General features: G+C 72.8%; 55 protein-coding genes. 23 read left to right on the plus strand and 32 right to left on the minus strand.

Going from position 1 to position 55,567, the window contains the following annotated elements:
- Both ACS04_RS31145 and ACS04_RS31150 read left to right on the plus strand, forming a co-directional pair.
- The coding region (locus tag ACS04_RS31145) for an MMPL family transporter (protein WP_048480195.1) at positions 1-1,220 on the plus strand (1,220 nt) is incomplete at its 5' end.
- Entirely contained in the window at positions 1,217-1,981 is a 765-nt protein-coding gene (locus ACS04_RS31150) for an LmeA family phospholipid-binding protein (RefSeq protein WP_053081055.1), read from the plus strand. The genes ACS04_RS31145 and ACS04_RS31150, both read left to right, overlap by 4 nt.
- Before the next feature lie 111 nt (positions 1,982-2,092).
- On the opposite strand, the gene ACS04_RS31155 is transcribed toward ACS04_RS31150, so the two are convergent.
- From ACS04_RS31155 to ACS04_RS31170, 4 genes are all read right to left on the minus strand, one after another.
- A complete protein-coding gene (locus ACS04_RS31155) occupies positions 2,093-2,680 on the minus strand; it encodes a TetR/AcrR family transcriptional regulator (RefSeq protein WP_048480196.1) in 588 nt (195 codons plus the stop codon).
- Positions 2,681-2,808: 128 nt separating this feature from the next.
- Positions 2,809-3,285, minus strand: a complete 477-nt coding sequence (locus tag ACS04_RS31160) for a helix-turn-helix domain-containing protein (protein WP_048480197.1) — start codon at positions 3,283-3,285, stop codon at positions 2,809-2,811.
- Positions 3,286-3,526: 241 nt separating this feature from the next.
- Entirely contained in the window at positions 3,527-4,267 is a 741-nt protein-coding gene (locus ACS04_RS31165; RefSeq protein ID WP_048480198.1) for a TetR-like C-terminal domain-containing protein, read from the minus strand.
- An 82-nt stretch (positions 4,268-4,349) separates the two neighbouring features.
- On the minus strand, positions 4,350-5,297 hold the full coding sequence (locus ACS04_RS31170; RefSeq protein WP_078865544.1) for a nucleoside hydrolase: 948 nt from the start codon (positions 5,295-5,297) through the stop codon (positions 4,350-4,352).
- Between the two features lie 108 nt (positions 5,298-5,405).
- Here ACS04_RS31170 and ACS04_RS31175 point away from each other — a divergent pair, with 108 nt between their 5' ends.
- The 6 genes from ACS04_RS31175 (at position 5,406) to ACS04_RS31200 (ending at position 12,799) form a co-directional block, all read left to right on the plus strand.
- The gene (locus ACS04_RS31175) at positions 5,406-6,119 is read left to right on the plus strand and encodes a ribonuclease H family protein (RefSeq protein WP_048480199.1); all 714 of its coding nucleotides are present in this window, start codon (positions 5,406-5,408) and stop codon (positions 6,117-6,119) included.
- Positions 6,120-6,418: 299 nt separating this feature from the next.
- Positions 6,419-7,723 (plus strand): ferredoxin reductase family protein, encoded by a 1,305-nt coding sequence (locus ACS04_RS31180; RefSeq protein ID WP_048480200.1) that lies wholly within the window; start codon positions 6,419-6,421, stop codon positions 7,721-7,723.
- Positions 7,724-7,824: 101 nt separating this feature from the next.
- Positions 7,825-8,046, plus strand: coding sequence for a hypothetical protein (locus ACS04_RS31185; protein ID WP_048480201.1), 222 nt, complete (start codon positions 7,825-7,827; stop codon positions 8,044-8,046).
- A 158-nt stretch (positions 8,047-8,204) separates the two neighbouring features.
- Entirely contained in the window at positions 8,205-9,653 is a 1,449-nt protein-coding gene (gene argG, locus ACS04_RS31190; RefSeq protein WP_048480202.1) for an argininosuccinate synthase, read from the plus strand.
- Positions 9,654-9,810: 157 nt separating this feature from the next.
- On the plus strand, positions 9,811-11,550 hold the full coding sequence (locus ACS04_RS31195; protein WP_048480266.1) for a serine/threonine-protein kinase: 1,740 nt from the start codon (positions 9,811-9,813) through the stop codon (positions 11,548-11,550).
- Between the two features lie 58 nt (positions 11,551-11,608).
- Complete coding sequence (locus ACS04_RS31200) at positions 11,609-12,799, plus strand: epoxide hydrolase family protein (RefSeq protein ID WP_048480203.1); 1,191 nt, start codon at positions 11,609-11,611, stop codon at positions 12,797-12,799.
- On the opposite strand, the gene ACS04_RS31205 is transcribed toward ACS04_RS31200, so the two are convergent.
- The gene (locus tag ACS04_RS31205) at positions 12,763-13,713 is read right to left on the minus strand and encodes a helix-turn-helix domain-containing protein (RefSeq protein WP_048480204.1); all 951 of its coding nucleotides are present in this window, start codon (positions 13,711-13,713) and stop codon (positions 12,763-12,765) included. The two genes, ACS04_RS31200 and ACS04_RS31205, sit on opposite strands and share 37 nt — an antisense overlap.
- A gap of 95 nt (positions 13,714-13,808) precedes the next feature.
- Between ACS04_RS31205 and ACS04_RS31210 the strand changes: the two genes are divergently transcribed.
- The gene (locus tag ACS04_RS31210) at positions 13,809-14,897 is read left to right on the plus strand and encodes a saccharopine dehydrogenase family protein (RefSeq protein WP_048480267.1); all 1,089 of its coding nucleotides are present in this window, start codon (positions 13,809-13,811) and stop codon (positions 14,895-14,897) included.
- A 10-nt stretch (positions 14,898-14,907) separates the two neighbouring features.
- Here ACS04_RS31210 and ACS04_RS31215 read toward each other — a convergent pair whose 3' ends face one another.
- The 6 genes from ACS04_RS31215 to ACS04_RS31240 form a co-directional block, all read right to left on the minus strand.
- Positions 14,908-16,317: a M1 family metallopeptidase gene (locus ACS04_RS31215; protein ID WP_048480205.1), complete on the minus strand. Its 1,410-nt coding sequence runs from the start codon at positions 16,315-16,317 to the stop codon at positions 14,908-14,910.
- A 36-nt stretch (positions 16,318-16,353) separates the two neighbouring features.
- The gene (locus tag ACS04_RS31220) at positions 16,354-20,262 is read right to left on the minus strand and encodes a Pls/PosA family non-ribosomal peptide synthetase (protein WP_048480206.1); all 3,909 of its coding nucleotides are present in this window, start codon (positions 20,260-20,262) and stop codon (positions 16,354-16,356) included.
- Between the two features lie 244 nt (positions 20,263-20,506).
- Complete coding sequence (locus tag ACS04_RS31225; RefSeq protein WP_048480207.1) at positions 20,507-21,268, minus strand: GNAT family N-acetyltransferase; 762 nt, start codon at positions 21,266-21,268, stop codon at positions 20,507-20,509.
- Positions 21,269-21,397: 129 nt separating this feature from the next.
- Positions 21,398-21,802 carry a C40 family peptidase gene (locus ACS04_RS31230; protein ID WP_048480268.1) on the minus strand — a complete coding sequence of 135 codons (405 nt, stop codon included), beginning with the start codon at positions 21,800-21,802 and terminating at the stop codon, positions 21,398-21,400.
- 264 nt (positions 21,803-22,066) lie between these two features.
- Complete coding sequence (gene thpR / locus ACS04_RS31235) at positions 22,067-22,657, minus strand: RNA 2',3'-cyclic phosphodiesterase (protein ID WP_245236638.1); 591 nt, start codon at positions 22,655-22,657, stop codon at positions 22,067-22,069.
- Between the two features lie 152 nt (positions 22,658-22,809).
- The gene (locus tag ACS04_RS31240; RefSeq protein WP_245236639.1) at positions 22,810-23,604 is read right to left on the minus strand and encodes a hypothetical protein; all 795 of its coding nucleotides are present in this window, start codon (positions 23,602-23,604) and stop codon (positions 22,810-22,812) included.
- 106 nt (positions 23,605-23,710) lie between these two features.
- Between ACS04_RS31240 and ACS04_RS31245 the strand changes: the two genes are divergently transcribed.
- A complete protein-coding gene (locus ACS04_RS31245) occupies positions 23,711-24,136 on the plus strand; it encodes a VOC family protein (protein WP_048480210.1) in 426 nt (141 codons plus the stop codon).
- A 70-nt stretch (positions 24,137-24,206) separates the two neighbouring features.
- Here the strand turns inward: ACS04_RS31245 and ACS04_RS31250 are convergent, their stop codons facing one another.
- The 6 genes from ACS04_RS31250 to ACS04_RS40200 all read right to left on the minus strand — a co-directional run bounded on the left by ACS04_RS31250 (position 24,207) and on the right by ACS04_RS40200 (position 27,883).
- Positions 24,207-24,593: a hypothetical protein gene (locus tag ACS04_RS31250; protein ID WP_158977715.1), complete on the minus strand. Its 387-nt coding sequence runs from the start codon at positions 24,591-24,593 to the stop codon at positions 24,207-24,209.
- Between the two features lie 23 nt (positions 24,594-24,616).
- On the minus strand, positions 24,617-24,958 hold the full coding sequence (locus tag ACS04_RS31255; protein WP_048480211.1) for a hypothetical protein: 342 nt from the start codon (positions 24,956-24,958) through the stop codon (positions 24,617-24,619).
- Positions 24,959-25,028: 70 nt separating this feature from the next.
- Entirely contained in the window at positions 25,029-25,556 is a 528-nt protein-coding gene (locus tag ACS04_RS31260; protein ID WP_048480212.1) for a pyridoxamine 5'-phosphate oxidase family protein, read from the minus strand.
- A gap of 62 nt (positions 25,557-25,618) precedes the next feature.
- The gene (locus ACS04_RS31265; protein ID WP_053081058.1) at positions 25,619-26,302 is read right to left on the minus strand and encodes a class F sortase; all 684 of its coding nucleotides are present in this window, start codon (positions 26,300-26,302) and stop codon (positions 25,619-25,621) included.
- Positions 26,299-27,144 (minus strand): hypothetical protein, encoded by an 846-nt coding sequence (locus tag ACS04_RS31270; RefSeq protein WP_048480213.1) that lies wholly within the window; start codon positions 27,142-27,144, stop codon positions 26,299-26,301. The genes ACS04_RS31265 and ACS04_RS31270 overlap by 4 nt, the downstream gene beginning before the upstream one ends.
- Positions 27,145-27,229: 85 nt before the next feature.
- Positions 27,230-27,883 (minus strand): hypothetical protein, encoded by a 654-nt coding sequence (locus ACS04_RS40200; RefSeq protein WP_158977719.1) that lies wholly within the window; start codon positions 27,881-27,883, stop codon positions 27,230-27,232.
- 204 nt (positions 27,884-28,087) lie between these two features.
- Between ACS04_RS40200 and ACS04_RS31280 the strand changes: the two genes are divergently transcribed.
- Positions 28,088-30,658, plus strand: a complete 2,571-nt coding sequence (locus ACS04_RS31280; RefSeq protein WP_245236640.1) for a galactose oxidase family protein — start codon at positions 28,088-28,090, stop codon at positions 30,656-30,658.
- Between the two features lie 141 nt (positions 30,659-30,799).
- Positions 30,800-32,410: a serine/threonine-protein kinase gene (locus tag ACS04_RS31285; protein WP_158977722.1), complete on the plus strand. Its 1,611-nt coding sequence runs from the start codon at positions 30,800-30,802 to the stop codon at positions 32,408-32,410.
- A 27-nt stretch (positions 32,411-32,437) separates the two neighbouring features.
- On the opposite strand, the gene ACS04_RS31290 is transcribed toward ACS04_RS31285, so the two are convergent.
- The 3 genes from ACS04_RS31290 to ACS04_RS31300 are packed head-to-tail and all read right to left on the minus strand — an operon-like array spanning position 32,438 to position 34,986.
- On the minus strand, positions 32,438-33,373 hold the full coding sequence (locus tag ACS04_RS31290) for an alpha/beta fold hydrolase (protein WP_078865546.1): 936 nt from the start codon (positions 33,371-33,373) through the stop codon (positions 32,438-32,440).
- A complete protein-coding gene (locus tag ACS04_RS31295) occupies positions 33,370-34,107 on the minus strand; it encodes a TetR/AcrR family transcriptional regulator (protein ID WP_053081060.1) in 738 nt (245 codons plus the stop codon). Before ACS04_RS31295 ends, ACS04_RS31290 begins: the two co-directional genes overlap by 4 nt.
- A gap of 12 nt (positions 34,108-34,119) precedes the next feature.
- Positions 34,120-34,986 carry a class II aldolase/adducin family protein gene (locus ACS04_RS31300; RefSeq protein WP_078865547.1) on the minus strand — a complete coding sequence of 289 codons (867 nt, stop codon included), beginning with the start codon at positions 34,984-34,986 and terminating at the stop codon, positions 34,120-34,122.
- A 412-nt stretch (positions 34,987-35,398) separates the two neighbouring features.
- Here ACS04_RS31300 and ACS04_RS31305 point away from each other — a divergent pair, with 412 nt between their 5' ends.
- Positions 35,399-36,505, plus strand: a complete 1,107-nt coding sequence (locus tag ACS04_RS31305) for a sugar ABC transporter substrate-binding protein (protein ID WP_048480215.1) — start codon at positions 35,399-35,401, stop codon at positions 36,503-36,505.
- A 154-nt stretch (positions 36,506-36,659) separates the two neighbouring features.
- Here ACS04_RS31305 and ACS04_RS31310 read toward each other — a convergent pair whose 3' ends face one another.
- The 3 genes from ACS04_RS31310 to ACS04_RS31320 all read right to left on the minus strand — a co-directional run bounded on the left by ACS04_RS31310 (position 36,660) and on the right by ACS04_RS31320 (position 38,343).
- Entirely contained in the window at positions 36,660-37,160 is a 501-nt protein-coding gene (locus ACS04_RS31310; protein ID WP_048480216.1) for a lamin tail domain-containing protein, read from the minus strand.
- 384 nt (positions 37,161-37,544) lie between these two features.
- Positions 37,545-37,898: a VOC family protein gene (locus ACS04_RS31315; protein ID WP_048480217.1), complete on the minus strand. Its 354-nt coding sequence runs from the start codon at positions 37,896-37,898 to the stop codon at positions 37,545-37,547.
- Between the two features lie 49 nt (positions 37,899-37,947).
- Entirely contained in the window at positions 37,948-38,343 is a 396-nt protein-coding gene (locus tag ACS04_RS31320; RefSeq protein WP_245236641.1) for a hypothetical protein, read from the minus strand.
- 196 nt (positions 38,344-38,539) lie between these two features.
- Here ACS04_RS31320 and ACS04_RS31325 point away from each other — a divergent pair, with 196 nt between their 5' ends.
- Positions 38,540-39,337 carry an ATP-grasp domain-containing protein gene (locus ACS04_RS31325; protein ID WP_048480218.1) on the plus strand — a complete coding sequence of 266 codons (798 nt, stop codon included), beginning with the start codon at positions 38,540-38,542 and terminating at the stop codon, positions 39,335-39,337.
- A gap of 14 nt (positions 39,338-39,351) precedes the next feature.
- Here the strand turns inward: ACS04_RS31325 and helR are convergent, their stop codons facing one another.
- Entirely contained in the window at positions 39,352-41,529 is a 2,178-nt protein-coding gene (gene helR / locus ACS04_RS31330; RefSeq protein WP_107438761.1) for an RNA polymerase recycling motor ATPase HelR, read from the minus strand.
- A gap of 267 nt (positions 41,530-41,796) precedes the next feature.
- On the opposite strand from helR, the gene ACS04_RS31335 reads away from it, so the two are divergent.
- Positions 41,797-42,303, plus strand: coding sequence for a carboxymuconolactone decarboxylase family protein (locus ACS04_RS31335; protein ID WP_048480220.1), 507 nt, complete (start codon positions 41,797-41,799; stop codon positions 42,301-42,303).
- A gap of 165 nt (positions 42,304-42,468) precedes the next feature.
- On the opposite strand, the gene ACS04_RS31340 is transcribed toward ACS04_RS31335, so the two are convergent.
- The 5 genes from ACS04_RS31340 to ACS04_RS31360 all read right to left on the minus strand — a co-directional run bounded on the left by ACS04_RS31340 (position 42,469) and on the right by ACS04_RS31360 (position 47,196).
- Positions 42,469-43,188, minus strand: coding sequence for a sigma-70 family RNA polymerase sigma factor (locus ACS04_RS31340; protein ID WP_048480277.1), 720 nt, complete (start codon positions 43,186-43,188; stop codon positions 42,469-42,471).
- Between the two features lie 108 nt (positions 43,189-43,296).
- Positions 43,297-44,178, minus strand: a complete 882-nt coding sequence (locus tag ACS04_RS31345) for an NAD(P)H-binding protein (protein WP_048480221.1) — start codon at positions 44,176-44,178, stop codon at positions 43,297-43,299.
- Between the two features lie 23 nt (positions 44,179-44,201).
- Positions 44,202-45,257: a surface layer protein gene (locus tag ACS04_RS31350; RefSeq protein ID WP_107438755.1), complete on the minus strand. Its 1,056-nt coding sequence runs from the start codon at positions 45,255-45,257 to the stop codon at positions 44,202-44,204.
- 131 nt (positions 45,258-45,388) lie between these two features.
- Positions 45,389-46,648 carry a serine hydrolase domain-containing protein gene (locus ACS04_RS31355; protein WP_048480222.1) on the minus strand — a complete coding sequence of 420 codons (1,260 nt, stop codon included), beginning with the start codon at positions 46,646-46,648 and terminating at the stop codon, positions 45,389-45,391.
- 140 nt (positions 46,649-46,788) lie between these two features.
- Positions 46,789-47,196, minus strand: a complete 408-nt coding sequence (locus ACS04_RS31360) for a hypothetical protein (protein WP_048480223.1) — start codon at positions 47,194-47,196, stop codon at positions 46,789-46,791.
- A 221-nt stretch (positions 47,197-47,417) separates the two neighbouring features.
- Here ACS04_RS31360 and ACS04_RS31365 point away from each other — a divergent pair, with 221 nt between their 5' ends.
- The 3 genes from ACS04_RS31365 to ACS04_RS31375 all read left to right on the plus strand — a co-directional run bounded on the left by ACS04_RS31365 (position 47,418) and on the right by ACS04_RS31375 (position 50,098).
- The gene (locus ACS04_RS31365; protein ID WP_048480224.1) at positions 47,418-48,608 is read left to right on the plus strand and encodes an FAD-dependent oxidoreductase; all 1,191 of its coding nucleotides are present in this window, start codon (positions 47,418-47,420) and stop codon (positions 48,606-48,608) included.
- Positions 48,609-48,731: 123 nt separating this feature from the next.
- Complete coding sequence (locus ACS04_RS31370; RefSeq protein WP_048480225.1) at positions 48,732-49,331, plus strand: NAD(P)H-dependent oxidoreductase; 600 nt, start codon at positions 48,732-48,734, stop codon at positions 49,329-49,331.
- Positions 49,332-49,582: 251 nt separating this feature from the next.
- Positions 49,583-50,098 (plus strand): GNAT family N-acetyltransferase, encoded by a 516-nt coding sequence (locus ACS04_RS31375; RefSeq protein ID WP_048480226.1) that lies wholly within the window; start codon positions 49,583-49,585, stop codon positions 50,096-50,098.
- A gap of 94 nt (positions 50,099-50,192) precedes the next feature.
- Here ACS04_RS31375 and ACS04_RS35590 read toward each other — a convergent pair whose 3' ends face one another.
- Positions 50,193-50,738 carry a hypothetical protein gene (locus ACS04_RS35590; protein ID WP_053081061.1) on the minus strand — a complete coding sequence of 182 codons (546 nt, stop codon included), beginning with the start codon at positions 50,736-50,738 and terminating at the stop codon, positions 50,193-50,195.
- Between the two features lie 70 nt (positions 50,739-50,808).
- Complete coding sequence (locus tag ACS04_RS31385) at positions 50,809-51,606, minus strand: maleylpyruvate isomerase family mycothiol-dependent enzyme (protein WP_048480227.1); 798 nt, start codon at positions 51,604-51,606, stop codon at positions 50,809-50,811.
- Positions 51,607-51,890: 284 nt separating this feature from the next.
- On the opposite strand from ACS04_RS31385, the gene ACS04_RS35900 reads away from it, so the two are divergent.
- The 3 genes from ACS04_RS35900 (at position 51,891) to ACS04_RS31400 (ending at position 53,293) form a co-directional block, all read left to right on the plus strand.
- A complete protein-coding gene (locus tag ACS04_RS35900; protein WP_063839333.1) occupies positions 51,891-52,385 on the plus strand; it encodes a WhiB family transcriptional regulator in 495 nt (164 codons plus the stop codon).
- A 187-nt stretch (positions 52,386-52,572) separates the two neighbouring features.
- Entirely contained in the window at positions 52,573-52,809 is a 237-nt protein-coding gene (locus ACS04_RS31395) for a hypothetical protein (protein WP_048480228.1), read from the plus strand.
- Positions 52,810-53,098: 289 nt separating this feature from the next.
- The gene (locus tag ACS04_RS31400) at positions 53,099-53,293 is read left to right on the plus strand and encodes an antitoxin (protein WP_048480229.1); all 195 of its coding nucleotides are present in this window, start codon (positions 53,099-53,101) and stop codon (positions 53,291-53,293) included.
- Between the two features lie 126 nt (positions 53,294-53,419).
- On the opposite strand, the gene ACS04_RS31405 is transcribed toward ACS04_RS31400, so the two are convergent.
- Positions 53,420-54,193, minus strand: a complete 774-nt coding sequence (locus ACS04_RS31405) for a dienelactone hydrolase family protein (RefSeq protein WP_048480230.1) — start codon at positions 54,191-54,193, stop codon at positions 53,420-53,422.
- A 197-nt stretch (positions 54,194-54,390) separates the two neighbouring features.
- On the opposite strand from ACS04_RS31405, the gene ACS04_RS40205 reads away from it, so the two are divergent.
- Positions 54,391-55,155: a helix-turn-helix domain-containing protein gene (locus ACS04_RS40205; protein ID WP_280921042.1), complete on the plus strand. Its 765-nt coding sequence runs from the start codon at positions 54,391-54,393 to the stop codon at positions 55,153-55,155.
- A 244-nt stretch (positions 55,156-55,399) separates the two neighbouring features.
- Positions 55,400-55,522 (plus strand): hypothetical protein, encoded by a 123-nt coding sequence (locus ACS04_RS40210; RefSeq protein WP_280921043.1) that lies wholly within the window; start codon positions 55,400-55,402, stop codon positions 55,520-55,522.
- Positions 55,523-55,567: the final 45 nt, after the last annotated feature.

Raw genomic sequence — 55,567 nt, forward strand, 5'->3', positions numbered from 1 at the left:
CCCCCGCCCCGCCCGCCTCGTCCGACCCGCCCGCGCCGGGTGCGGCGGCCTCCTCGCAGGCCGCGACGGCCCGCGGCTGGGCGCGCATCGCCCGGCGCGTCGCCGACCGCCCATGGCGCCACCTGCTGGCCGGCCTGGCCTTCTTCGTCCTGCCGGCGCTCGCCGCGGCCCAGCTGTCCTTCGGGCAGCTCGACGGCGGCGACAAGTCCCCGGGCACGGCCGGGCGTACCGCCTACGACCGGCTCGCGTCCGCGTTCGGCCCGGGCGTCAACGGACCGCTCCAGGTGACCGACACGCTGGCGGAGCCCGCGTCCGGACCGGTGGATCCGGCCCTCACGGCCGTGGGCAGGGCGCTGGAGGACACCAGAGGCGTCGCCGCGGTCGGACCCGCCCAGCTGAGCCGCGACGGCCGGACCGCGCGCTGGCAGGTCACCCCCACCACCGCGCCCGGAGATCCGGGCACCGCCGCCCTGGTGGACCGGCTGCGCGCCGACACCCTCCCGGCCGTCACCAGGGACACCGGCCAGAAGGCCCACGTGGGCGGCGTCCCCGCGATCCAGCTGGACCTCAACGACCGGCTCGCGCAGCGCCTTCCCGCCGTCATCGGGGTGGTCCTCGCCATCGCGGGGTTGCTCCTGCTGCTGGCCTTCCGTTCCCCGCTGGTCGCCGTGAAGGCGGCCGTGCTCAACCTCCTGTCGGTGGCCGCCGCGTACGGTGTGCTCACCGCGCTGTTCCAGTGGGGCTGGGGAGCGGCGCCGCTCGGCCTCGGCGGCCAGGTGCCGATCCCCGGATACGTTCCGCTGCTCATGTTCGCCGTCCTGTTCGGGCTCTCCATGGACTACGAGGTCTTCCTGCTGAGCGCCGTCCGCGAGGCATGGCTGGCGAGCGGCGACAACCGGGACGCGGTGGTCACCGGCCTGGCGAGGACCGGCAGGATCATCACCTCCGCCGCACTGATCATGGTGTGCGTCTTCCTCGGCTACCTCCTGTGGGACGACCCCGTCGTGAAGATGTTCGGGATCGGCCTCGCCACCGCGGTCGCGCTCGACGCCACGGTCGTCCGTGGCCTCCTGGTCCCCACCACGATGGTCCTGCTCGGCAAGGCCAACTGGTGGCTTCCGCAGTGGCTCGACCGGCTGCTGCCGCAGATCCACGTCGAAGGCGGCGAGCAGCACCCCGTCCGTACCTCCTCCGTCCCCGAACCCGTGAGGAACGCATGAACCACCGCACCGCCCAGGCCGGCGCCCGCGCGAAGACCGCCGTACGGGGGAGCGCCCCGCGCGGCACGGCCGCGCCCAGCCCGCCCAGCCCGCGCCGCATCCGGCGGTGGGTGTCGGCGGGAGCGTGCGCCCTGCTCGCAGGGCTCGTACTCGCCGACCGCGTGGCGGCCGGCGTCGCCGAGGACCGCATGGCCGACCGGATCGCCGCGCGGCAGAGCGCCCTGGTGGGGGCGCCGGACGTCTCCGTCGAGGGCTTCCCGTTCCTGTGGCACGCGGCGGCGGGCAGCTACCCGGAGGTGGAGGTCGACGGCCGGGCGCGCACACAGGACGGACTGCCCGTCACCGCCTCTCTGGACCTGCGGGACGTGTCCGGGACGGCGGGCGGCTACTCGGCGGCGAAGGCGCGGGGGGAGTTCAGGGTCCCGCTCGACGCGCTGGCCGCCAAGCGCGGTCCCGGTGTCCGGCTGACCGGGCGCGACGGGCGGCTGGAGATCGCCCGCTCCTTCATGGGAGTACCCCTGGTCGTGACCGCCGCCCTCAAGCTGACCGGTGACACCGTCACGCTCGCACCGGCGGCGGCCTCCTTGGCCGGGCGCCCCCTCGACCCGGCCAATCCGCGGATCGCGGCCGCGCTCAAGGCGGCGGAGCGCAAAATACCGGAGCTGCCGCTCGGCCTCGTCCCGTCCGGCATCTCGGTCGACGACAGCGCGGTGACGGTGCACGGCGAGGCGAGGAACGTCAGCCTGGCGGGCGGGTCCTGAGCGAAGGGCGGGGCCGTGCCGGGCGCCCGCCGGTCAGCGGCCCTTCCTCTGGGCTTCGACGATGTCCCGCCGAACCGGCTTGACGGGCGCGGGGGTTGGACCGCGTTCCGCTCACCGGGACGGGGGTGCGGTGGTGGCGCGCAGGCCCCCGAGCAGGGTGGCCAGGTAGCGGTGGGCGGTGTCGATCCGGCCGTCGGGAGCGCCGCCGTGGACGTCCACGGCGTAGGCGAGGCCGCACATGAGCGGGACCAGATCGCCGGGGGCCAGGTCGGCGCGGACGGCCCCGGCCTCGCGAGCCCGGTCGAGCAGTACCCGGCCGGCCGACCACAGCGCCGTCTTGAGCTCCGTGGTGCGCGGCAGCGCGTCCTCGGCCGCGGCGGTGACCGGGGCCAGGGAGGCGTCGGTGACCTGCGCTTCGACGGTGCGGGTCAGGAACACCTCCAGCGCATGCCACGGGTCGGGGTCGGTCAGCGCCCGCTCAGCGTGCGCGGTCAGGTCCTCCAGGCAGGGGGTGGCGACGCTCTCCAGCAGCGCCTCGGGCGTGGCGAAGTGGCGGTACACGGTGCCCACGCCGAGTCCGGCGCGGCGGGCGACGTCGTTGAGCTGAAGGGCAGTTCCCTGATCGACCAGGTCGCGGGCCACGGCGATGATCCGCTCCCAGTTGCGGGCCGCGTCCTTGCGCAGGGGCGTCGTCGTCATGGGGACATGCTAACTGGATGGCTCATCCGCATGGTCGGGTGCGGTGCCAGGCGCCCCGGGCCCGCCATCGACGGTCGGCTGCCGCCCGGGGATGCCCGCGCCGGTGGTGCGGCGCGCCGGGCTCGCGGCTACCCGGGGTCCGAGGGGTCCGACGGTGCCGCGGACGGCGGGGTGTCCGTGGTGTCCGTGACGGGGGGAAGCCCCTGCATCTGCCGGTACTGGTCCATGATCGCCGTGATGGCCAGGAGGTGCTCCTTCTTCATGCCGGCCGCACGCATCGCAACGGAGCGCACCCCCGCCTGACGCAGGGCCTCCAAGGCGGCGGCCTCGTCGAGCACCGACTCGGCCACCTCGTCGTCGAAGAAGTAGGCGACGGACACCCCGAAGAAACGGGCGAGGGCGGCCAGCAGGTCCGGCGAGGGGTTGGAGCGCTTGCCCGTCCGCAGCTGCGACAGGTACACGCCGCCCGCCTTGATGTCGGGATTGGCCCGCTTCAGCTCTTCGGCCACTTCGGCGTTGGTCCAGTTCCTGCCCTGGGGGCGGACCGTCTTGAAAAGGTCGTCGAGACGCACTGCCAGTACGGGCCGGTCGTCAGTACGGGACACTGCGCACCGTCTCCCCTCACCCCTGGGATCACCTTGGGGAATAGCTCACAGCTATTTTGTATTTTTGCAGATTAGCGGCCAGTTGACAATCCGGCCCAAGTCGGCCACGGTGGACCCGTCGATAGCTGGCAGCTAACTCTGCTTCACGGGGGTAGCCGAGTGGGTCGCCAGTCGTATCGAGCCGGTCCGGGCCGGCCCCCGGGGGATGGGGGCCGGCCCCGACCGCTGCCCGCCCCCGGTCTCAGGCCGTGTCTTCGCGGCCCGGCGTCCCCTCCAGGGGAACGACCAGTCCTATGCTCTCGGCCGCCACGGCGATCGCGAAGTCGAAGTAGACCGACTCGTCCCGGACGCTGTCGTGGGTGCGGCTGAAGACCTGGAACACCAGCAGCCCGATCAGATTGCTCCACAGCACCATGCCGCGTTCCACAAGGTCCGCGAACGGGGCATCGGGCGTGCCGCCGAAGAGCTGTACGGCCTCCGGCCGCAGCAGCGGCGGGCCCGGCACCGTACGCCGCGGCGGGGCGAGTTCGCCGGCCGCCAAGGCGGAACGCACGATGCCCGCCAGCACCGCGGGGGTGTGCGTGGCGGCCGGGACGGTGTCCTGCGGGGCGTGGTAGCCGGGGACGGGAGAGCCGTAGATCAGCGTGAATGCGGCCGAGTTGTCGAACGACCACGCTCGGAGGGCGCGCGTCACCGCGAGGAGCCGCGCCCCGGCCGAGGCGCCCGCGGCGCAGGCGTTCCGGTCGGCCTCCTCCATCGCGGCGCCGGATTCCTCGTACGCGTCGATCACGAGCGCGGTCAACAGGTCGTCCCGGTGCGGGAAGACGCCCTCCACCTCGGCGACGTCGAGAGCGCCGGCCAGGGCAACGGCCTCCAGGGACAGCCCTGCGGCGCCCGTTTCCAGGAGCAGTTGGCGCGCGGTGGCCTTGAGGGCGGCGTGCCGCGCGGTTTTCTCATCGCTGGCAAAGGGAGTGACATCCATGTCCCGAACCGTACCCGCCGGTACCCGCCGATTGACCGGGTCCCTTGTCGGTTCCGGACGGCGGGTTCGAAGGGTCGGTGGCTCACGCGGACGGGCGGCCGCCGAGAGCCGCCACCGCGGCGACCATCCGGTCCCAGAACGCACCGGATTCCAGGGTGAGCGCCACCTGCGCGTTCACGGGTCTGCCCGTGTACCGGTGCAGATCCACGACGGTGGCGCCGCGCGTGTACCGGCCCTGTAGCTCCACGACCACGTTCGCGTCCACGCAGCGGACGATGTCCGGATCGAGCACCCGGGCGACCGCGACCGGATCGTGCAGCGGCGGGTCCTGGAACCCCCACAGGGTGCGGTAGGTGGACCCGAAGAAGGTCAGCAGCTCCGCGCAGACCTGCCCCAGTTCGGTGCCCATGCGCTCGAAGCGGGCGACGACCGCCGGCGTGGCGAGGGCCTGGTGCGTGACGTTGAGCCCGCACATCGTGAGCGGTACGCCGCTGCGGAAGACGATGTCCGCGGCCTCGGGGTCGGTCCGGATGTTGAACTCGGCGGCGGGGGTGCGGTTGCCCCGCTCCGTCGAGCCGCCCATGAGGACGATCTCCCGGATGTGGCGGGTGGCATCGGGATGGCGGGTCAACAGCAGGGCGATGTTCGTCAGCGGCGCGGTCGGGACGAGGGTGACCGGCTCCGGATGCCGGGTCAGGATCCGGTACATGAGGTCCACGGCGTGCTCGGCGACCGCGTCCACGGTGGGTTCGGGGAACCGCGGCCCGTCCAGGCCGGATGCGCCGTGCACGTCGTCCGCCACTTCCAGCGGCTGGACCAGCGGCCGGGCGCAGCCGGCCGCGATGGGCACACCCGTGATGCCCGCGACCGTGCAGACCCGGCGCGCGTTCAGGGTGGTCTTCGCGAGCGTCTGGTTGCCCGCGACCGTGGTGATGGCCAGCAGGTCGACCGCGGGATCGCCCGCCGCGAGCATGATCGCGAGGGCGTCGTCGTGTCCGGGGTCGCAGTCGATGATGATCGGTACGGGCACACGCGCTCCTGCCGGACGGTGCTGACCCGGCCCATTGTGCCGCTCCGTCACCACGGTGGCCAGACGGGCCGAATGCGCGGCGCGGCGCCGGTGGTGCATGATCGGGGGATGTCTGATCGCATCATTGCCGCCTGCGACGGCGCGGCCAAGGGCAACCCCGGACCGGCCGGTTGGGCGTGGGTCGTCGCCGACGCACAGGGCCGCCCCGAGCGCTGGGAGGCCGGCCCCCTGGGACGTGCCACCAACAACGTCGGTGAGCTCACCGCCCTCCAGCGGCTGCTGGAGACCCTGGCCCCGGGGACGGCCGTCGAGGTCCGCATGGACTCCCAGTACGCCATGAAGGCGGTGACCCAGTGGCTTCCGGCCTGGAAGCGCAACGGCTGGAAGACCGCGGCCGGCAAGCCCGTGGCCAATCGCGAGCTCGTCGAGCGGATCGACGCGCTGCTGGCCGAGCGCGACGTGGAATTCCGCTACGTTCCGGCCCACCGCGAGGACGGCGACCACTTGAACGCGATCGCCGACCAGGCCGCCAGTGACGCGGCCGTCACCCAGCAGGCGGCCGGTACGGCGCTGGGCTCCGCGGAGATGCCCGTGCCCGCTCCCGCCCGTGCTTCCGCGTCGCGCGCGAAGTCCGGAGCCGGGTCGGCGGCCACCGGCGCAGCCACGGCCACGGCCAAGAAGTCCGCCCGCGGCCGGGCCTCGATCAAGGCGAAGTTCCCCGGCAGCTGCCCGTGCGGGACCTCGTACGCCGCGGGCGACATGATCGCCAAGCTCGGCAACCGCTGGGGGCACCCGGGCTGCGGCGGCGCCGCGCAAGCGTAAAGGATTGCCCAAAACGCGCTGCCGCATGTGCTAAGCGGACGGCCGCCGGGTGCCTGTACTGCAGGAATGCAAACGTGAAAGGGCGAGCCCTCGAGGCCGTCGGCACATCCATCGGTGGTGGTTTTATCGCCCACGAATGGAAAAAACGCCCATATCGATGTCCGTGACGGAAGTCATCGTCATTGCTTGCCGTGCGCGAGTTTGCACATAGTTGCCGATGTGAAACGTACCTGGCATGACACTCCCGCGCGCCCCTCCGGCCTCTCGACCGCCGCCGTCCGCGGCCCGGGGCGCCGCAGATGAAGACCGCGCCCGAGCGGCTGCGCGCCGGCCTGGCCGCCGGTGCGGCCGCCGTCACCCTGCTGTGGGCCGTACAGGTGCATCCGTCCGCCCGTCCCGACGAGCTCATCGGGGCGGCCGCACACCTCACCGGTCTCCTCGCGGGCTACGGGATCCTCGCCATGCTCTTCCTGATGGCGCGCGTGCCCGCGGTCGAGCACGGAGTGGGGGCCGACCGCCTGGCCCGCTGGCACGCCTTCGGCGGCCGGTGGGTCCTGGTCCTGTGCGGTGCCCACGCGCTGTTCGCCCTCGTCGTGTACGCCCTGCGCGCCGGGACCGACCTGCTCGACGCCACGGGCGCGCTCCTGCGGTACCCGGCGGTCGCCGCCGCGTTCGCCGGAGCCGCCGTGCTGGCGGGCGTGGGCCTGTGTTCCGCCCGGGCCGTCCGCCGCCGCGTCTCCCAGGAGGCCTGGCGCGGCATCCACCTCTTCACCTACCTCGCCGCCGCGCTCGGCTTCGTCCACCAGCTCGCCGGTCCCGACGTCGCCGTCACCGCCTTCACCGCCTGGTTCTGGGCCCTGCTGCACACCGTGGTCGGCGTACTGCTCGTCTGGTACCGCGGGATCGTCCCGGCCCGCCAGGCCCTGCGGCACGGGCTGCGTGTCGCCACCGTCGAACCCGAAGGCCCCGGCGTGGTCTCCGTCACCATCCAGGGCGGCCGCCTGCGCGAACTCCGCGCCGAGCCGGGGCAGTTCTTCCGCTGGCGATTCCTGACCCGCGGCCTGTGGCACACCGCCCTGCCGTTCTCGCTCTCGGCGCCCGCCCGCGACGACCACCTCCGCATCACCGTGAAGGCGCTCGGCAGGCATTCGCGGCGCGTGCGCGGACTGCGGCCCGGCACCCGGGTCCTCGCCACCGGCCCGTTCGGTGCCCTCACCGAACGGCGGCGCACCCGGTCCAAGGTGTTGCTGATCGCCGGTGGCATCGGGATCACCCCCATGCGCGCGCTCTTCGAGTCGCTGCCCGCGGGCCCCGGCGACCTGACCCTGCTCTACCGGGCGGGTGACGCCGGCCAGCTGGTCCTGCGCGACGAGCTGGAGGCCATCGCGGCAGAGCGCCAGGCGGCCCTGCACTACCTGGTGGGGCGCTCCGACGCCGCGTACGACCCGCTCGCGCCCCAGGCGCTGCGCGCCCTCGTGCCCGACCTGTCCGACCGCGACGTCTACCTCTGCGGACCGCCCGGCATGGCCGACGCCACCACGGCGGCTCTGCTCAGGGCGGGCGTCCCCGCGGAGAGCATCCATACGGAGTGCTTCACCTACTGAGCCGACCGCACCCGCCGGACCCACTGCCCGACCGGACCGACTGCCCGACCGGACCCGCCGACCGGCCGGACCCATTGGACCCCCGAGGAACCCGACCCGCCATGAACCGGTACCCCGTAACCCAGGAGCCCGTCCGCCAGGGCGAGGCCGCCCCGTCCCCGCGGCCCCGCCGGGCCGCCCGGCACCGCAAGGGCCCGCGTTCGCGATGGCTCGTCGCCGGGCTCGCCCTGGCCAGCGTGCTGTCCGCCACGGTCATCACGGCCACCGTCGACCCGTCCGCGCCCGCCGCGGTCCAGAAGCCGGACCCGCGGCCCGCGCGCTGACCGGTTGCCCGGCACACGGCAACGCCCGCCGCCGCGCCCAGCTGCTTCCGCCCTACGCCACCACGATCGAGGCGGGCGCGAGCCCACCCGTACCTCCCCGAGATGGGGGCGGACCGCACTGGTTTGCATAGCCATGCGTTTAGATGCATACTCTTCCCATGTCCAAGGTTCTCACCTCCCTGCCCGCCGGCGAGCGCGTCGGCATCGCCTTCTCCGGCGGCCTCGACACCTCCGTGGCCGTCGCCTGGATGCGCGACAAGGGTGCCGTCCCCTGCACCTACACCGCCGACATCGGCCAGTACGACGAGCCCGACATCGCGTCGGTGCCCGGCCGTGCCAAGACCTACGGTGCCGAGATCGCGCGCCTGGTCGACTGCCGGGCGGCGCTGGTCGAGGAGGGCCTGGCCGCACTCGCCTGCGGCGCGTTCCACATCCGCTCGGGCGGCCGCGCGTACTTCAACACCACCCCACTCGGCCGCGCCGTGACCGGCACCCTGCTGGTCCGGGCGATGCTGGAGGACGACGTCCAGATCTGGGGCGACGGCTCGACCTTCAAGGGCAACGACATCGAGCGGTTCTACCGCTACGGCCTGCTCGCCAACCCCCACCTGCGCATCTACAAGCCGTGGCTCGACGCCGACTTCGTCCACGAGCTCGGCGGCCGCAAGGAGATGTCGGAGTGGTTGGTGGCCCACGGTCTGCCGTACCGCGACAGCACCGAGAAGGCGTACTCCACCGACGCCAACATCTGGGGCGCCACCCACGAGGCCAAGACCCTGGAGCACCTGGACACCGGCGTGGAGACCGTGCAGCCGATCATGGGCGTGCGGTTCTGGGACCCGGCGGTCGAGATCGCCGCCGAGGACGTGACCATCGGCTTCGACCAGGGCCGCCCGGTGACGATCAACGGCAAGGAGTTCCACTCGCCGGTCGACCTCGTGATGGAGGCCAACGCCATCGGCGGCCGTCACGGCATGGGCATGTCGGACCAGATCGAGAACCGGATCATCGAGGCCAAGAGCCGCGGGATCTACGAGGCGCCCGGCATGGCGCTCCTGCACGCCGCGTACGAGCGTCTCGTCAACGCCATCCACAACGAGGACACCCTCGCGCACTACCACAACGAGGGCCGGCGCCTCGGCCGGCTGATGTACGAGGGCCGCTGGCTGGACCCGCAGGCCCTGATGGTCCGCGAGTCGCTCCAGCGCTGGGTCGGCTCGGCCGTCACCGGCGAGGTCACGCTGCGGTTGCGGCGCGGCGAGGACTACTCGATCCTCGACACCACCGGCCCGGCCTTCAGCTACCACCCGGACAAGCTCTCGATGGAGCGCACCGAGGACTCGGCGTTCGGCCCGGTGGACCGCATCGGCCAGCTGACCATGCGCAACCTCGACATCGCCGACTCCCGTGCCCGGCTGGAGCAGTACGCCGGCCTCGGCATCGTCGGCACCGCCCACCCCGAGCTGATCGGCTCGGCCCAGGCGGCGGCGACCGGCCTGATCGGCGTCATGCCGGAGGGCGGCGCGGAGGCCATCGCCTCCCGCGGCGCGGTCTCGCAGGACGACGAGCTGCTCGACCGCGCGGCGATGGAGTTCGGCACCGACTGACCGATGGGCGGCCCCGGCCCCGGGCGGTTCGGCACGTTGACGACGTGCCGAACCGCCCGGCGCCGTGTCCGCGTCCCGCGCCGATCCGAACGTGTGCGCCGTTACGCTGGGCCTGCTCGATACGCGAGTTGACGAACGGCGAGGGACGGGGCGTGTGGTGACGGCGGGGGAGGCGAACGGCGGGGAGCTGGTCGGCAGGGTGCTCGGCGGCCGGTACCGGGTCACCGCGATGATCGGACGCGGCGGGATGGGCGTGGTCGCCCGCGCCGTGGACGAACTGCTGGGCAGGGAAGTCGCCGTGAAGGTCATGCGGGCCTACACGGACGCCTCCGCACCCGAACTGGCCGACCTGCGCGCCCGGATGCGGCGGGAAGCCCAAGCCGCCGCCCGCATCCGGCACGCCGGCGTGGTCACCGTGCACGACGTGACCGAGGAGGAGGGGCTCCCGGTCATCGTGATGGAACTCGTCGACGGGCCCTCGCTCGACGAGGTGCTGGAAAGACGCGGCCCGCTGGAACCGCACGAGGCCGCGGCGATCGGCGCCAAGCTGATGGACGCCCTCGACGCCGCGCACCGGGCCGGGGTCCTGCACCGCGACGTCAAGCCGGCCAACGTGCTGCTGGAGCCCGACGGCCGGGTCGTCCTCACCGACTTCGGCATAGCCGCCGTGCAGGACGCGGCCGACGAGGACATGGCGAAGCTGACCCGCAGCGGCAGCATCGTCGGCTCCCTCGACTACCTCCCGCCGGAGCGCGCGCAGGGCCGCGAACCCGGCCCGGCCTCGGACATCTGGTCGCTCGGCATGACGCTGTACGCGGCCGTCGAGGGCGTGTACCCCTTCCGCCGTACGTCGGCCTGGTCGACCCTGTCGGCGATCGTCACGGAGCCGCTGCCGGAGCCGCGCCGCGCCGGAGCGCTCACGCCCGTACTGCGCGCCCTCATGGCGAAGGAGCCGCAGAGCCGGCCCAGCGCGGGCCGGGCGCGCGAGATGCTCCGGGCGGTGGCCGAGGGCAGGGACCCGCACGCAGCGGGCCCCGCGGCCTTCCCGCCCGCCGCCGCTCCGCGCCCCGGCACCGCACCCTCCCTCGTCCCGCCCCCCGCCGCGGCGCCGATGGCCGGGCCGCCCCCGGGGGCCGTGCCCCACGGGGCACCGACACCGCCGCCCGGCTACGGCCCCGCCCCGGTCCCGTACCCGCGGCAGTCCCCGCAACCGCCGTACCCCGGTCAAGCGATGGCCGCCCCGCGCCACACGATGCCCGCCCCCGGCCCGTCGGGCCCGATCCCGTACACGGGCGCGGGCACGGGCGCGCCGACCGGGCCCCACGCCCCCACCCCCGCGAGGGCGACCCGCGGACGCATCGTCACCGGGGCGGCCGTCGCCGTCGTCCTGGCCGGGGGCGGCATCACGTACGCCGCGGTGGGCGGCCACGGGGGCGGCGGCGCGCAGGCCCACGCCGCGCCGCCCGAGACCACCCGCAGCCCCTCGACGGCGCACTCCTCCCGTTCCCCGAAGCCCTCCAAGGACTCCGGCAAGCCCGGCAAGTCGCCGACCCCCGCACCGAGCGGCAAGAGCGCCGGCGCGTCCCCGAAGCCCTCGTCCTCGGCGCACTCCGAGCCCACCCCCGTGTCGACAGCGTGTACCGGCTGGGGCCACCAGGACCGGAGCCCGGGAACCTACGGCTTCATGTCGGGCACCTACCACATCACCACCGGGCCCTATCAGGAGTGCCCCGCCGTCGCGGTGGCCAAGTCCGGTACGAAACTCACGTACCAGTGCTACGTCGTCAACGCGCACGGCAACAAATGGACCTACGTCCACGCCGCCGACACGAACGCCTCGGGCTGGATGTCCGACGACAACCTGACCCGCCAGAAGGGCCCGTCGAACCGCTGCTGACCGCCGAGGGCGTCGCGGGACGGGCGGGACCCCGCGGCCACCCCCTAGCATGTGGCCCATGCCGGATGCCTCCCCCCGCCCCGAGCCGTTCACCCCGCGCACCGACCCCGGGGCGCTCGAAGACCTCCGGGCGCGGCTGCGCGGGACGCGGTGGCCGGACGCGCCCGAGGACGCCGGGTGGTCGTTCGGGACCGACCTCGGCTACCTGCGCGAGCTCATCGCCTACTGGGCCGACGGCTTCGACTGGCCGGCCCGGGAGGCGGAACTCGCCCGGCTGCCCCACTTCCGGGTGCCGGTCGGCGGCCTCGGCATCCACGTCGTCCACGCCCGCGCCGTCGCCCCCGCCGGTGCGCCCGTCCTCCCGCTGGTCCTCACCCACGGCTGGCCCGACTCGTTCTGGCGGTACGCGAAGGTCGTCCCCCTCCTCACCGACCCCGGCGCGCACGGCGCCGATCCCGCCGACGCCTTCGACGTGGTCGTCCCCGACCTGCCGGGCTTCGGGTACTCCGAACGGCCCACCCGGGCGCCCCTCGACAGCGTCGCCGTCGCCGGCCTCTGGGCCGAGCTCATGCGGGTGCTCGGGTACGAGCGGTTCGGCGCGGCGGGCGGCGACCTCGGCAGCCACGTGAGCCGCTACCTCGCGCTCGACCACCCCGACCGGGTGGTCGCCGTGCACCGCACGGACGCCGGCCTGCCCCTCCCCACCACGGACCCGGCGCAGCTCACCCCCGAGGAGCGCGCCTGGACGGAGGCCGCCGCGGCCTGGGGGGCGACCGAGGGCGCATACGCGGCCATGCAGCGCACGAAGCCCCAGACCGCCGCCTTCGGGCTCACCGACTCGCCGGCCGGGCTCGCCGCGTGGATCGTCGAGAAGCTCCGGGCGTGGAGCGACTGCGGCGGTGACGTCGAACGGAGCTTCACGAAGGACGAGATCCTCACGAACGTCACGCTCTACTGGCTCACGGGAACCATCGGCTCCTCCATGCGCATGTACCGGGCGAACGCCGCCGTCCCGCCCGCGCAGCACGCCCGCCGGGTCGAGGTGCCGTCCGGGTTCTCGATCTTCCGGGGCGACGTGGTCCGACCGCCGCGGGCCTGGCTGGAGCGTACGGCGAACGTCGTGTACGCGACCGAGCCCCCGCGCGGCGGCCACTTCGCCCCGTTCGAGGAACCCGAGCTGTACGCCCGGGAGCTCCGCGCGTTCTTCCGCCCCTACCGCGCGGCGGCGGCGCGGAACGTGCGCCGGTAGGCCTCGGGCGGGACGCCGACCGTACGGTTGAAATGGCGGCGCAGCGTGGCGTCGGTGCCCATGCCGGTGGCCGCGGCGATCGCGGTGACCGTGTCGTCGGTGGTCTCCAGCAGCTCCTGGGCCCGCTGGATGCGCTGGGTCAGCATCCAGCGCAGGGGAGTGGTGCCGGTCAGGTCGGTGAAGACCCGCGCGAGATGGCGCGAGCTCATGTTCGCCCGGCGGGCCAGGTCCTCCACCGTCAGTGGCCGGTCGAGCCGCTCCAACGTCCAGACCAGCAGCGCCCCCAGGGGGTGGTCGCGCGGCTCGGGCACGGGCGTGGTGACGAACTGGGCCTGGCCCCCGGCCCGGTGCGGCGGGACGACGAGGCGGCGCGCGACCTGGTTGGCGACGGCCGAGCCGTGGTCGAGGCGGACCAGATGCAGGCACAGGTCCATCGCGGCGGCCTTGCCGGCCGAGGTGAGCACGGCGCCGTCGTCCACGTACAGCACGTCCGGATCGACCCGCACCCGCGGATACCTGGCGGCGAGCGCGGCGGCGTGCAGCCAGTGCGTGGTGGCCCGGCGACCGTCCAGCAGTCCCGCCGCCGCGAGGACGAACGCGCCCGTGCACAGGGAGGCCACCCGGGCGCCCGCCTCGTGGGCCGCGCGCACGGCGTCGACGAGTTCGGCGGGCGGATCCGCGTCGAGGTCGGCGCAGGCCGGGACGATCACCGTGTCCGCTTCCACCAACCGGTCCAGTCCCGCGTCGGGTTCGACCCGGAAGCGGCCGCCGACGGGCACGGAGTCCGGGCCGCACAGGGCGAACTCGTACCAGGGATCCGCCAGGTCCGAGCGGTCGACGCCGAACACGTCGCAGGCGGCGGCGAGTTCGAAGTGCGGCACCCCCGGCGTGACGGCCAGCGCGACAAGGCTCATGTCCGAAAGTGTACGGGGCATGGCATTACCGCTACTGCCGGCGCGGTGCCGTCGCGGGCACGATGGCACCAGTGATCGACCGACGGGGGACCCTCATGGAAACGGATCGAGCGGTGGCGGCGAAAGTGACGGTGTTCGGCGCGTACGGGCACACCGGACGCTTCGTCGTCGCCGAGCTGCTGGAGCGGGGGCTGACCCCGATCCTGTCCGGCCGCGACGCCGGCAAGCTGCGCGCACTGGCCGCCGAGTTCCCCGGACTCGATGTCCGGCCGGCCTCGGCCGGCGATCCGGAGGCGCTTGACCGCGCGCTGGCCGGCGCGGCCGCCGTGATCAACTGCGCCGGCCCCTTCGCCGAGACCGCCGCACCGGTCGTCGAGGCGGCGCTGCGCGCACGCGTCGCCTACCTGGACGTCGCGGGGGAGGTCGAGGCCGCCGCCGACACCTTCGCCGACTTCGCGGGCCGGGCCCGCGAGGCCGGGATCCTGGTCATGCCCGCCATGGCCTTCTACGGAGGCCTCGGCGACCTGCTCGCCACCGCCGCACTGGGCGGGGCCCCGGCCGCCGGCGGCATCCGGATCGACATCGCCTTCGCCCTCAGCAGCTGGCGGCCCACCGCCGGAACCCGCGGGTCCGGCCAGGTCTCACGGCGCCGGCGCGAGGGCCGCCGCCTCGTCTACGCGAACGGCCGACTGGAGCTGCGCACCGATGCGGCACCCACCGGGCAGTGGTCCTTCCCCGCCCCGGTCGGGGACCAGGCCGTGATCGGCGAGTTCACCACCACGGACAGCGTCACCATCGCCCACCACCTGTCCGCTCTGGACATCCGGACCTTCATGACGAGGCGGGCGGTCGAGGACGTACTGGCCGCGGACGCCGCGGCGCCGGAGCCGGTCGACGAGCGGGGCCGCTCGGCGCAGACCTTCCTGGTCGACGTCACGGTCCGCGCGGGCTCCACCCGGCGCCGTGCGGTGGCCCGCGGGCAGGACATCTACGCCGTCACGGCGCCCTTGGTCGTCGAAGCGGTCAGCCGCGTCCTCGCGGGCGAGACGAAGGCGGTCGGGACCCTCGCACCGGGCGAGGTCTTCGACGCCCACGCCTTCCTGACCGCGCTGGCCCCGCACCACCTCTCGTACGAGCTCGGCGCCGCCGAGCCGCTCGGCTCGGCCGCGCGGCCGCACGGCTGACCGGGCGGCCTCAGGCGGAGGCCCGGCCCGCCGACCGGCCGTTGGTGGGCGGGTACCCCGGCTTCGCCGGCGTCGACGCCGTGGGCCGTACGGGCGGCGGCACCGGCAGCGGCGGCAGGGAGGGCTCGTACAGCCAGGCCGAGAACACCTCGTCGACCGGCTCGTGCGCGTACCGGGCCACGTGCGTGGTGAAGGCGGCGGTGCTCACCACCCCGTGGCGGTGCACCGTGGCCCAGTCGCGCAGCATCCGGAAGAACGCCCCGTCGCCCAGCGCGCAGCGGATCGCGTGCACCGCGAGCCCCCCGCGCTGGTACAGGCGGTCGTCGAACATCAGCTTGCGGCCCGGGTCGACCAGCCGCAGGTCCTGCGGCAGCGTGGCCAGCACCCGGTGCGCGGCGGCCGCGTGCTCGTGCGCGCGGCGGCCGCCGGAGCGTTCCGACCACAGCCACTCGGCGTACTTCGCGAATCCCTCGTTGAGCCAGATGTGCCGCCAGTCGGCGATGGTCACGCTGTTGCCGAACCACTGGTGCGCGAGCTCGTGGGCGACGAGCCGCTCCGATCCGCGGGCGCCGTCGACGTGGTTGGCGCCGAACAGGGAGAGGCCCTGGGCCTCCACCGGCACGTCCAGTTCCTCGTCGGCCACGAGGACCGTGTACTCCCCGAAGGGATAGGGCCCGAACAGGTCCTCGAACAGCTGCATCATGGCGGGCTGCCGGGCGAAGTCGCGGGAGAACTGCGGCAGCAGGTGCGCCGGTACGTGGGCGGTCATCGGCACCCCGCCGAGCCCGGGGTCGCCGAGCAGCACCGTCTGGTAGACGCCGATGGACAGGCCCACCAGATAGCTGGACGTCGGAGCGGGCTGCTCGTACACCCAGGTCGTCGTGGACGCCTTGGTCGTCCGGGTGAGCAGCCGCCCGCCCGCCACCACCGTGTACGGGGAGGGCGTGTTGACCGAGATCTGGTACGAGGCCTTGTCGGCGGGCCGGTCGTTGCACGGGTACCAGGACGGCGCGCCGACCGGCTGGCTGGCCACCAGCGCCCCGTCGGTCAGCTCCTCCCAGCCGAGCCCGCCCCAGGGGCTGCGCACCGGCTTGGGATTGCCCGCCCAGTGCACCTCCACGGTGAAGGCGGCGCCCGCCGGCAGCGGCTTGGCCGGACGGATCCGGAGCTTGCCGCCCCGGTGGGTGTAGTGCGGGGCCCGGCCGTTCACCATGACCCGGCCTATTTTGAACTCGGCCAGGTTCAGGTGGAACTCGGTGAGCGGGGCCCGCCCGGCGATCGCGCTGATCCGGGCGGTACCGGCCAGCCGGTTGGGGCCGGGCCGGTACTCCAGAGCGAGTTCGTACCGGTGCGCGCGGTAACGGGAGTCTCCGTTGTCGGGGAAGTACGGGTCCGATGCCGCAGTTCTCTGGCCGTTCATTGCCGCTTCCGCTCCCTGCGCTGTGCCCGGGCCCTGTCAGGCCCGCCATGCCTCGATCGGGTTGCCCAGCCAACGGGTGTCGGCGGGGACGGACTCCCCGGCCATCACGAGAGAGGCGGGACCCAGTGTGCTGTGGGCCCCGACCGAACTTCCGGGCAGGACGATGCCGCCCGGGCCCAGCGTGGCGCCCTCGCGGAGGACCACAGTATCCGTCCTCAAGATCCGGTCGTGGAAGAGGTGAGTCTGCAACACGCACCCGCGGTTCACGGTGACCCCGTCACCCAGCTCCACCAGGTCGGACTCGGGCAGCCAGTAGCTCTCGCACCACACGCCCCGGCCGATCCGGGCCCCCAGCCCGCGCAGCCACAGGTTCAGCAGCGGGGTACCGGGCACCGAACCGGCCAGCCACGGCACCGCCAGTACCTCGACGAAGGTGTCGGCCAGCTCGTTGCGCCACACGAAGCCGCTCCACAGCGGGTGCTCACCCGTCCGGTGCCGGCCCACCAGCAGCCACTTCGCGACCACCGAGACGGCGCCCGCGGCCACCCCGGCGGCGAGCAGGACCACCCCGGACAGCAGCGCGGTACCCCAGACGCCCGGGCCGCCGCCCGCCGTGGCCAGGGCGCACAGCGCCGCCACCATCAGCACGGCCAGCGCGGCCGAGCAGAACACCGGCAGGAGGCGGCACAGCTCCACCAGGCCGCGCGCCCACAGCAGGTGCGCGGGCGGATCGTAGGTCCGGCTCTGGTCGGAGGACTCGGCGGAGCGGGGCAGCTTCACCGGCGGCAGGCCCAGGTAGGAGCTGCCCTTCTTGGCCTTCTTCGGGGTCGCGGACAGGACGCCCACCAGCCCCCCGTCCGGCACGCTGCGGCCGGGAGCGGTCATCCCCGAGTTGCCGAGGAACGCCCGGCGGCCGATCTCGGAGTGCCCGATGCGCATCCAGCCGCCGCCGAGCTCGTACGGGGCGGTCAGCGTGTCGTCGGCCAGGAACGCGCCCTCGCCGACGGTGGTCAGGCTCGGCAGCGCGAGCACGGTGGAGACCTCCGCGCCCCGGCCGATCTTCATGCCGAGCAACCGCAGCCACACCGGGGTGATCAGACCGGCGTACAGCGGGAAGAGGGTATCGCGGGCCAGGTCCATCAGCTGGGTGACGGTCCAGGCCTGCCAGCCGACCCGGCTGTGCGTCGGATGCGTTCCGGTGCGCAGGCCCAGGCTGAGCAGGCGTACGGAGACCAGCAGCAGGGCCGCGTACGTGAACCCGTACGCGAGCGCGCCGGGCACCACGGCGATCAGGGCCCCGCGCAGGGCTTCGGCCAGACCGGCGCCTGCGGGGACGAACCGGCTCACCACGAGCAGGGCCGGCACGGTGGAGAGCACCGGCAGCGCGGTGAGGCCGACGCCGGCCGCACCGTAGGCGGCCCGCCAGAAGGGCCCGCGCGGCGGACGCTGCTTGGGCCAGTTGTGCTTGGCCTTGCCCAGCTTGACGGCCGGGGCGCCGGCCCAGCGCTGCCCGGTGGGAACCGTGCCGGCCACGGCCGAGCCGGGGGCCACCTCGGCCCGCTTGCCGACGCGGGCGCCGGGGAAGAGGAGGCTGCGGGTGCCGACCACGGCGCCCGCGCCGACCTTGACCGGGCCGATGACCAGGCGGTCGCCGTCCAGCCAGTGCCCGCAGAGGTCCACCTCGGACTCGACGGCGCAGCCGCGGCCCAGTTTCAGCATGCCCGTCACCGGCGGCAGCGAGTGCAGGTCCACCTCGGGGCCGACCTTCGCGCCGAGGGCCCGTGCGTACCGCTCCAGCCAGGAACCGGTGAGCGAGGTCGCGCCCACGTACTCGGCCAGCCTCTCGGCCGTCCACAGCCGCAGGTGCACGCTTCCGCCGCGCGGGTGGCGTCCCGCCTTCACCCCGCGCAGCAGCAGGCGCGCGCCGCCGGCCGCGATCGCGAGGCGGCCCGGAGGGCTGAAGAGCAGTGCGGCCGCGGGCACGACGGCCCACCAGGAGGCGGTCGGCGCCCACGGGTAGGCCCCGAACCAGTGCAGTGCGTTGCCCAGCGCCAGCAGGGCCACGCTCCAGCGCAGTCCGACCAAGGTGAACAGCGGGAGCAGCAGGAGCGACTGCACGATCTTGGCCCGCAGCGGCACGGGGACCACGATCCGGGACGCCTCGTCGTCCTGTACGGACTTCTCCAGCCGCCGGGCCAGCTTGCGCAGTACGGGCTGCTGGTAGATGTCGAGGACGGCCGCGCGCGGGTAGCGGGTGCGCAGTCGGGTGGTCAGCTGGGCGGCGGCGAGACTGTTGCCGCCTATGGCGAAGAAGTCGTCGGCGGCGCCGCTGACGCCCACGCCGAGGGTCTCGGCCCACTGCTCGGCGAGCCAGGCCTCGGTGCCGTACAGCTGTTCGGCGGAGCCGGTCGTCTCCAGCTCGGGCAGCGGCCAGGGCAGGGCGGCCCGGTCGACCTTGCCGGAGGTGCGGGTCGGCAGCTCGTCGACCCGGGCCAGGAGCGGTACGAGGGCCGCCGGCAGCTCGGCGCGCAGCCGCTCCACGGCCGCCGCGTGGTCCCAGCCCTCCTGGGCGACCAGGTAGCCGACCAGCAGCTGGTTGCCGCTGCGGGCCGTACGGACGGCCGCGGCCGCGCCGGCGACGCCGGGCAGCGCCTGGAGCGCCGCGTCCACCTCGCCCAGCTCGATCCGGCGGCCGCCCAGCTTGATCTGCTCGTCGGCGCGGCCGAGGAAGATCAGCCCCTCCGGTTCCGCGCGGACGAGGTCGCCGCTGCGGTAGGCGCGCTCCCAGCCGAGGGACTCCAGCGGGGCGTACTTCTCGGCGTCCTTCTCGGGGTCGAGGTAGCGGGCGAGGCCGACGCCGCCGATCACCAGCTGGCCGCTGCCGCCCATCGGCACCGGCTCGCCGGACTCGTCGACGACGGCCAGCTCCCAGCCGTTCAGCGGGAGGCCGATCCGGATCGGCTCCTCGCCGGTCAGGAGGGCGGCGCAGGCGACGACGGTGGCCTCGGTGGGCCCGTACGTGTTCCAGACCTCCCGGCCCTCGGTGACCAGGCGCTGGGTCAGCTCGGGCGGGCAGGCCTCGCCGCCGAAGATCAGCAGCCGGACCTCGTCGAGGGTTTCGGGCTCCCACAGCGCGGCCAGGGTCGGCACGGTGGAGACCACGCTGATCTCCTGCTCCACGAGCCAGGGGCCGAGGTCGGCGCCGCTGCGCACCTGGGAGCGGGGGACCGGCACGAGGCAGGCGCCGTAGCGCCAGGCGAGCCACATCTCCTCGCAGGAGGCGTCGAAGGCGACGGACAGGCCGGCCATGACCCGGTCGCCGGGGCCGATGGGCTCCTCGGTGAGGAACAGCGCGGCCTCGGCGTCCACGAACGCGGCGGCGCTGCGGTGGCTGACGGCGACGCCCTTGGGCTTGCCGGTGGAGCCGGAGGTGAAGATGATCCACGCGTCGTGCTCGGGGCCGGGGCGCGCGGCGGAGCCGGGGACGCCGGGCAGGCCGGTGACGTCGATGCGCTGTCCGCCGCCCAGCACGGCCCGTACGCCGGCCTCGCCGAAGACCAGCTCGGCACGCTCCTCGGGGTCCTCGGCGTCGACCGGGACATAGGCGGCGCCTGCGGCGAGTACGGCGAGAATGGCCACATACAGTTCGTTGGTGCCGGAGGGCACGCGGACGCCGACCCGGTCTCCGAGGCCCACGCCGGCGGCCGCGAGCGCGCGCCGGCGGCGTTCCACCTCGACGGCCAGTGCCCGGTAGGTCAGCTGGGCGGTGCCGTCGTCGAGGGCGAGCTCGTCGGGGTAGGCCCGTACGGTCGTCTCGAAGAGGTCGACGAGGGTGCGCGCGGAGGCGGCGGGCCCGGCGGAGAACCGGGCGAACTTGCCGGACTCCTCGCGCGCGTCGTTGTCGTCGAGCAGGGTCGGATCACCGTGCTCAGATGTGGCTGCCATCGGCCCTCGCGTCTCGCTCCCCGGGGGAACATCCGGGTCGCCGGCGGAGCCCAGGTCTGCCCGGGTTGTTCCGGTCCGGCGTCGAACAACCGGCCATTCTACTGCGGCATCAAGAGTTTTCTCGCTGAAGGCTCGGCCCGTGGCGCAGAAGAGCCGGTCCGGCCGGGACCATCGGCAGGACGCCGGACGGGTGGTCGTGGTGACGGTGCGGCGCAGGTGGCGCGGCCCGCCCGCCGCCTCGGGGTCAGCCGCGTTCGAAGCCGTGGGTGCGGCCGATGACGGAGAAGCCGCGGCGCTCGTACCAGTGGCGTGGCCAGTCCGCCGCGTCGGCGGTCAGGAACCGGGTGCCGCAGTCCTGGCCGGCGGCCAGGCGCAGGGCGGTGGACAGGACGGCGTCGGCGTGACCCCGCCCGAGGTGGGCCTCGGAGGTGATCAGGTCCTCTATCTGGGCCAGGCCGGCCGCCCGGTCCAGATAGAGGTCGGCCCAGGAGGCGACCTCTCCCTCCGCCGTACGGGCGCCGACGAAGTGGACGACGTCGGCCGCGCTGCGGCGGGCCTCGCGCCGGTCGACGAGGTGGCGCACCACCGCGTCGCCGGCGTCCGGAAGCAGGTCCCGCCATCGCCGGGTGAGGGGGATGCGCAGGGCGTCGAGGTCCACCACCTCAGCCGACCCGCCGGCCGGGACCGGGCCTTCGTGCAGCATGACCAGATAGGTGGAGTGCGTGTATCCGGCCCTGACCAGCGGCTCTGCGCACGCCGCGCCGACTTCGTCGTCGAGGACGGAGATCAGCCGGTAGGGAAGATGTCCCAGCGCCTCCTCCGCGACGGCGGGCAGCGCCTCGGGGGCGGCGGCCCCGTCGACGATGAGTTGGTTGTTCGCGTGGGAATGGACGAAGGCGTCGTCATATACGGCGAACCCGCCGGGGAGGTCGACGACGCGCGCGGCCTGGCGGCGGGCGAAGGCCGACAGGAAGGAGGTGATTCGGGGTAGGGCCGAATGGGGCATGGGGGGAGCTTAGACAGGCGTGGATGATGGCCGCCATCGCATTGTGTGGAGGTACCGCCCGACCCTGCCCGGGCGGGTGACCACGCCCTTCGGGCCCTCAAGACGGGCGGTTCAGGCGGTTCAGGCGGCTCAGGTGGCACGGGTATAGCGGACGTTTCCGCTCCAGATGCGTTCGAGTCGTACTCGGGTGCCCGGCCGCGGGGCGTGCCAGATCTTGTCATGACCGGCGTAGATTCCCACATGTCCTATGGCCGAGCCCGCGGGAAAGAAGACCAGATCGCCCGGTATGCGCTCAACACGGCCGATGTGGCGTGTGTGTTCGTACTGTTGGTCGGCCGTGCGGGGGAGTACCCGGCCGGCCTGCCGGAAGGCGTAGAGCGTGAGGCCCGAACAGTCGAATTCCCGCGGCCCCGTCGCGCCGTAGACGTAGGGCGCGCCCCGCTTGGATGCGGCGATTTCGACGGCCTTGGCGCCGTACGGGGAGGCCGCCTCGGCCTCGGCTGCGGGGCCGGTGAAGCTGGCGAGGGAGATTATGACGCAGAACGTGAGGACGGTGGTGACACGGCGGGTCGTGCGGTGGTCGGGGCGAGGTTTTCGTTTGTCCGTACTGGTGCAACTCAATCGTGATACCTCCGCATTGTGTTGCTGAAACAGTCCCGGTGAGGTTCTGCGTCGGTGACATTGCGTACTGGCTCTCGATGGCGGACCAGTTTTGTCCGATCGGCGCGAAGTTCCGGCCATCGGACACGGCTTCAAATATCTCGGTTCAGTAAAATCGTCCGGGCTTGTGCGTATGGATTACTTTTCGAATGCCCAGGATGCGATGTCGCGGTAGTGGATCGGGCCGGGGCCTCGGCCTATGTTGCTGCCGACCAGGTGGAGGCGTTCGGCCCGCCATGCGCGGCCGGCGAACTCCGTGAGTGTGGCAGCGACTTCCAGGGTGCTGGACTGGTCGCTGCGGCGGGAGCGGGCCAGCGTGAGGTGGGGGCGCAGCGGCCGGTCCATGAAGGGGATCCCGCATTCCCTGATGACGGTACGGACCTGCGAAGTCAGCTGGTGCAGCCCGTCGATCTCCCCTTCGATCCCGCTCCACAGGACCCGCCGGTCGAAGTGCCCGCTGCCGCGCAGCGCAAGCTCCAGGGGCCGGTGTGCCGCCGCGAGGGCGGCGAGCGGGGGCCGCAGGAGCGGTACGGCGGAGACCGGGAGTTCACCGAGGAAGGCCAAAGTGATGTGCCAGTCCTCGATGCGGTTCCACCGCAGGTCCGGATGGGTGCGGTACGAGGGCCGCAGCTCCCGGGCCAGTTCCTCCTTGGCGTCGTCGGGCGGGGCGAGGGCGATGAACACGCGGGTGGTCGCGGCGGCGGAGGGGGACCGGCTCTGATCGTTCACGGGGGACTTCGTACCGCACCCCGGCGCTCCCGTCATCTTCCGCCCCGCGCCGCGCCGGTGGGGCGGGCCTTTCGGTGACCGGGGACGTGCGCTGACGGGCCGTCAGTTATGTGTGCGGGTCGGAGATTTGATCCCGTGGTGGCGGCCGGGGCTCAGGCGCGTGCGGTCAGGCGCTTCGTGAGCAGGGTGCCCACCACGATCAGCGCCGCGCCCAGCCACCACATGTTGTCGAAGATCAGGACGGCGATGCCGGCCGGCACCAGCAGCCCGGCCAGGGGTGCCAACATCCCGGCGAGGTGCGGCGGCTCGGGGCCGGGCTGACCCGCCTCCCGCAGGGCCCGGGCGCGAGCGACGTCGGGGTACCACTCGGTGAAGCGCACGGCCCCGACGATGGCCAGGATCTGGATGATCCATCCGGTCCAGATGTTGTTCGGATTGTGCAGCACCAGGTCGCCGTACGCGCCCGCCGCCGCGGCCACCAGGAACGCCAGCCCCCACGCGCCGGTGATGAGGTAGTTCGTCCTCAGGAACGTGGGTTTGTTCCAGTACTCGGGATCGACCCGCTCCCGCGCGTACTGGAGGGTGAACGGCATCCGGATCGCCATGGACCCGAAGGCGATCAGGACGAGGGCGATGTTGGAGACCTCGCCCGCGTACGTCTCCAGCCATGTGCGCGTGCCCGCGCTCGCGAGGAGGCCGATGACGGCGAGGATCGCGAAGAAGACCAGGTCGGCGATTTCCAGCAGCTTCCACGAGCTGCCCTTGTTGATCATCCGACCCGCCGTGACCAGCACGATCGTCGTCGCGAGAGCCAAGGCAACCGAGATCTCGAACCGGCCCGGCCCGACCAGGAGCGAAAAGATGATCCACGGCGCCATGCCGATGACGGGATTCTCCAGGAATCCCGCGATCGCACCGCGGGACGCGGGGGACCCATCGCGCTTCACCCTTCCAGAGTGCGCCGGTGTGTCCCAGGGGGCCATTCGGTGGGTGGAGGCGCGGGGGAGGCGAGTGTCTGCCCGCGGTTCGGAGCGCGGTGGGCAGAGTGGGGGCATGCATGCCGACGACAGCAGCCCCCTGGCCCGTGCGCACGTCGCGACCCGTCTTCCGGCTCAGGACCTGGACCGGGCGCGGCGCTTCTACGCCGAGAAGCTCGGCATGGAGCCCGCCGACGAGCGGCCCGGCGGGCTGCTGTACCGGTGCGGGACGACGGAGTTCGTGCTGTTCAAGTCGACGGGGGCCGCATCCGGCACCTTCACCCAGATGGCGTTGACGGTCGACGACATCGAGGCGGTCGTGGCGGAACTGAGGAGGCGCGGAGTGAGCTTCGAGGAGGTGGACGCGCCCGGGTTCCGGACGCAGGACGGGATCGCCGAGATCGAGGGGAACTATCCGAGCAAGGGAGCGCGGGGAGAGCGCGCCGCCTGGTTCCGGGACAGCGAGGGCAACCTGCTGGGCATCGGCGAACCGGTCCGCTGACAAGCCGCGGGCGCGGGTCGCGGGCCGGTGCCGTCGCCGGCCGAGACGGCGGTGGCGGGGCGCACGGGGGTCAGCGGTCGCTCTCCACCGTCACCTCGTGGGGCCAGACGCCGTGGTCCACGAAGTACGCCACCGCCCGGCACGCGAGCGTGAAGGGCACGGTGTCCCTGTCGCGGCGCCTGTCGGTCTGCCCGTCGCGCATCGCGTAGCCGCCGGAGTCGCCCGTGCCGTTCGGATCGACGAGGCGCTCGACGGGACCACCCGCGTCGTCCCGGAGGGAAACTGCCGCGCGATCGCCGTTCGTGACCACGGACAGCGACCGGCCCCGGCCGTCCTCGAACCAGGTCTCGTTGCTCGCCCAGTCCAGCCTGCGCACCAGCAGCTCGCGGGCCTCCTGGCCGCAGTAGCCGCCGTCGGGGGCGGAGCCCCGCAGGCTCCAGCGCCGTGGAACGGCCATGGGATCCTCCGATCCGACGAGGGTCATGCGTAGTGGCTGAGGATCACCAGCAGCGCCGTGCACTCCGCGAGGAGCTGGGCGGCCAGCGCCGCCTGCCGCACCCGCAGTGCGGGCGCGGCCAGGGCGACCACCAACGCCACGACGGCGACGCCGGCACCCCAGACGAACAGCCACCCGGGCAGCCCCCGCGCGCACTCCACCCCGTAGGTCACACAGCCCGACACCCGTACGGAGGACAGGAGCAGTATGACGGCGGCCAGGACTGCCGGGACGAACAGGGCGGCGGACAGGCCCGACCAGAACCGGGTGCGGTCCTTCCGTACGGTCTGCACCAGGGGCGTCGCAGGGCGAGCGGTTGCGTTCATGCCTCGATCCCACACGTTCGGCGGGCACGGCACAGCCGTCCCGGTACTCACCTCACGGTGTGCGACGTACTCAGTCCCCGGCCTGCGAACGCCGGGCCGGCGGGCCGCCCTGGCGTTCGCCCCGCTCACGCACCAGTTCCTCGACGGCGCTCGGCAGGGTCGTCTCGAAGTCGATCATCTTCGCCCAGGTCGGGGCGACGACGATCCGGACCATGCCGTCGTAGAGGGACCGGACCTCCGCCTCCCACTTGAGGCGCTGCTCGGGCGTCATCGTGTACGCCCCGTTCGACTGCAGGAACTCTTCCGGGATGCCCTCCACGACGTCGAGTTCGGCCCGCCCGCGGACGAGCAGGATCTTCGGCGGGTGCACCTCGGTGTCGATCGTCAGGGCGACCGCCGGGGCGTCGCGCAGGGCCGCGACCTTCGGCGCGTTCTTCGCCGTGCACATCACGACCTCGGAGCCGTTCCAGAAGAAGCCGATCGGGACGACACGGGGCGTGCCGTCCTTCGCGGTGTAGGCGAGGCGGGTCAGGTCGCGGGCCAGCAGCTCCTGACTGACGGGATGGTTCAGGACCTCGGTGATCTCGCTCGGCCGCACGGCCGCACCCGCCTTCCACGTCTGATCGCCGGTACCACCTCAGCTTAGGAGAGACCGGGACGTCACGCGGTGCTCGTCATGCGGGCGAAGACGACCACGTTGCTGTCGTAGTAGTGCTTCTTCGGGTCGAAGTCGCCGCCGCAGGTGACCAGGCGCAGGCCCGCGTAGTCGAGGTTCTTGTAGACGTCGAGGGTGGGGAAATCGGCCTTCGGGTACTCGGCCACCCGCTCCACCGTGAACGTGGCCGTCTTGGCGTCCCGCCGGGTGACGTCGATGGTGTCACCGGCCTTCATCGTCTTCAGCTTCTCGAACACGGCCGCCGCGCCGTTCCAGGTGACATGGCCGGCGATGACGGCCGGCCCCTGGGAGCCGGGGGTCGGGCCCGGCTCGTACCAGCCGGCGAGGGCGGGGTTCTTCGGCGTCTCCATGCTGCCGTCCGTGTTCTGGCGCAGCGTCTCCAGGGTGCTGGAGAGGCCCAGGGACGGGATGGCGATCTTCTGCGGTTCAGACCGGGCCAGGGCAGGCGCTGCCTGCGCCGCGGCCTTCGGCGGCGGCGTGGGGTGTCCGCCCGCGGAGGCCCCCGCGCCGGGAGCGGATCCGGTGGCGCCGCCCGCCGGGGCGGGGGACCCCGCCGCGGAGTACGCCCCGGGGCCCTTGCCCCCGCACGCGGTCAGCAGCAGCGTGGCCAGGGCGGCCGCGCCGAGTGCGCGGCGCACGGTACGGGGGGAGGTGCGGCCGCCCTTCACGCGGCGGCGCCCTTGGCTTCCGTACGCTCCGGGGCCGGCGAACTCCGCCGCCGTACGAGGAACACCGCCCCGGCCGCCGCCGCGGAGAGGGCGAGTGCCACGCCGGCCGGCACCGCCGCGCCCTGCGGCGCGCTCTGCGCGGTTGTGTCGCCTGCCTCGACGCCTCCGCCCGTCTCGATGCCGCCGACCGGGATCGAGCCCACCGACGCGCCCATCACCATGCCGCAGTTGGTCGGAGCGGTCGCCTCCTGGGGCAGCTTCGGGTCGAGCTCGCTCTTGCCGGCCCCCTGGACGTCGTACATGCCGTTGCCGTTGCGGTCGATGCCGTGCTGCACGATGTGCAGGTCCTTGATGTGGTCGACCACGTCCTGCGCGACCGTGATCGTCCGCTTGTAGGAGAGCTTGCCCTGCTTGTCGGCGACGGGCATCCGGTCCACCGCGAGCCCGCTGGCCGCCTTGGTGTCCCCGGAGGTGGTGAGCGAGATGTTGATGTCGCCGTAGTCGACGGTGGCTTCGGTGTTGCTGAGGACCCCGTCGCGGTTGGTGTCGTCAGTGGCGTCCGGGCACTTGAAGTCGTGCCCCTTGGTCGAGCCGTGCAGGTGCTGTGCGGAGGGCTGCCCGGGCACCATGCCCTCCGACTCGATCTGCACGGTCAGCTGGTTGCCCTTGATGCTCAGCATGGCCGTGCCCCGGGAACCGGAGTCGTTGAGCTGCGTGAGGTCGATCTGGTACGCCTTCCCGCCCTCGGCGGCGAGGGCCGGGCAGGACAGCCCGAGGGCGAGACAGACGGCGGCGGGCCCGGCGGTGAGTACCACGAGACGACCAGTGCGCTTGGCTATCACATTCGCTCCTGTTCCGCGGCCCCTCCCGGAGGGGGCCGGCAGATCGTACGGGGGTGAAGTGAGCCTCCCGGAGGGGGTCACGCCGCTACTTCGGAGCGTCGGCGCCGCCGGATGGGTGCCTCTTCGAAGAATTTCGCGCAAGTGCGAGGGCCGCCGCGAAGGCGGGCCGGGAGTCGGCCGAGGCGTACACCGTCACCGCGTCCACCACCCCGGCCGGCCCCAGGTCGAGGCGGACCGGCGGGTCCAAGTGCAGGGCGATGTCCAGTGAGCCGGCCACCGAACAGGCCACCGCACCCGCCTCACCCGGCACGGGCCGCGGACCACGACCGGGGACGGTCCGGACGGCCGGCGCCACGCAACGCACCGAAGCGCGCGGCAGCGTGACGTCCCCCAGGAACCCGGTCCGCAGGACGACCCGCCGCGCGTCCACGGTGTGCGGATGCCGGACCACCGCCGCCACCAGCCCCAACCCGGCCAGCACCAGGAGCAGTTCCAGCACCGCGTGCACCGCACGCACGCCGGGCGGCAGCATGGTGGAGAACAGGACGGCCGTGATGACCTCGGTCGCCGCGAGGGCGAGCACCAACTGCCGCGTCTCGGCCGAGTGCCGCAGCCCCGGCTCGGCCCGCCGCCGTACCAGTACCGCCGCCAGCGACCCGGCCCACACCCGCGCGATCCCCACTCTCGTGGGCCGGGCCGTCACGACCCCTCGCACCCCCTCCACCGCCGTCACGAGCACGTCCCCCTCACCCTCGTTCCAATTCCCTCCCGGCCCAGCGTCGAGCCGGGCAGACACCGATGAAAGTGATGAATGTCAGCGAAACGCGCGGTACTTGTCACCGGGGGCGTAGTTTTGCGCCAACCCCCTTTAACTACACCGGAGTTGTGGGCGCGCTGATCTATGTTCTGCGGGGTATGCACCAGTTCACCCCGGGAGGTCAGATTGCAGCACAGGCGACGCTTCCTCGCCTTTCCCCGCGCCTTACGCCGCTCCCACCTGCTCATCGCCCTCGGGCTCGGATCGCTGCTGATCGGGCTGGCGCCCTGGATCGCCGTCACCGGACCCGCCGCGGCCGGCCGTGCGCCCTCGCCGCGGCCCGCACCCGTTCCGTTCGACCAGCAGACCGCGCGCCAGTCACCCCACCACGGCATCGCGCCCGCCAACGCCATGGAGCCGACGGCTCCCGTCCTCGACCGGACCGGCTGGACGGCGGCGGCCGGTGACGAGGAGACCGCCGGCGAGAACGGCCGCGCCGCCAACGTGCTCGACGGCAACACCGCCACCATCTGGCACAGCAAGTGGACCGGCACGCCCATCCCGCCGCCCCACACCCTCACCATCGACATGCACCGCACCGCCGTCGTCTCCGCGCTCGTCTACCTCCCCCGCGCCGACGGACCCAACGGCCGCATCGGCGAGTACGCCATCAGCGTCAGTACGGACGGACAGGACTGGGCAGCGGCGAACCCCGTCGCCACCGGCACGCTCGCGGACGACGGCAGCGCCAAGACGCTCGGCTTCGCCCCGCAGGGCGCCCGCTTCGTACGGCTGACCGCGCTCACCGAGGCCGGCGGGCGCGGGCCCTGGACCTCCGCCGCCGAGATCAACCTGCTCGGCGACCCCGGCACCCCCGCCGCCACCGTCGACCTGCCCCGGACGGGCTGGACGGCCACGGCGAGCGACGAGGAGACGGCCGGCGAGAACGGCCGCGCGGCCAACGTGCTCGACGGCGACGCCAACACCCTCTGGCACAGCAGGTGGTCGGGGACTCCCGCCCCGCTGCCGCACAGCATCACCATCGACATGCATCGCACCACGGCCGTCTCCGCCCTCGTCTACCACCCCCGCCTGGGCGGGGGCAACGGCCGGGCCGGGGCGTACACGATCGCCACCAGCACCGACGGCACGGCCTTCGCGGCCCCCGTCGCCGCGGGCACCTGGCGCGACGACGACACCGTGAAGACCGCCACCTTCCTGCGCACCGAGACCGCGCGCTACGTACGGCTGACCGTGACCAGCGAGGCCGGGGGCCGCGGGCCCTGGACCTCCGCCGGCGAGATACGCCTGAGCGGACCCGCCAGCCCGGCCGTCCACGGCTCCTGGGACCGGATCACCGGCTTCCCCCTGGTACCCGTCGCCACCGCCGCCCTGCCCGGCGACAAGCTGCTCGCCTGGTCCGCGTACGCCGTCGACCGCTTCGGCGGCAGCAACGGCTACACCCAGACCGCGATCCTCGACCTGAAGACCGGCAAGGTCACCCAACGGCGCATCGACAACACCGGCCACGACATGTTCTGCCCCGGCATCGCCATGCTGGCCGACGGCCGCGTGCTCGTCACCGGCGGGAGCAACGCCGAGAAGGCGAGCATCTACGACCCGGCCGCCGACCGATGGTCCGCCACCACCGGCATGAACACCGCCCGCGGCTACCAGGCGATGACCCTGCTCTCCACCGGCGAGGCCTTCGTCCTCGGCGGATCCTGGAGCGGGGCCGCCGACACCGACAAGGCCGGCGAGGCCTGGTCGCCGGACACCCGCACCTGGCGCACGCTCCCCGGGGTCCCGGCCGCCCCCGCGCTGACCGCGGACCCGGCCGGACCCTACCGGGCCGACAACCACATGTGGCTGTACGCCACTTCGGGTGGCAACGTACTCCAGCTGGGTCCGAGCAAACAGATGAACTGGATCTCCACCAGCGGCCGGGGCGGCATCACCCCCGCCGGAACCCGCGCCGACAGCCAGGACGCCATGACCGGCAACGCCGTCGCCTACGACATCGGCAAACTGCTCACCCTGGGCGGCTCGCCCGCCTACGAGAAGACCCCGGCCACCCGGCGCGCCTACACCGTGACCGTCCCGGGCGCGGGCCGGCCGGTACGGGCGGACCGCACCGGGGACATGGAGCACGCCCGCGCCTTCAGCAACAGCGTCGTCCTCCCCGACGGCAAGGTGGCCGTCTTCGGCGGACAGGCCTACCCCGTGCCCTTCAGCGACGCCACCTCCGTGCTGGCCCCCGAGCTGTGGGACCCGTCGACCGGCACCTTCAGCCCGCTCGCCACCATGGCCATACCGCGCAACTACCACAGCGTGGCCAACCTGCTGCCGGACGGCCGGATCTTCTCCGGCGGCGGGGGCCTGTGCGGTGACTGCGCCACCAACCACGCCGACGGGGCCGTCTTCACCCCGCCCTACCTGCTGAACGCCGACGGATCGCCGAAGCCGCGTCCCGCCATCACCGGGGGCGTACCCGCCAAGGCGGCCCCGGGCGCCTCGCTCACGGTGACCACCCAGGCCCCGGTGGCCTCGTTCGTCCTGATGCGGGCCGCGGCCGCCACCCACTCCACCGACAACGACCAGCGGCGGGTCCCGCTGGCCTCCACGGCCACGGGGGGCGGCGCGTACACGGTGTCCGTACCGGCGGACACCGGCGTGGTCCTGCCGGGGAGCTACATGCTCTTCGCCCTCGACGCCCAGGGCGTTCCGAGCATCGCGAAGTTCATCACCGTCTCCTGAATCCCGCGCGGTGTCCGGTCGTCCCAGCGGCCGCCGGGGCGACCGGACACCGCTGCCGGGCTTGCCCGTCCGCTAAGTTGATCCACCGGACGGTCCGTTCGCCGCGGGCCGTGCAGGGGTCCTGGGGGACGGGGGAGTTCAGTGGAGTCTTTGCGGCCCGGCGACCTGCCGGAGATCGGCGGCTACCGACTGCTGGCGCGGCTCGGCGAGGGCGGAATGGGCGAGGTGTTCCTGGCCCGGACCCCTTCCGGCCGGCCGCTGGCCCTCAAGACGGTGCACCGCGAGCTGAGCCTGGAGCCGGACTTCGCCGACCGGTTCGCCCGCGAGATACGCACCAACGACCGCGTGCGCAGCCCGTGGACGGTCTCGGTCGTGGACTTCAGCGCGCCGGGGGTGCTCCCGCAGTGGCTGGCGACGGAGTACGTCGCCGCACCCTCGCTCGGCGACTGGGTGCGGCAGTACGGGCCGCTGCCGGAACCGGCCCTGTCGTGCCTGGCCCGGGAACTCTCGGCCGCGCTCGTCGCCGTACGGGCGGTGGGAGTCGTACACCGCGACATCAAGCCGGCGAACGTGCTGCTCGGCCCCGAGCGGCCCTTCCTCATCGACTTCGGCATCGCCCGTGCCGTCCGCGACCCCCGCCACACGCAGACGGGCGCCGTCCTCGGCACGCCGGGGTTCCTCGCGCCGGAGCAGGCGGTCGGCGCCGTGGCGGAGGCCCCGGCCGACGTGTTCGCACTGGCCGCCGTCCTCGTGTACGCCGCGACCGGCCGCGGCCCCTTCCTGACGGGCGGCGAGGAGCTCTCGCTGCCGGCCCTGCTGTACCGGATCGTGCACGACGAGCCCGTACTGGACGGGGTGCCGGAGCCGTTCCTGGCACTGGTACGGGAATGCCTGGCCAAGGATCCGGCCCGGCGGCCGACGGCCGAGGAGGTACGGGCGCGCCTCGGCGCGGCGCGGGAGGGGGACTGGAGCGCGGCGGCTCCGCCGGCCCTGGTCGCCGAGGCCGGCCGCCGGCAGGCCGAGCTCCGGGCGCTCCTGACCGGGTCACAGCCGCCGGCCGGCGCGCCCGCGGGGACGGGCACCGCGCCGGTCTCCCCGCCGCCGCCCGCGTACGCTCCGGCATCCCCGGCGGGCGGGCCGGGGGTCGGGACCAGGCCCGGGGCGGGGAACGCGGCGAGGAACGGGCGCGGCTTCCGGCGGCGGCCGGTGATCGGCGCGGCCGCGGGTATCGCCGTTCTCGCGAGCGCCGTCACGCTCGCGATCGTGTTGTCGAAGGGTGATGACGACCGCGGATCCGCCGCCGCCCCGCCGCCGTCGTCCTCCCCGTCGTCCTCCCCGGTGTCCGCCGCCGGCTCCCTGCCGCAGACGTGGGCCGGCACGTGGTCCGGCGTGGGGCCCGGGACGCCGGACGCGGACGGGATCACGCGGGCGCGGACCGGCGATTTCTCCGTCACGGTCACGCTGAACGCCGGGGCCCCGGGCGAGATCGTGGGCAAGCAGGTCAGCAACGTCAAGGAGGCTTCCTCAGGGCGGGACCTGGGCTGCACCGAGGCGCTCAAACTCCAGCAGATCAAGGGGAGCACGGCGGTCTTCGCGGCGGTGACCAGCCATCCGACCGACCGCGCGGCCTCGTTCGACTGCCCTCAGGGCAACCTCTACGTGCTGACGATGGAGTCCGCGGACCGCCTCAGGCTCGAATCCGAAGGCGCCCAGTCGGCAGGAGCCCCCGCGGCGCTGACCCGTGGCCGCTGAAGCCGGTCGGTCGCCGGCCACAGCGGTTCAGGAGGCCAGGAAAGCGACCAGGGCCGCGGCCACCGCCGCCGGGTCCTCCAACTGGGGGTAGTGCCCGACGGCCGGCGGCCCCGACAGCTCCACGATCTGCGCGTCCGGCATGCGGACCCGGATCCGGGCCAGTACGTGGGCCCCGCTGATCGGGTCGGCCGGGCCCCACACGAACAGGGTGGGCCCGGCGAAGTCCTCCAGCGCCGAGACCCACCGGTCCCGGTGCACACGGCGCTCGTCGATGTAGCGCAGCAGGCGCGGGGCGAGGCGATGGCCGTCGGCGCGGGAGGCGGAGACCCACAGATCGTGCAGGTCCCCGTCGTGGGGAGGCCGGCCCAGCACGGTGCGTAGGGTCGCCGCGAAACGGCGCTCCGTGGTGAACGGTGCCAGGAGCGGGCCGAGGGGGCCGTGCAGCAGGCGCTGGATCGGCACGGGGCGGTGGAGATCGGGGTAGAGGCCGCCGTTCAGCCAGGCCATGCGGGTGATCCGGGCCGGGTCGCGGGCCAGCAGCTCCTGACCGACGCTCACTCCGTAGTCGTGCGTGACCAGGGCCGTGGAGCCGATCGAGTACCGCCTCCAGACCTCCTCGACGAGCGAGGCCTGGTCGAGCACCGCATAGCGGTGGCGCCGGGGCTTGTCGCTCTCGCCGAAACCGAGCAGGTCGAGCGTCGTGACCCGCATTCCGGCCGCGGCGAGCACCGGTACCACGGCCGCCCAGTCGTGCGAGGAGGTCGGGAACCCGTGGACGAGGGTGACGGGCGGGCCGAGCGGCGGCCCGTCCTGGCGTACGAAGACGCGGTGCCCCCCGATCAGCGGGGTACTGCCGCCTTCGGTCCAGGTGCGCAGCGGTGGCAGGGCGCGCTCACCGCCGGCGTTTTCGCTGCCGACAGGGTCGCCGCCGGCCTTCTCGCTGCTGACGTGTTCGCGGCTCATGCGCGGGCCTCCTCGGCGTGCAGGTGCTCCAGCCCGTACAGCAGGGTTCGCAGGCCGAACGCGAACTCCGCTTCGGAATCGAGGGAGTTGAGCAGCTCCGCGTGGCGGTGGACGGACGGGTGGGTGAGCGGCGACAGCGATCCGAACAACTCGGCCATCGCCGCGCGCTGTCCGGCGGTCCGGGCGGCGCCGCCGGAGTCGAGCACGGCGGCGCCGATCACGAAGTGGGTGACCGTCAGGTAGACGTGGACGGCCGACCGCGGAGCCCACCCGTGGGCGAGGAGCTGCCCGAGGGCGTGCTCACGGGCCCGCAGGGCGTTGGGGCCGAGCAATTGCCCGGAGGTCAGCAGCGGCACGACCGCCGGGTGCGCCGCGAGGACCCGGCGGAACTCCAGCGCCCCCCGCTCCAGCCCGGCCCGCCAGTCCCCGCGCAGTTCGGGCAGCCGGATCTCGCCCAGCATGTGGTCGACGGTCTCGATCAGGAGCTCCTCCCGGCTCGCGACGTGCCGGTACAGGGAGGTGTGGCGCACTTCGAGGCGCTCGCCGAGTCGGCGCATGGTCAGCGCCTCCAGGCCTTCCTGGTCGGCCAGTTCGAGCGCGCCCGCCGTGATCCGGTCGAGCGTCAGACCGCCCTGGCGCGGTCTGCGCCGCTCGCGTTCGGCGTACCGGGCCTGCCACCAGGCGGGTGATCCGGCGTGCGCGGGGGCGGCCTCGGCCTCGTGCTGGAGCGTCATGGGTGGCGGAGCCTACTCGAAGAGGTCGGGTTCCGTGCGGACGATCTCGTCCCACAGGGGCTGGAAGGAGAACCATCCCGCGAGCGGGAACCCCGTCTGGTCCCTGGTGTACCGGGCGGACTCGGGGTCGATCAAGTGCGGGGTGCCAGCCGCCTCGGCCAGCAGCTGCGCCTGGGCGCTGCGCTCCATGGAGATGAACCACCAGGCCGCCTCGTCGACCGACTCGCCGACCGTGAAGATGCCGTGGTTCTGATGGATGACGGCCTTGTGCGGCCCCAGCCCCGCCGCGAGCTGCCGGCCCGCCTCCTCCTCGACCACGACGGCGCCGGCGCCGTCCCGGTGCACGGTGTGCTGTTCGTACACGGCGCACGCGTCCTGGGTGATCGGGTCCAGCGGGCGCCCGAGGCTGGAGAAGGCCTTGCCGTGGACGGCGTGGGCGTGACAGGCGGCGATCACGTCGGGACGGGCCGCGTGGATCGCGGAGTGGATCACGAACCCCGCCTGGTTGACGGGCCGCCTGCCGTGGCGGACCTGCCCTTCGTGGTCGACGAGGATCAGGTCGCTGACGCGGACGTGCCGGAAGGACATGCCGAAGGGATTGACCCAGAACATGTCGGTGTACTCCGGGTCCCGCACGGTGATGTGTCCCGCGACCCCTTCGGAGAAGCCGAGGCGGCCGAAGACGCGGCAGGCTCCGGCGAGCCGCTGCTTGCGGTGCTCGCGCTCCTGGTCGGGGTCGGTGAACGTGGGGGGCAGGGGCAGTTCGAGGTTCTCCTGACGGGGGACGAAGGCGCTGCCGCGCCATACGCTCCCGCCGTCCTCCGGGCCGGTGTCCGGGTCCGTCTCCTGATGTCCGTGGGTGTCCGCCGTACGGCTCATGCCCGCCTCCCTCGATTGTGCGTCCACTGGACGCATATCTTGCGTCCAGTGGACGCCCCACGCAAGACCCGGACCCCGACCACCGGCCTCCGGTGCCCAACCGGCCCCACCGGGGCCCCGTTCATCGCCGCTGAACGCGGCGGTGAGGGAGTCCGATGAGCGCGCCGAACAGGACAGTTGAGGTCTTGGTCCCGCTGCGTGTCATTGCCTCTCACCACTTCATAACTTGAAGTCTCGAGGCCGTACCAATCGTGCTGAAAAGGCAGGCTAATCGCCTGATTACGCCGATGCGGAGCGTGATGGCAACGTTGCCATCTCGTTAATAGTTCACTTCTTGACGGGGGTGCCGGTGCCGAGTTGACTGCCTCTACCTCGGCCGAAAGGAAACGGCCTGCTCAGGGAGGTTTACGTCGTGAACTCGCATCTCGCCCGCGTCGTCGTGGCGGTCGCCGCTGCCGCGGCATCCGTCTCGCTGACCGCCTGCGGCAGTACGGAGGGCGCCGGCGCGGGATCCGGCGGCACGGCGAAGAACGAGGCCATCAAGGTCGGCCTCCTGCTCCCGGAAGACCAGACGGCGCGCTACGAGAAGTTCGACAAGCCGCTGATCGAGAAGGAGATCGCCAAGTTCACCCGTAATAAAGGCCAAGTGGTCTATGCCAATGCCAAGCAGGATGCGGCAGCCCAGAACGCCCAGGTCGACGACATGATCGCCCGCAAGGTGAATGTGATCATCATTGACGCGGTGGACGCGAAAGCCATTGCCGGCGCGGTCAAGAAAGCCAAGGACGCCGGTATTCCGGTCATCGCGTACGACCGTCTCGCCGAAGGCCCGATCGACGCTTACACCTCCTTCGACAACGAAGACGTGGGCAAGGTCCAGGCCAAGGCCCTGCTGGAGGCGCTCGGCGACAAGGCCAAGGACGGCCAGATCGTCATGATGAACGGCTCGGTCACCGACCCGAACGCCAAGGGCTTCAAGTCCGGGGCGCACTCCGTCCTCGACGGCAAGGTGACGATCGGCAAGGAGTACGACACCCTCGGCTGGAAGCCGGAGAACGCCAACGCCAACATGACGGCCGCGCTCTCGGCACTCGGCAAGGGCAAGATCGTCGGCGTCTACTCCGCCAACGACGGCATGGCGGCCGGCATCATCAGTGCCCTCAAGGCCGCCGGCGTCTCCTCGCTGCCCCCGGTCACCGGCCAGGACGCGGAACTCGCCGGAGTGCAGCGGATCGTCGCGGGCGAGCAGTACATGACCGTCTACAAGAGCTACGCCCCCGAGGCCGCGGCCGCCGCGGAGATGGCCGTCTCGCTCGCCCAGGGCGAGAAGATCGACGGACTCATCAACCAGGTCGTAGACAGCCCGACCGTCAAGGCCGTCCCGTCCGTCCTCGTCCCGGGCATCGCGGTGACGAAGAACAACATCAGGTCGACGGTGGTCTACGACGGCGTCTACACGATCGCCGAGATCTGCACCGACCGGTACAAGTCCGCCTGTGATGAGATAGGCCTGAAGTAAGCACGAGCGCAGAACAGCGGATCGGTCCGGACCGGCCGGAACGCCCCCGCCCCGACCACCCCCGTCGCTCTGACGCGGGCCCGGGGCGGTGCCCTGCGCGGGCCCGCCCCGGGATCAGCCGACGCGCTCGCCCCGTCAGGGGCGGGCTGTCGGGTCAGCCGTTGCGGTGGTGGCGGCGGCCGTCCCAGGAGTCCGAGTCGAGGACGTTGCCGCGGTTGTCGCGCAGGGTCGCGCTGTCGCGCTCGTCCCAGATCTGGTGGTGGCGGTCCTGGTAGACGTCGTGGCGGGTGTCGCGGCCCTGACCGGTGTGGACCTTGACGCTGGAGCGGCCGTCCAGACGGAAGTCCTTGAACTGGTAGCGGTTGCCCTGCCGGTCGGTGAGGGTGAAGCCGCGCAGGTTGACGCTGCTTCGGCCGGTGTTCTTCACCTCGACCCACTCCCCGTTCAGGGCGCGGGCGGAGCGGTCGTTGCGACCGGGGCTGTCGTACTGGACGTCGCCGATGACGATCGCGGACTTCACGCCCCGGTGGTCGCGCCCGTGGTGGTCGCGCCCGTGGTTGTCGGCGGCGGCCGCCGGCAGGGCGGCGGCGCCGACCAGGGCGCCCGCGGCCAGCATCGCGGAGAGGGCCCGGCGGGTGGCGAGGGAAGCAGACATGGAGATGACCCCTTCAACAGACAGCGGCCCTCCCCGGCCGTGACGGCGCGAGGGGGCTCCGAACAGTTCCCGGCGTGCTGCCGAGGAGCCACACTCTGGCCCCCATCCACCAATGAAAGCCACCAACACGGGGCGTGTTACCCAATGCAGACATACCTATGACTCTCGCTTGTAGCGGACATCCGTCAAGGCGGTGCTGACGCGAACGCCGCAAGCCTGCGGAGCGACCCGTGGGAGGACTGGAGACCGCCTGTTCCGCGCGCGGGCGTGCGCCGGTCGCGCCGCTCCTCGCCCTCTGAGCCGTATGGGTTCCCGCTTTGTAACGGGTGTTCGGCGGGGCGTCGGAGCGGGGGCCGGGTTGACGGCCCGGCGCCCGCGCGAGCGCTACACGGGCTCCCACAGCTCGATGCGGTTGCCCTCGGGATCCGTGACCCAGCCGAAGCGGCCGACCCCGTCCATGTCCTGCGTCTCCTCGGCCACGTCCGCGCCCTTCGCGCGCAATTGCGCGAGCATCGCGTCCAGGTCGCGGACCCGGAAATTGAGCATGGTCCGCTGGTCCGGGGAACCGAAGTAGTCGGTCCCGGATTCGAACGCCGCGAACACCGTCGGCCCGGCCCCCTGCTGCCAGAGCCCGTGCTCATCGGCATCCAGGCCCAGACAGTCGCGATACCAGGCGCCCAGGGCTGTCGGATCGGCCGCCCGCATGAAGTACCCGCCGATTCCCGTCACACGTTCCATGCCGTCATCTTCGCAGGACGGTCACCCGGGCGGGCGGCCCCCGCACCCGTCAGGGGAGCAGTACGCAGTGGTTCTCGATCACCCTGCCACCGCGGTCCAGCCCTCCGCAGACGGCCAGCCGCGGGTACGCCCTGAACTCGCGGTTGATGACGAACCTGGCCTGCGACACGTTGGTCTTGCGGTTGTTGTAGTCCCCGACGAAGGCCCGCAGCGTCCCCGGGAGTCCGTCCCTCGTCGTGACGGTGATGTCCTGGATGAAGTCACGCCCCTGGTGGGCCGTCGCCACGCAGATGTACTGGCCGCAGGTGGCCTTGACCTCGGCGCTCGCAGGCGCCGCGGTCACGAGCGCCATGGCGCAGGCCGCGGCGAAGACCGCCGCGACCGTGGCCGGCCGCCGCCCCGCGGGCTTCACCGATCGCATCGTCTTCCGGCGTACGAAGTCCATGGGATCCCCTCCAGGGGCACTGTCGATTGCATGACGTGTTCACCGTGTCACGTTCGGTTGCACCCTCGTATGGGGCAACGGTGAACATGCGGTGAGGAGGCTGAGGATCCGCGGATGAGGTATCCGCCTGTCCCGTCCGGCCGGGTGCCGAGCCGGGCCGAACCACCCCTTTTGTACGCTCGGTACGCTCGCCGCCATGAGTGATCACACCGGGCCCGTACTGCTCCTGAACCCGCCCCGCACCAGCACGGCGGAACTTCTCGCGCAAGCCGCGGCGTGGCGCGGCCACGACGCCGTCGCGCACCCCGCGCAGGCCGCGGGCCGCGAGACCCACTGGTACGGAGGTCCGCTCGCCGCCGACGTCCTCGGCGGCCGGCTCGGCCTCGGGCTCCTCGAACCCGCCGACGACTGGCTCGCGCGGGTTCCGTATCCCCTCCTCGGGCGCTCCGTACGGCTCATGACACTCGCCGAGGCCCGAAACCGGCGGGAACCCGCCTTCGTGAAACCGCCCTCGGCCAAGATCGACCTGCTCCCGGCCGCGGTGTACCAGGACGCGAGCGCGCTGCCGGCTGCCCTGGACGACCGCACCCCCGTCCTGGTCAGCGGGGTGGTGGAGTTCGCGGCCGAGTACAGGCTGTTCGTACTCGACGGGGAGGCCGTCGCCGGCAGCCGCTACGCCGTGTACGGGCGCCCCGATCCCGCACCGCTCGACGCGCCGGCCCGGGCGTTCGCCCGCGAGGTGCTCGAAGCCACGGCCGCCGGCCTCCCCAGCGCCGTGTGCGTCGACATCGGCCGGCTCACCGACGGCGGCTGGGCGATCGTCGAGGCCAACATGCCGTGGTTCGCGCACTGCTACGCGGCCGAGCCGGACCGCGTCCTCGACGTCGTGCTCCGCGCGGCGGGTCCGCTGAGCCGCGTGTCCGGCCGGGACCTGCCCTTCGTACGCGCCTCCCGCACCCGGCCGAAGGAGCCGGCGGCGCGCTCCGCGCCGTGACCTCGCGGCGGCGATCAGCCGAGGACGACGAGCCGGCGGGTGGCCCGGGTCATGGCGACATAGCGGTCGACCGCCCCTTCGACGCCCTCCCCGAACGCCTCGGGGCGGACGAGCACGACCAGGTCGAACTCCAGGCCCTTCGACAGCTCCGGAGTCAGGGAGCGGACGCGCGGCGTCGCGTCGAAGGACGGATCGCCGATGACGCAGGCCGTCCCCTCGGCGTGCGCCGCGAGCCAGCCGTCGAGGACCGCGTCCAGGTCCGTCACCGATCCGTACGAGACGGGGACGCCGCTGCTGCGGATGGACGTCGGCACGTTGGCGTCCGGGAGGGCTGCCCGGATGACCGGCTCCGCCTGTGCCATAACCTCTTCCGGCGTGCGGTAGTTGACGCTCAGCGAGGCCACGTCGATCCGGTCGAACCCGACCCGCTCCAGCCGCTCCCGCCACGACTCCGTGAACCCGTGCCTGGCCTGCGCCCGGTCGCCGACGATCGTGAAGCTCCGGGACGGGCAGCGCAGCAGCAGCATCTGCCACTCGGCGTCGGTCAGTTCCTGGGCCTCGTCCACGACGATGTGCGCGAACGGGCCGGCGAGCCGGTCCGGGTCCGCGCTCGGCAGGGCCGTCTCGTCGATCAGGCTGTCCTGGAGGTCCCTTCCGCGCAGCATCCGCACCGCGCCCTCGCTGTCGTCGCCGGCCGAGTTGAAATCGGCCGCGGCCAGGATGTCGTCGATCACCCCGGCCATGCGCTCGCGTTCGGCCGCCACGGCCGCGTCGCGCCGCTGCTTGCGCCGGGCCGCCTCCGGGTCGCCGAGCCGCAGCCGCGCCGCGTCGAGGAGCGGCAGGTCGGACACGGTCCAGGCCTGGGCCCGCGCACGCTGCAGCAGCCGGACCTCCTCGCGGGCGAGCCACGGAGCGCACAGTCGCAGGTAGGCCGGTACCGACCAGAGGTCTGCGACGAGGTCGGCCGCTTCGAGCAGCGGCCAGGCGCGGTGGACGGCCGTGACCAGCTCCTCGTCGTGCAGCAGCGCCCCGCGCAGCTGCTCGGGCGACACCCCCTCGCGGCCGTGGCCGTCCTCCTCGTCGAGCTTGTCCATCAGGATCGTGAGCAGTCCGTCCCAGATCTGCTCGCGCGCCTCGTTGTGCGGTACGCCGGCCGCCTCTTCGAACGCCTCGGTCCAGTCGGCGGGGCTCAGCCACAGGTCGGCCCAGGGGGTGGAGACCGTCATGCCCTCGGCGGGCGGCTCTTCGTAGATCCCGACGGCCTTCTCGATCGCCCTCACCATGTCCGCGGACGACTTCAGGCGGGCCACGGCGGGGTCGGCCTCGACCGGCGCTCCGGCGCCCTCGGGGACGAGGTCGCGCACCGTGCAGGTCTGCACGCCCTCCTCGCCGAGGCTGGGGAGGACGTCGGCCACGTAGTCGAGGTACGGCTGGTGAGGACCGACGAACAGCACGCCGCCCCGCCGGCGGCCCAGGCGCGGGTCGCCGTAGAGGAGGTGGGCGGTGCGGTGCAGGGCGACGACCGTCTTGCCCGTACCCGGGCCGCCGTCGACGACGAGCGCGCCGCGCGATCCCGCTCGGATGACGGCGTCCTGGTCGGCCTGGATGGTGCCGAGCACGTCGCGCATCCGCGGCGAGCGCGTACCGCCCAGGCTGGCGATGAAGGCGGACTGGTCGTCGAGCGCGGCATGCCCTTCGAACCCGTCGGCCGTGAACACCTCGTCCCAGTAGTCGCCGATCCGCCCGCGGGTCCAGCGGTACCGGCGGCGGCTCGCCAGGCCCATCGGGTCGGCGTGCGTCGCGGCGAAGAACGGTTCGGCTGCAGGGGAGCGCCAGTCGATCAGCAGCCGGTGGCCGGCGCCGTCGGTGAGGCCGAGCCGTCCGATGTACACGGGCTCGCCGTCGTCCGCGCCGACGATGCGCCCCAGGCACAAGTCCAGTCCGAAGCGGCGCAGGGCGCGCAGCCGGGAGGTGAGCCGGTGGATCTCGCTGTCGCGCTCCATCGCCTCCCGGCCCACGCCGCCGGGCGCCTTGCGGAGCTCGTCGAGACGGCCGGACAGTTCGGTGACCGCCTGGTCGAGGCTGCGGGCGAGGACCGCGAAGTGCTGCTCGTCGCGGGCGATCAGGGCCGGGTCGGCCTTGGGGGAGAGGTGGTCGGGGAGGTCGAACGCGCTGGTGGTCTTCGTTGTCAACACAGGCACCCCGTGCATCTCCTCTTTCCGCTGTTCGTGGCTACGAGCTGCGATTTTGCGGGATGACCGGGGCCTTGCCGCAAGCCCCCCTGTGCGCTATAAGTTGAGAGTGGCAAGGGGTGGGTTCTCCCCCTTCCGCCCTCCCCCCTCTCCCGAAGCGGCCCCGAAAAATCTGCCGCGCGCTTGTCACACTTCCGTGCCGGGATCCGTCAGCCCGATGAAGGCAACGCCGATGACGGCGATGCGGAAGACCTGAGGGAGACGGCGATGCAGACTCGTACGATCACGGCGGACGTACCGGTGGGACCGCGGATGGCGCAGGACCCCATGGAGCTCGTCCCCGAACTGGCGGAAGTGTCGGCCGCGCTGTTCAAGGCCGCCGGCAACCGCTCCGTACCGCGTACGACGATCAGCCTGTTGCAGCTGCGGGCCGGGCAGATCGTCGGCAACACCTACCTGACCGTCCTGCACACGGGCATGCTCCGCAAGGCGGGGGAGTCCGAGGAGCGCATCACTGCGGTGGCGTCCTGGCAGGACGCCCCGTACTTCAGCGGCGCCGAGCGTGCCGCGCTGGCACTGGTGGAAGCGGTGCTCCGGCCGTCCGCCGGCGGGGAGCGGGTCTCCGACGAGCTGTACGCCGAGGTGGCCGGCCACTACGACGCGAAGGCGCTCGCGACGTTGATGATCGCGATAGGGCAGGTCAACTTCTTCGTCCCGATCGCGCTCATCGCCAAGCCGCTGCCGGGGCGTTCGTTCACCGACCCGTGGAACTGAGCGCGGCAGGGGAGTCATCCGTGGCCGGCCAGAGCGCTGTCGGCCGACGCGAGGCGCCAGAGGTGGTCGCGGATCGCCCCGACGCCGTACGGAGCCTGCGCTTCCCTCCGGGTCAGGCGGCAGCGCAGCACCGGGGGTGAACAAGCGGGCCGCCGGCATGCCGTTTCACGCGGCGTGCTCGACGCGGGTCGCGCCGGTCGTGGTGCGCAGCACGCCGACGACGAACCGCGCCACGTCCGCGGCGCCCGTGATGGGGCGACGGGCGGCGACCACCTTCCCGCCGCCGGAGACCTGGACGACGTCCGGCGCCAACAGGTCCATCAAGGTGTGGACTTCGCCGTACGCCGACGCCGTCAGGAAGCGCCGGACGATCTCCCGGGTGGAGTCGGAGTCCGGTTCGAAGCGGCGGCGGCGGGCGCGGACGCGGCGTCGCGCGCGGTGGGCGATCTGCCGGATCGCCGTCTCGTTCTTGCCGATCGAGGCGGCGATCTCGGCGTGGGTGAAGCCGAACACGTCGTGCAGGACGAAGACCGCGCGCTCGGTGGGGTTCAGCGTCTCCAGGACGAGCAGCACGGCCATCGACACCGACTCGGCGAGGATCACGTCCTCGCTCAGCTCGGGCGCGGTGCGGATCGGCTCGGGCAGCCACGTGCCGACGTACTCCTCGCGCCGCGCCCTGACCGCCCGCAGGTGGTTGAGCGCTTGCCGGGTCACGGTGCGCACGAGGTAGGCGCGCGGATGCTCGACCGTGTCCCGGTCGACCGCGATCCACCGCAGGTGGCTCTCCTGCACCACGTCCTCGGCGCCGGCCGCGCTGCCCAGCATCCCGTAGGCGATGGTGAACAACAGCGGACGGTGCTCGCCGAATTCATCGTCGTCACCCACACCCGACCCCTTCCCCGCACGGCCCTCCCGGGCATCACGTCGGGCTCCTCCCCCGACACCCCGTGGAGACACCCCGCCCCGCCCGAACGTGACAGCCGCCGCTGTGATTCAGCTCACGGCCGGCTTGAGGGTCTCCTCGCACCACTGGCGGAACGTGGTCGGCGTCGTCGACTCGGGGGTGCGCGGGGCGGCGTTGTCGAGGCCCCTGTTCTTGGCGTCGAACATGTCGACCATGCCCTGCGCCATCGCCTCGCTCATACCGGACCCGGTCATGCGTTCCTTCAGCGCCGCGCCCGGAATCCGCCGGTAGTCGATCCCGGTGCCCAGGACCTCCGAGACGATCTGCGCCATCTCGCGGGGGGAGAGGTCCTCGGGGCCGAGGCAGGCGACTTCGCCCGGGCCCCGCCAGGTGTCGTCGAGCAGGAGCCGCGCCGCGGTGGCGGCGATGTCGGCTGTCGCGACGAACGGGCTCTTCAGGTCCGGGTCGATCGTCATGAAGAACGCGTGCTGTTCCCTGAGCGCGCCGGTCTGGCGGAGCAGGTTGTGCATGAAGGACGGGCAGACCACGGCCCGGTAGGCCACGCCGGACGCGGCGATCAGGTCGTCCATCGCGAGCGAGGCGGTGACCGGGCCGGCGTGCGCGGCCATCGGTGTCCCGCGGCCCAGCGCGGAGATCCCGACGACGCGGCGGACGCCGTGCCGCACGAAGGCCTCGCAGGCGGGACGGGTGAAGTCGACGAACGCGGCTTCGGCGCTCCGCGCCGCCGGGTCGGCCGGCGCGAGCCAGAAGACGGCCTCGGCGCCGTCACACGCGCGGTCGATCACGGCGGCATCGCCGTGCGAGCCCGCGACGACCTCGGCGCGCTCGCGTACGTGCGGTGCGAGGCGCCCGGGGTCGCGGACGACGAGGCGCAGCGGTGCGCCGCGGTCGAGCAGGTCGTCGACGAGGAGACGGCCGATGGTGCTGGTGGGTGCGGTGATGACGATCATCCGGGTTCCTCTGCGTGTGGGTGTCAGGACGGGCGGGGGATGTAGGCGAGGCCGTGGGCGCCGGGCTCGCCGCGCCTGGGTATGTCCAGCCGGTTCAGGACCCGCAGCGCGTCCAGGTCGACGATGTCGACGGTGGAGGAGGCGACGCAGGCCACGTACGCGAGCCGGCCGTCGGGGGAGGAGGTGATGGTCAGCGGGCAGACCCCCACCTCCACCTCGCCCAGCTCCTTGCGCGCCTCGGCGTCGAACACCCGCAGCCGGCCCGGCGCGTGGCGCCGGACCCGCGACACCGGCTCGGGCTCCCCGCCCAGTTCGCCCGCGAGGAGCAGCCCGGCCGACGTCAGGTGCACGGGCATCGCGACGTCCGCGGTGGGCAGCACGTCGACGACGCGGGCCGTCCGGGTGTCGATGACGCGGATGCCGGCGGCCGGCCGGTCCTCGGCCACGGCGGAGAAGGGGCGGGCGTACGGCCCGGCGACGAAGACGTGGGCGCCGTCGGCGGAGACGGCGAGGCCCTCGCTCCCCGGTACCTCGATCTTCGCGGCGAGGGTGCGCCGTTCGAGGTCGACGACCGAGACGAACGGCGCCTCCTTGTTGGTGGCGTAGCCCGTCCGCCCGGCCGGATCGATGGCGAACCAGTGCGGTACGGGCGCGTCCGTGGGGATCCTGCCCAGGGGCGTACGGGCCTCCGCGTCGATCACCACGATCCCGCCGGGCCGGTCCCGCGAGGCTTCCACGGTGACGTACAGGCGGCCGCGGGCCGGGTCCAGCGCCAGCCCGTGCGGTCCGTGCTCCGGGGCCAGGTCGACGACCTCGACGATGCGGCGGGCGTCGGGGGCTATGACGGTCAGCTCGGTACGACGGCCGCTGTTGGCCCCGTAGTGGCCCGAGCTGTACGTGGTGGCGCACCACAGCACTCGCCGGATCGGGTCGAAGAGCAGTTCGTGCGGCTCGGCCGGGACTTCGAGCGTGCCGAGGCGGCGGTCGGTGACCGCGTCGAAGAACGAGACCGACGATCCGCTCTGGCTGATCACGGCCAGGACGTCGCCGTCCCGGCCGGCGCGTGGGGACAGTTGCACAGCGGGCTCCTTGAGCGGGGCGAGGGAGGTGCCACGCGTTTTCGCGGGCATCCCCACTCTCGGCCGCCGCAAGGTCCGCAGCAATGCAAGGATCGGCATCCAATCCTTGACGCAGCCAGCAAAAACGCAGGTCAGCGGAGTGTCGGCTTATGGCCGGGATACACGTGACCGGGGGTCACGATGGAGGTGACCGCCTGGCCGAAGAGCGTGCTGGGCTCCTGGTTCCCGTACTGGTCATCGGTGTTGAGGAGGATGACCATGGTCGCCCGGGCCTGCGGCAGGTAGACCGGCAGGACCTCGTACCCGGGGATCGAGCCGTTGTGGCCGATCCAGCCCTGGACGTCGAAGATGCCCAGCCCGTATCCGTCACCGGGAAGGTTCATCGGGGTCGTCTTCAGGCGTTCGGCCTGGGTCGCCGGCGTCAGCAGCCTGCCGGTGGCGAGCGTGTGCGCCCAGTTGCGCAGGTCCTGGAGGTCGGAGATCATCGCCCCGGCGGCCCAGGCCCAGGAGGGGTTCCAGTGGGTGGAGTCCTCGATCCTGCCGGAGGCCGTCTGGTCGGTGTAGCCGTGCGCGTACGGATCCGGCATGGCGGCGCTCGTCGGGAAGACCGTGTGCCGCAGCCCCGCCGGTGCCAGGACGTCCTGCGTGATGACCTCGTGGAGCGGGCGGCCGGTCACCTTCTCGACGACCAGGCCGAGCAGGATCAGGTTCGTGTTGGAGTAGTCGAACCGCGCGCCCGGCGGGAACTGCACGGGGTGTTTGAAGGAGAAGTCGAGCAACTGCTGAGGCGTCATGCCCCGTTCCGGGGCGGCCTGGAGCTTCTTGACGAAGCCCTCGTCCAGGCTGTAGTTGAACAGCCCGCTGCGCATGCCGGCCAGTTGGCGCAGGGTGATGCGGTCCCCGTTCGGAACGCCCTTGACGTACGTGCCGATCGGATCGTCCAGAGCGATCTTCTTCTGGTCGACCAGCTGGAGGAGGGCGGTCACCGTGAACGTCTTGGTCTCACTGCCGATGCGTACGTGGAGGTCGGTCGCCATCGGCGCGCCCGTCGCCTTGTCGGCCACGCCGAAGGTCTTCACGTAACTCCCCTTGCCGGGGGCCCACAGCCCCACGGTCACGCCCGGCACCCGCGTCTCGCGCATGACCTTGCGCACGGCCGCGTCCAGGCGGGCCGCGACGGCCGGTGTGAGCTGCGCGAACTCCGCGTCGGTGTCGGGGGAGGGGGCCGAGGGGGACGCCGACCGCGTGGTCGTTGCCCCGTGAGCGGTCGCCGACCCCAGGGGGGTCGACGTTCCACGGGCGTCGGAACGGGCGGTCGCCGGGCCGAGGAGCAGACCTGCGGCGGCGGCCGCCACGCAGGCCCGGCGCAGCCGGATGTGGGTTGGCTTCACGGCGCGTTCTCCTGCCGTCATGGTCCTACGGATCCGCCGAGGTCCTCGGCGTCGGTGTCGGGGAGGACCTCGGCGGATCCCGGGAGGGCGTCGGCGGCTCCCGCCGGGCACCCGGAACGCAACCCGGAACAGCTTTCGCGTCAGCGGATGGTGACGGTCGTGGACGGTGAGGTCCAGTTGCCGGCCATCACGCGCAGCTCTTCCTTGCCCTTGGTCTTGAAGGTGTTGTCGAAGGAGAAGCTGGAGCCCTGCTTGATGAGGGTGTTCGCGTGCAGGGTGGTCCACTTGGAGCCGTTCTTGTGCTGGAGGACCACCTTCGTGCCGATCGGCACGCCCTTGGAGCGGCCGGTGAACGTGACCTTCTCGCCGGCCTTCACATCGGTCGGCGCGGCCTTGAGGGTGATCTCCCCGGCCGGTGAAGGAGCCGGCGTCGCCGCGGCGGGCGTGGCCGCGGTCGCGGTCGATGCCGTGAGCCCGCCGGCGGTCAGGAGAACCGCGGACAGGGCGCCGGAGGCGAGGAAGCGGGCGATACGGCGTGGTGTGGCCATGAGGTCGGACTCCCGTCTGGAACGGATTCCCCCACGCGGCTCGACCGCTCCGATGCTAGCGGCGCGTCCTCCGGACGGGCGACTCGATCAAGAAAAGTCCCTGGTCAGAGGAGTGCGCGCCGGCCAATCACCCCCTGGTCCCATATTGCGCGCGCCCTTTGTGATGTCGCTGTGAAAGTGTAGTCGTTGCACTTTCATATCCGGTGTGCTCTTCTGGGGGCATGAGCACCTCCACCCAGCCCCGCATCGCGATCATCGGCGCCGGCCCCGGCGGCCTGGTCTGTGCCCGCATCCTCCAGCGCCACGGCATCTCCGCCACGGTCTACGACCGGGACGCCTCCCGCTCCGCCCGCGACCAGGGCGGCACCCTCGACATGCACCCCGGTGCCGGCCAGAAGGCCCTGCGGGAGGCCGGACTGCTCGACGGGTTCACGGCGTCGGCCCGTCCGGAGGGCCGGCAGATGCGGCTGGTCGGCCGCGACGGAAGGGTCCTGTTCGACATGGCCCCGCCCGAGGGCGTCGACGAGGCCGGCGGCGGGGCGGACGGCGAGGCAGGGGCCGCCGTCGGCAACCCCGAGATCGACCGGGGCCGGCTGCGGGACCTCCTGCTGGACTCGCTCCACCCCGGCACCGTGCGCTGGGGCCACAAGCTCGCGCACGTCGAGCCCCTCACCGTGGGTGTCCACCGCCTGCACTTCGCCGACGGCGCCACCATCGACGCCGACCTCGTCATCGGCGCCGACGGCGCCTGGTCGACGGTCCGTCGGCGCCTCTCGGACGCGACCCCCGTCTACACCGGCGTCACGTTCGTCGAGACCGGCCTCGACGACGCCGACACCCGTCACGCCGCACTGGCCGCGCTCACCGGAGACGGCACCATGATGGCGCTCGACGACAACCGGGGCTTCGTCGCCCAGCGCAACAGCCACCGGCACGTCCGGGTCTACGTCGGCATGCGCACCGGAGAGAACTGGCACCGGGACGCCGGCCTCGACCTGAGCGACGAGGTCGCCGTACGCGATGCACTGCTCAAGGAGTTCACCGGCTGGAGCCCCGACCTGCTCCGCTTCATCACGGACACCGACACCGGCTACACCAACCGGCCCCTGTACGCCCTGCCCGCCCCCCACGCCTGGCCGCACACCCCCGGCCTCACCCTCCTCGGCGACGCCGCCCACCTCATGTCACCGTTCTCCGGGATGGGCGCCAATCTCGCCATGCTCGACGGCGCCGACCTCGCCCGCGCCCTCATCGACGCGCCCACCGCCATCGACGAAGCCGTCCGCGCGTACGAGGACCTCCTGCTGCCCCGCTCCGCGGCGGCAGCCGAGGGCGCCGCCGAGGGAATCGCCGGCGCGTTCGCACCCGACAGCGCCGCCCAGACCCTCGCCCACATGACCCGGCGCCACTGATCCGGCGCGCTCGACCCGGCGCGCTCGACCCGGACCCGGCGGGGGCCCGCGCCGGTGATCCGCGTACCGTGTGCCGCAGTGATCCGCGAGGGATCTCCCTGCGGACAAGGGGAGTTGACGGAAATGAAGGTCGGGGTCTACCTGGCGCACCCGCGTCCGGGGAGTTTCAACCACGCGCTGTTCGAAGCGGTGACGCAGACCCTGGCGGCCGAGGGGTGCGAGGTGGCCGCCCACGACCTGACCGCGCAGGGGTTCCCCCCGGTGCTGACCGCCGAGGAGACCGGGACCGTCGACGCCGCGGGGGCGGCGACGGACCCGCTGGTGGCGCTCCACCGCGCCGAGGTGGCGACGCTCGACGCGCTCGTCCTCATCCATCCGAACTGGTGGGGCCTGCCGCCCGCCGTGCTGACCGGATGGGTGCAGCGGGTGCTGGTGCCCGGGGTGGCCTACAAGCTGGGGCAGGCGGACGGCGAGCCGGCCGGCCTGTTGCGGGCCGGCCGGGCGCTGGTGCTGAACACCTCCGACACCCCGGCGGAGCGCGAGGCGGCCGAGTTCGGCGATCCGCTGGAGCGCGTATGGGCCGCCTGTGTCCTGCCGTACGTGGGGGTGACCGACGTACGCCGCACGGTGTTCCGTACCGTCACCGACTCCACGGCGGACCAGCGCGCCGCCTGGCTGGCCGAGGCCCGCCGCGGGGCACGCGCGCTGCTCGCGGGTCGCTGAAGGCCGGCGCCTGCTTTCCGAAGGGACAGGGCGTGTCCTGTGGTAGATTCGGGGGATTCGTGTACCTACAGATGAGGGATGAAAGGGAGGTGGGGTTGATGACCGCGCACAAGGCCACTGCACAGCGCAGCGCCCGGACCGCCCTCACGTCCCGGGCGACGGTCTGACCCGTTCCACCCCGCCCCGTTGAGAGCGTGAGCTCGCGAGGCCGTCACCGCACGCGCCCACCATGAAACGGATCTCCATCCCTCATGCGTACCCACGGCAACTGGATCACCCGCGCCGAGACCCGAGCGGACATCCCGGTCGTCCGCTCCATCCACCTCGCCGCGTTCGAGACCCCGCTCGAAGCCGACCTCGTCGACGCCCTGCGCGCCGACTCCGCCTGGATCGACGGGCTGTCGATCGTCTCCGCCGACGGGGACGGCCGACCCATCGGCCACGCGCTGCTCACCCGCTGCCACATCGGCGACACCGAGGCCCTGTGCCTGGCCCCCGTCGCCGTACTGCCCGAGTACCAGCAGACCGGCGCCGGATCCGCCGCCATCCGCGCGGCTCTGCGGGCCGCCGAGGAGAAGGGCGAGCGCTACGTCACCGTCCTCGGACACCCGGCGTACTACCCGCGGTTCGGCTTCACCCGGGCTTCGACCCACGGCATCGGCCTGAGCATCGAGGTCCCGGACGAGGCGATGATGGCCCTCGCGCTCGACGAGGCCCATCCGCTGCCGAGCGGCACCGTCCGCTACGCGGCCCCGTTCGGGATCTGACCACCCGCCCCACCCGGGTGAGGCCATCGCGCCCACCCGGGTCCGGGGTACGGGCACGGCCACGGGCACGCCCCCCAGAGGGTGACCGCGCAGATCAGTCGACGCCCAGGTCGGTGCGCATCACGCCGCGGAGCGCCTGCCCGCGGTTCCACAGCTCCTGCAGCTCGTCGTGTATCTCCTGGAACGAGCCGCCCGGCACCGGGCGGCCCTCCTCCAGCCGCTTCGTCCGGCCGTACACCTCGGACAGTGCCGTGGTCATGGCGTCCAGTTCGTCCATCACCGCGGTCGAGGCGATCATCTGCGCCTCGGCGAAGGCCGCGTGGTGCGCGTGCCGGGCGGCTTCCACCGCCTGCCGCCCTTCCGGGGCGACCTCCCCCTTCTCTACCAGCCACAGGTAGTTCATCAGCTCGATCCGGTAGCGGCGGTACGCGGCGTTGGCCGCGACGTAGCAGTCGCGCCGCCGGTCCTCGTCGGCGAGCTGCTGCTGGTGGACCCGCTGGGCGTGGTCCGTCCGCTGCTGGCGCTCGAACTGCTCCGCCTGCGTACGGGCCGTCAGGCGCTGGGACAGGACGGGCGCGAGCAGCGTGCCGATCACGCCGACACTGGCGGCGGCCAGCGCGATCAGGGCTGTGCCCACCATGCCTCCAGGTGATTCGGGACGGTCCTGCGCCGCGGCCGGCGACCGGCCGCGACCAATGTAACCGCCCCGGCTAGAAGGCCGAGTGGGTGAACCAGAGGGTGAGCAGGTCCTGGTCGCCGCGCAGGTCGAAGGAGTCGCCCCGGTGGTCCAGGCGGCCGTAGAGGAGCAGGAGCAGGTCCTCGGCCGTTCCCCGTACGGTGGCGTCCGCCGCGCGGCGTCCGGCACCGCCCGTGTCGCCCGCATCGTGGGCGTCTTGGGCGTCTTGGGCGATCAGCGCGAAGCCGTCCGGGCGCAGGCCGACCAGCCAGTCGCCGTCGCCGTCCGTGCAGCTGAAGCGGATGGTCCGGTCGGGGGCGCGCAGCTGGGCGGTGAGCGGCGCGAAGGGGGACGCGAACGGCAGGTTGGTCAGGAACTCGTCGATGCCGTCGACCGCCAGCGGGCGGTCGATGTGCGGGGTGATCCCGAGGGCGAGTTCCGCGTCGGCCCGGTGGACGAGGGTCTCGAAGAGCATGCGCCGGACCCAGAACCGGGCGTGCTGGTCGACTCCCCAGGCCCACATCGGTGCGTCCGTATCGGTGGCGGCGATCACCTCGGCGGCCTCCGCGGCGCTCGCGGCCAGCCAGTCGGGGAGGCCGTCGCGCTCCTGCGGCAGGCGCAGGTCCACGTCACGGCTGGTCGGCGGCTGCTGGATCCGTTGGCGCAGCAGCTCGGTGAACCAGCGGTGGACGCTGCCGACGTGCCGGGTGAGGTCCGCGAGGGTCCAGCCGGGGCAGGTCGGCACGGGGGCGGAGAGGTCCGCCGCCTTGACGGTGGCGACGAATCCGGCCGCCTCGGCGGCTACGGCCGCAGTGTGCTGGGCGGGGTTCATGGGTGAGCCCTTCATCCGGTGCTGCTGCCCGGTGGAGTGGATGCTTGATGATATGGATGATTGACATGCTTAAGTAATGGTGAAGGTAATTCGCGAGCCGGGGGGATGTCAACTTCCGGCCGACCGCGACTTCCGTCGACAAGGGCCACGCGTGACCCATTGGGCGCGTGAGTTCTGAACCCTCTCCCGACACCGGACGTTTCCTGTGTAGAGAGCCTCCCTGGCGCCGTCGTACCGAGAGGGGAATCACTGTGATACGTCCGGTTGTCCAACGCGGTCGGAGCGTGATCGAGGCCGATGCCCCGGCGGCCTTGCCCGGTATTTCCGCACCAGCCTGCCGGAACGCCGATCCGGCCCTGTTCTTCCCGGCGTACGGCGTGCCGTTGAGCCAAGCGCAGATCACGGCCGCCAAGGAGCTGTGCGCCGGCTGCCCGGTCCGCGCGGAGTGCCTGGCGATGGCCGTCCGCTCGGACGAGGGCGACGGCATCTGGGGCGGCACCACCCCGCTCGAGCGGCGCCGGATGAGGCTGCAGCTTGCGCGCATGCGGCAGGGGGCGGAGCTGGCCCGGGCCGTGGTGTCGGGGGAGGAGCCGCAGCTGCTCCAAGCCCAGCGGCCCGCCGTGGTGCACAGCCTGTTCCGTATGGGATGGAACGCCGAACGCATCGGCTGCGCTCTGGCGATGACGGCCGGTCAAGTGGAACAGGCCCGGGCCATGGCGGCCAGGGCCGAGGCGTTCCTCGCCCTCGTGGAGCGGCACCACCCCAAGGGCTGGAGCTGACCGGGTCGGTCCCGGACGGTCGTCACCGCTCTCCGCGGACGCGCTCCGTCGGAGGCGGCGGCCCGGGCCACCGGGCAGGGCCACCGGGCCGGGCAGCACCACCTCACCGGGGCCGGCCGGGAACCGAACGGCCCCTCGGACCGTGTCGCCGCACCCGACACGGGCCCCGGCGTGGAACCGTTTCCGCATGACTGAAGGATCGGCACCTCACCTGTCCCCGGCACGGATCACCGTACTGGGCATCCAACCCGGCAATCCGCCCTTTCGCATCGTGGAGGTCGACGGGGAGTTCGTCGGCAGGGCGATGTCGATGACGGACGTGCTGCTGATCGCCGCGGAGGCGGGAGTCCCGATCCACGACCTCGACGACCTGGACGTGGTGCGCTGGGTCGGCGGCGGCAAGTTCACCTGGACCCTGCATTAGGCCCGGCTGGTGGTGTCCACAAAGTCCCCCTGCCCCCCCGGCGTCCCGGCGCGGGACGGGCGCAGGGGCGGTGGAGCGAAGGGCGCGACTGACCCAGGTGGCCGTCCGTCCGGCCACCCACGGATTCGGGACCGGCCGTCCCGCTGCCGTGACGATCCTGCGCTGCGCCCAGGGCCCTCGGGCACGGGCCCTGCGGCCCGGTGTTCGTCGCGCCTCGGGGTGGGCTCGGGATGCGGATCGCGGCTGATGTCGGGATGCTTGAGGCGCCAGCATTTTCAAGGAGGCCGTAATGTCGATGCTCGACAAGCTCAAGGGCATGCTCAAGGGTCACGAGGACGTGGCCCGGCAAGGGGTCGACAAGGCCGGTGACGCGTTCGACGCGCGGACCGGCAACAAGTACCAGAGCCAGGTCGACACGGCCCAGCAGAAGATCAACGAGCAGCTGGGAACCGACAAGCCCCAGGACACCCCGCCGCAGCCCTGACCCTTGTAGGCACCATGGCGCGGCCGCAAGCCGCCCGAGCCGTAGGCCCGGCCCTCCCTGCCCGGAGCGCCGGGCCGTCTGCGTGCCTGCGTCGAGCTCGACGCGGAGCGGACCGGCGCCGCGGAATCAGGAGGACCGGTCCACGCGGCCGCGCCCGCCGGCCAGGGCGCGGTCGAAGAGGGGGAGCAGGCGGTCCCAGTGGCGCTGCGCCGCGGCCGGGTCGAAGGCGTCTGTGTCGGACATGGTGAAGCCGTGGACGGTGCCGGGGTAGATCTCGACGGCGTGGACGACACCCGCCGCGTCCAGGGCCCGGCCCAGCTCGCCGATGCCCTCGGGCGACAAGTCGTTCTCGGCCAGGCCGAGATGGACCTCGGCGCCGAGCCCGGCGAGGAGGCGGTGCGGGCTGTCGGGCGCCTCGGTGACCAGGGGGCCGGGGTGGAATCCGGCCGCTGCGGCGACCTGTGCGGGATGGGCGGACGCCGTGCGCACCGCCAGGACGGCGCCCATGCAGTACCCGACCACGCCGACCGGTCCGGCGCTGACCTCGGGCCGGGTGGTGAGGAACCTGAGGTACGCGTCGGCGTCGCTCAGGGCGCGTTCGGTCGTGTGCGCGCGGATCAGGGGCATCAACTCGGCGAAGACCGCGGGCCGCAACTCGGTCGTGATGTGCCCGGGAACTTCGGTCACCGGTGCCGGCCCGTGTCGGTAGTAGAGGTTGGGTACGAGCACGTAGTACCCGTGCCCGGCCAACTCCACGGCTTTTTGCTCAAGTTCGGGCCGCAGGCCGATGGCGTCCATGTACAGCAGCACCCCCGGGTGCTGCTCGCCGTCGTCGGGGAAGGCGGCGAAGGAGTCGGCCTGGCCGTCCGCGGTGGCAATCTGTAACGTCGTGGTGGGCATACTGGATCTTCCTCCCTGGGATGGGTGCCAGTAGATCACCGGGCGCGGCGTCGGAGCCAGCTCCCCGCCGCCGCGGGAGCGGGAGGGGCACGCAGGTGGGCGCGAGCGCAGGCACGGCCGGTCGGGGAGTCGAGACGACCCGGGTGGGTGGTCGGTGGCGGGTGACCCGGCCGTGGCCCGACCGGTTACGTCCGTACGTGCACAGCTATGCCGGCTACTGGGATGCCGGGGCGACGCCCTTCCGCGTGCGGTTGGTTCCCACGGGCCGGGCGGTCGTGGTCATCAGCCTGGGGGAGCCGTTCGCCCAGGTGCGGCGCCTGGGGGAGTCGAGCCCGGACGCCCAGGTGACCGGTTCGCTCGTGGCGGGTCTGGAGGACGGACCCCGGCTGTGTGACCATCCGGGCGGCCAGGAGGCGATTCGGCTCGAACTGACCCCGCTGGGCGCCTACCGGCTGTTCGCCATGCCGATGAGCGAGTTGACCAACCGGGTGGTCGGGCTCGGCGACGTCCTCGGACCGCAGGCCGGAGTGCTGGCCGAGCGACTGGCGGCCACCGCCGACTGGGGAGCCCGCTTCGACCTCCTGGACCTCGCGCTGTGGGCCCGTATCGAACGCGGCCCCGATGCCGCGCCCGAGGTGAGACACGCCTGGCGGCTGCTGGCCCGGGCCGGCGGAGCGATCCCGGTCGGCCGGTTGGCGGCCGAAGTGGGTTGGAGCCAGGGCTATTTGGTCCGCCGGTTCACCGAGCAGGTGGGCCTGACGCCCAAGACGTCCGCCCGGGTGCTGCGCTTCCACCGGGCCGTGCGGCTGCTGACGCGCGAGGGCTCGAACCTGACCGAGGTGACGGCCGCCTGCGGCTTCTACGACCAGGCGCACCTCAACCGTGAGTTCCGCGCCCTGGCCGAGACGACACCGGGCCAGATGGCCGCCGCCCGCGTGACGGAGGGGGCGCTCGCCCTGTGAGGGCGAGGCGTTCGCTTCGTAGCGCGCCGGACGCGGGCGGAGCGGCGGCCGGATGATCCGACGGAAACGCGCCAGGTCAAATTTGTCCAAGCCAGGGCGGATGCGCCTCGCTACTGTCTCGGTTCGTAGTTGATCAGGACCCCGAGCCCCGGAAACGCCCCGCCGCACAGGAGACAGGTCTTCGTCCGGCGGCCGAGGACGGACCCGGGCAGTGGTGGACCCGGACCGGACTTGGGAGCACTCGATGGAAGACCTGCTGCGCATCCTCGTGGCCGGCGCGCTCAGCGGAGGATTGATCGGTTTGGCGGGAGCCCTCGGCCGAAACCGCCGCAGGCGCCGCGAGAACGGCGGCCCCGACCACCGCTGACCAGGACGCGGATGTCGCCGACCACGGGGGAGTCGGCGACATCCG

Origin of the sequence: Streptomyces roseus (assembly GCF_001044425.1) — a bacterium.
GTDB lineage: Bacteria > Actinomycetota > Actinomycetes > Streptomycetales > Streptomycetaceae > Streptomyces > Streptomyces roseus.

What these genes read in the sequence shown, in the direction of transcription:
- ACS04_RS31150 (WP_053081055.1), top strand. Translation starts at nt 1,217, where the DNA reads ATGAACCACCGCACCGCCCAGGCCGGCGCCCGCGCGAAGACCGCCGTA.
- ACS04_RS31155 (WP_048480196.1), bottom strand. Translation starts at nt 2,680, where the DNA reads ATGACGACGACGCCCCTGCGCAAGGACGCGGCCCGCAACTGGGAGCGG.
- ACS04_RS31165 (WP_048480198.1), bottom strand. Translation starts at nt 4,267, where the DNA reads ATGGATGTCACTCCCTTTGCCAGCGATGAGAAAACCGCGCGGCACGCC.
- ACS04_RS31175 (WP_048480199.1), top strand. Translation starts at nt 5,406, where the DNA reads ATGTCTGATCGCATCATTGCCGCCTGCGACGGCGCGGCCAAGGGCAAC.
- ACS04_RS31180 (WP_048480200.1), top strand. Translation starts at nt 6,419, where the DNA reads ATGAAGACCGCGCCCGAGCGGCTGCGCGCCGGCCTGGCCGCCGGTGCG.
- ACS04_RS31185 (WP_048480201.1), top strand. Translation starts at nt 7,825, where the DNA reads ATGAACCGGTACCCCGTAACCCAGGAGCCCGTCCGCCAGGGCGAGGCC.
- argG (WP_048480202.1), top strand. Translation starts at nt 8,205, where the DNA reads ATGTCCAAGGTTCTCACCTCCCTGCCCGCCGGCGAGCGCGTCGGCATC.
- ACS04_RS31200 (WP_048480203.1), top strand. Translation starts at nt 11,609, where the DNA reads ATGCCGGATGCCTCCCCCCGCCCCGAGCCGTTCACCCCGCGCACCGAC.
- ACS04_RS31205 (WP_048480204.1), bottom strand. Translation starts at nt 13,713, where the DNA reads ATGAGCCTTGTCGCGCTGGCCGTCACGCCGGGGGTGCCGCACTTCGAA.
- ACS04_RS31210 (WP_048480267.1), top strand. Translation starts at nt 13,809, where the DNA reads ATGGAAACGGATCGAGCGGTGGCGGCGAAAGTGACGGTGTTCGGCGCG.
- ACS04_RS31215 (WP_048480205.1), bottom strand. Translation starts at nt 16,317, where the DNA reads ATGAACGGCCAGAGAACTGCGGCATCGGACCCGTACTTCCCCGACAAC.
- ACS04_RS31220 (WP_048480206.1), bottom strand. Translation starts at nt 20,262, where the DNA reads ATGGCAGCCACATCTGAGCACGGTGATCCGACCCTGCTCGACGACAAC.
- ACS04_RS31225 (WP_048480207.1), bottom strand. Translation starts at nt 21,268, where the DNA reads ATGCCCCATTCGGCCCTACCCCGAATCACCTCCTTCCTGTCGGCCTTC.
- ACS04_RS31245 (WP_048480210.1), top strand. Translation starts at nt 23,711, where the DNA reads ATGCATGCCGACGACAGCAGCCCCCTGGCCCGTGCGCACGTCGCGACC.
- ACS04_RS31250 (WP_158977715.1), bottom strand. Translation starts at nt 24,593, where the DNA reads ATGGCCGTTCCACGGCGCTGGAGCCTGCGGGGCTCCGCCCCCGACGGC.
- ACS04_RS31255 (WP_048480211.1), bottom strand. Translation starts at nt 24,958, where the DNA reads ATGAACGCAACCGCTCGCCCTGCGACGCCCCTGGTGCAGACCGTACGG.
- ACS04_RS31290 (WP_078865546.1), bottom strand. Translation starts at nt 33,373, where the DNA reads ATGAGCCGCGAACACGTCAGCAGCGAGAAGGCCGGCGGCGACCCTGTC.
- ACS04_RS31295 (WP_053081060.1), bottom strand. Translation starts at nt 34,107, where the DNA reads ATGACGCTCCAGCACGAGGCCGAGGCCGCCCCCGCGCACGCCGGATCA.
- ACS04_RS31300 (WP_078865547.1), bottom strand. Translation starts at nt 34,986, where the DNA reads ATGAGCCGTACGGCGGACACCCACGGACATCAGGAGACGGACCCGGAC.
- ACS04_RS31310 (WP_048480216.1), bottom strand. Translation starts at nt 37,160, where the DNA reads ATGTCTGCTTCCCTCGCCACCCGCCGGGCCCTCTCCGCGATGCTGGCC.
- ACS04_RS31315 (WP_048480217.1), bottom strand. Translation starts at nt 37,898, where the DNA reads ATGGAACGTGTGACGGGAATCGGCGGGTACTTCATGCGGGCGGCCGAT.
- ACS04_RS31320 (WP_245236641.1), bottom strand. Translation starts at nt 38,343, where the DNA reads ATGGACTTCGTACGCCGGAAGACGATGCGATCGGTGAAGCCCGCGGGG.
- ACS04_RS31325 (WP_048480218.1), top strand. Translation starts at nt 38,540, where the DNA reads ATGAGTGATCACACCGGGCCCGTACTGCTCCTGAACCCGCCCCGCACC.
- ACS04_RS31335 (WP_048480220.1), top strand. Translation starts at nt 41,797, where the DNA reads ATGCAGACTCGTACGATCACGGCGGACGTACCGGTGGGACCGCGGATG.
- ACS04_RS31345 (WP_048480221.1), bottom strand. Translation starts at nt 44,178, where the DNA reads ATGATCGTCATCACCGCACCCACCAGCACCATCGGCCGTCTCCTCGTC.
- ACS04_RS31360 (WP_048480223.1), bottom strand. Translation starts at nt 47,196, where the DNA reads ATGGCCACACCACGCCGTATCGCCCGCTTCCTCGCCTCCGGCGCCCTG.
- ACS04_RS31365 (WP_048480224.1), top strand. Translation starts at nt 47,418, where the DNA reads ATGAGCACCTCCACCCAGCCCCGCATCGCGATCATCGGCGCCGGCCCC.
- ACS04_RS31370 (WP_048480225.1), top strand. Translation starts at nt 48,732, where the DNA reads ATGAAGGTCGGGGTCTACCTGGCGCACCCGCGTCCGGGGAGTTTCAAC.
- ACS04_RS31375 (WP_048480226.1), top strand. Translation starts at nt 49,583, where the DNA reads ATGCGTACCCACGGCAACTGGATCACCCGCGCCGAGACCCGAGCGGAC.
- ACS04_RS35590 (WP_053081061.1), bottom strand. Translation starts at nt 50,738, where the DNA reads ATGGTGGGCACAGCCCTGATCGCGCTGGCCGCCGCCAGTGTCGGCGTG.
- ACS04_RS31385 (WP_048480227.1), bottom strand. Translation starts at nt 51,606, where the DNA reads ATGAACCCCGCCCAGCACACTGCGGCCGTAGCCGCCGAGGCGGCCGGA.
- ACS04_RS31395 (WP_048480228.1), top strand. Translation starts at nt 52,573, where the DNA reads ATGACTGAAGGATCGGCACCTCACCTGTCCCCGGCACGGATCACCGTA.
- ACS04_RS31400 (WP_048480229.1), top strand. Translation starts at nt 53,099, where the DNA reads ATGTCGATGCTCGACAAGCTCAAGGGCATGCTCAAGGGTCACGAGGAC.
- ACS04_RS31405 (WP_048480230.1), bottom strand. Translation starts at nt 54,193, where the DNA reads ATGCCCACCACGACGTTACAGATTGCCACCGCGGACGGCCAGGCCGAC.
- ACS04_RS40210 (WP_280921043.1), top strand. Translation starts at nt 55,400, where the DNA reads ATGGAAGACCTGCTGCGCATCCTCGTGGCCGGCGCGCTCAGCGGAGGA.